This is a genomic window from Phenylobacterium sp. (assembly GCF_025351295.1).
In the GTDB taxonomy this organism is placed as follows: Bacteria; Pseudomonadota; Alphaproteobacteria; order Caulobacterales; family Caulobacteraceae; genus Phenylobacterium.
Window position 1 is genome coordinate 1 of the sequence record NZ_JANXWD010000064.1, and the last position, 54,659, is coordinate 54,659.

The window sequence follows — 54,659 nt, forward strand, 5'->3', positions numbered from 1 at the left end:
CGCCAACCGGCGCCCGCGGTCCCGGACTTCGGAGGCAGAGGCGTGAACGATCTGAGCTTCGGGGTGTCGCGCCCGGCCCGCAAGGGCGTCCTGCTGCTGCACGGCCTGACCGGGGCCCCGGGTGAGATGCGCCTGGTCGCCCGCCGGCTCGGCCGCGCGGGGTTCACCACCAAGTCGCCGCTGCTGGCGGGCCACGGTTCGGACGAGCGGACGTTGCTGCGCAGCACCTGGCGCGACTGGCTGACCTCGGCGCGGGCGGCCTACCTCGAGCTCGCGGCCGACATGGACGAGGTCTATGTGGCCGGCATCTGCGTCGGCGGCGCCCTGGGCCTGGCCCTCTGCGCCGAATTCCCGGAGATCAAGGGCGCGGCGGTCTATTCGATGACCTTCGAGTACGACGGCTGGAATATGCCGCGCTGGGCCATGGCCGCCCCGCTGATCCAGCTGGTCGCCAACCTGCCGCTGGTCCGCCGGATCAGTTTCGAGGAACCCTATCCCTACGGCCTGAAGGACCTGCGGCTGCGCGAGATGGCGTCGCGCGCATCGGACACGCTGATCCCCGGCTCGGTCGACCGCATGCCGCTGGGCTCGCTCTACCAGATGTACCGGCTGGGCCGGCATGTGGAGCGGATCGCACACGGCATCACCACGCCCACCCTGATCGTCCACGCCGACGAGGACGACATGAGCGATCCGCGCAACGCGACGCGGCTGCAGGCGGCCCTGGGCGGCGCGTCCGAGATCCTGCGGCTCGATGACAGCTACCACATGGTCCATGTGGACAAGCAGCACGCCCTGGTGGCCCAGCGCACGGCGTCCTTCTTCGGCGCGCCGTTGCGCGCCCGGGTCACGGCAGAGGACCCCGTCGATGCTTGACGTCCGCGTGGTCGACAGCCTTGCCGGGGTCGACCGCACGGACTGGGCGACGCTGTTTCCGGGCGAAATCGAGGACTACGACTATCTGACGGCGATCGAGCGTTCGGGCCTTAGCGGCTTCCGCTGGCGCTATGTGCTGGCCTCCGAAGGCGGCGAACTGGTCGCCGCCGCGCCGGCCTTTCTCACCGACTATCCGCTGGAGACCACGCTCACGGGGGCCGGCCGCCGTGTCGCCGACGCGGTCCGGCGGGCGTTCCCCGGCCTGCTGACCCTGCGGCTGGGCTGCATCGGATCGCCCTGCACGGAGAAGGCCCTGGTGGGCGTCTCGCCCTCGGTGACGCCGGAGCGCCGAGCGGCCGTGGTGAAGGCGCTGGTGACCGGCTTCGAGGCCGCCGCCCGCCGCGAAGGCTGCAGCCTCATCGGCCTGAAGGACGTGCTCGACGAAGACCCCTTCGGCCTGGGCGCCGGCGCGCTGGGCTACCGGGCCGTCGCCAGCCTGCCGATCGCCCATCTGGACATCGATTTTCCCGACCTCGACCGCTATTGCGAGCGCCTCAGCGCCAGCGCGCGCAAGGACATGCGGCGCAAGCTGCGCGCCCTCGACCGCGTCCGCATCGAGGTGCGCACCCAGGTCGACGATGTCATCGACCGGATCATGGCGCTCTACGCCGAGACCCGCGACCGGGCCGAGATGAGCCTGGAGGAACTGACCCCCGAATACTTCCAGGGCGTGCTGCGCGAGATGCCTGGCCGGGCGCTGTTCGTGCTCTATTTCGACGGCGACCAACTTCTGGCCGCCAACCTGCTGCTGCACGACGACGCCACTCTGCTCGACAAGTACTTCTGCATGGACGCCGTGCGGGGCCGAGCCTTCAACCTCTATTTCCTGAGCTGGTTCACCAACATCCGCCTCTGCCTGGAGGCCGGCCGCACCCGCTACCAGGCGGGGCAGGCGGCCTATGGCGCCAAGGTCCGGCTGGGCAGCCAGCTGACCCGGACCACCAACTTCTTCCGCCACCGCAATCCGATCCTGAACGCGCTCCTGGGCCTGGCCGCGCCGCTGTTCGCCGCCGACGCCAGCGCCGGGACCGCGGCATGACCATCCGGGTCCAGGCGGGCGGGTCCGCGCCGGCGAGGTCGGCCGCGTGATGAACTCCGTGGCGCTGAAGTCGCTGATCTACGAATGGCGCCGGTTCGCGCCGGCCATGGTCGCGGTGGCGTTCTCGGGTCTGCTGGTCCTGCTGCAGGCCGGGATCATCCTGGGGATCTTCTCGCTGTCGAGCCAGTATGTGACCCGCTCCGGCGCTGATCTGTGGATCGGCTACCCCGGCGTGCAGAGCCTGGATCTGGGTCGCCCGCTGAGCGGACCCGCCGAGGTGTTCGGCTGGATGAACCCGCACGTCCAGCGCCTGGAACCATTCCTGTGGGGCTCGGGCGAGTGGCGCACCCACAGCAAGGGCATGGTCAATGTCTACATCGTGGGCATCGATCCCCGGCCGGACGGGATGGCGCTCTCCGACGCCCTGGACGACACCCAGCGCGCGCTGCTGACCGAGCCCGACGCCGTGCTGGTGGACGCGTCCGACCTGCACAAGCTGCAGGTCCAGGTGGGCCAGACCGCCGAGATCAACGGCCGCTTCGTCCGCGTCGCCGGCGTCACCGACGGCCTGCGGGCGCTGGGCGGGGTAAATGTCATCACCTCCCTGGCGACCACCCGCCGGCTGGATCCGTCCTCCGGCCCGGACGGCCGGGTCGCCTATCTGCTGGCCAAGGTCGACAACCCCGATGCCAGCAAGCAGATCGCGGCGGCGCTGAACAAGTCCGGCGCGGGACGGGGTTTCGAGGCGCTGACCGGCGACGCCTTCGCACGCCGGACCACGCTCTACTGGCTGGTGGAGTCCGGGGCCGGCGTCGCGTTCATCTTCGGCAGCGTGGTGGCGATCCTGGTCGCCGGGGTGATCACCAGCCAGACTCTCTCGGCCGCCGTGGCCGGGTCGATCCGTGAATACGCCGCGCTGCGGGCGCTGGGCTTCTCCATGCGGGCGCTGCGCCGGATCGTGGTGGCCCAGAGCGCCTGGGTCGGCGCCGCGGGTCTGATCGTGGCGGGCGTACTGACCCTGTTGCTCACCGTGGCGGCGGATGCCGGCGCGGTGCCTGTCGTCCTGACCTTCCCCATGATCGCGGCGTCCGCGGCCCTGGTCATGCTCACCGCCCTGGGCTCCGGCGCGCTCGCCTTGCGCCGCGTCGCCCAGGCCGATCCTGCGGTCCTGTTGCTATGAAGCGCCTCGTCCTGCCGATCCTCCTGGCGCTCGCCGCCTGCACGCCCAAGCCGGCCCCACCGGCCGCGCCCAAGACGCCGCAGGCCGTGGCGGTGGCCAAGGGCGTGGTCGAGGCGCCGGGTGGCCTGCTGCGCATCCTCGCGCCCCGCGATGGCCTGATCTCCGCGCTGCTGGCGGAGGAGGGCGCGCAGGTCGCGGCCGGCCAGGTGCTGGCGCAGCTCGACGACCGCCAATCGCGCCTGATGCTGGCCGCCGCCGCCGCCGAACTGGGCGAGCGCCAGGCCCAGGTAGGTGTCGCCACGACCCATGCCGACGGCACGGCGCGGGAAGCCCGCCGGCTGGCCTCGCTCGCGGCCGCCGACGCCGCGACGCGGTCGGACGCCGAGCAGGCCCAGACGACCGCCGCCGTGGCCCGCGGTGAGCAACGCCAGGCCCTGCAGGGCATGCATTCCGCCGAGGCCCGCCAGCGCCTCGCCGCCTTCGACGTCGAAGCCCACACCGTCCGGGCGCCGATCGCCGGCCGCCTGGTTCGCCGCACGGCCGCCCGCGGCGCCTATGTGTCCGCCGCCGCCCCGCTGTTCGTGCTGGAGCCCAATGGCGCCCGCCTGGTCCGCGCCGAGCTGGACGAAGCCTTCGCCGACCAGGTCACGCCGAAGACCCACGCGGTGGTGACCCGCGAGTACCAGCAGGGCAAGAGCTACCCCGCCACGGTCGTCCGGGTGTCCGACATGCTCGCGGGACCGTCGCTGGCCGAGGACGCCTCCGGTCGCGCCGATACCCGGGTGGTCAGCGTCCTGCTCAGCCTTCCGCCGAACGTCGACCTGAGGTTGGGCCAGCGCGTCCTTGTGCGGTTCACCCCGTGAAGACCGGCCTTGCCGTGGCGCTGGGCGGCCTCGCGGTCGTTCTGGCCGGCTGCACGGGGCTGACCCCCGCTGACCGCGCGCCGCGCGGCGATCCCGTCGCCCGGCTGAGCCCTTCGGGGCCTGCGCCGTGGCGGGAGGACTTCGGTGATCCCGTGCTGGCGGACCTGCTTCGACAGGCTGACGCCGGGGCGCTGGACACCAAGGTGGCGTTGGCGCGGCTGGAGCAGGCCGATGCCGAGGTCGAGGCGGCGCGCGCCCTGCGCGGGATCAACGCTGTCGCCGGGGTCGAGACGGCGGTCGGCGGACGGAACTTCCGCTCGGCCCGTTCCGCGGCCACCCCGACCCTGGAGATCACCGACGAGGTCGACGTCTGGGGGCGGTTCTCCAGCGCCCGTCGCGCCGCGCGCCTGGCGGGCCAGGCCGCGACCCTGGACGTCGCCTCCGCGCGCCTGCTGGTGGGCGCCGAGACCGTCCGGGCGTATCTCGCCCTGGCGGGCGCGCAGCAGGCCGAGGCCCGCGCCGAGCGCCGCCAGCGCCTGGCGGAACAAGCCCTGGAGCTGGTGCAGACCCGCCTGTCGCAAGGCGTGGCGAGCCCGCCCGATTTGGCGGCGCGCCGCGCCGGCGTCCGCGCGGCGGCGGAACTCGTACAGAGGGCCCGCGACGAGGCCACGCTGCAGGCCGCGCGTCTGCGGGACCTGACCGGCGGCCGCGCGACGCTCGCCCTGTCGGCCACCGCGCCGTCGCCTGGGCCGCCCGCGGCCGCCCTGCCCTCCACGGTCGTCGATACGCGCCCCGACGTACGGGCCGCCCAGGCGCGGCTGGCCGCCGCCGACCAGCGCCGCGCCTCGGCGATCGCCGCCACCCGGCCGCAGTTCCAGATCGCCGCCGCCCTGGGCGCCCCCGACGCCACCCTCGCCACCCTGCTGGATGTGCGCGCCCTGGCCTGGGCGGCGGCGGCCAGCGCCTCGCAGCAGATCCTCGACGGCGGCGCCCGGCGGGCCAGGGTCCATGCCGCCACCGCCGAGGCCGACCTGGCCGACCTGGCCTACCGGCAGACGGTGCTGAACGCCTGGTCCGAGGTGCGCGAGGCCGTGATCGCCGAGGCGCAGGCGCGCCGCGGCCTGGCGGCGACCGAGGCCGATATATCGGCCGCCCGCGCGGCCCTGGACATCGGCCAGACGCGGCATGCCGCGGGCGTGGTGGACGGGCTGGGCCTGATCGCCCTGCGCGATGCTTTGGAACAGGCGACGGCGGCCCAGGCGCGGGCCCAGCTCCAGCTCGCCGAGGCCCACGTGCAGCTGACGCTGGCCACGGGTGGCGCATGAGCGAGCGGCTCATTGACGCCTCGGGGCTCTCCAAGGTCTACGGCGCCGGCGCCCAGCGTGTGGATGCGCTCAGGTCCACCGACTTTCAGGTCGACCGCGGCGAGTTCGTCATGGTGGCCGGGCCCTCCGGCTCGGGAAAGTCGACCCTGCTGGCCCTGATCTCCGGCCTGCTGACGCCCAGCGAGGGCGTGGTGCGGGTGCTGGGCCGCGACATTAAGAGCCTGTCGCGCGACGCCTTCGACCGCCTGCGCCTGGAGCATTTCGGCTTCGTCTTCCAGGGGTTCCACCTGTTGCCGGCGCTCAGCGCCCTGGAACAGGTGAGCATCGTGCTGGAGCGCCAGGGCCTGCGGCGCGAGGCGGCACGGCGGCGCGCGACGGCGACGCTGACCCGCGTCGGCCTGGCCTCGCGGCTCGACAACCGACCCTCCGAGCTCTCCGGCGGCGAGAAGCAGCGGGTGGTCGTGGCCCGGGCCCTGGCCAAGCAGCCGCAGATCATCTTCGCCGACGAGCCGACCTCGGCCCTGGACTCGGTGAACGGCCGCGAGATCACCCGCCTGCTGCGCGCCGCGGCGCTGGAGGAGGGCGCCGCGGTGGTCTGCGTGACCCACGACCCGAGGCTGATCGAACATGCCACCCGCCTGGTGCGGATGGAGGACGGCGCGGTCCTCGCCGATTGAGGCGACCGGCCCGCGGCGGCGTCCAGTGGTTGGGTCGAGGATTCTGCAAATCGGAGCCTGACGGCCTGGTCCCGGCCGCCGGCTCGACCTGAGGAGAAGACATCTTGGCGCCATCGTCGCCCCATCGGCGTACTGTCCTGCACGGCCTGGCGGGGATCGCTGTGGCCGCTTCGACCGGCGCCCACGCCGCCGTCAAGCGCCCGGCCTTCGTGGCGCTCGGCGACTGGGGCCGCGAGGGGGGCGAGCATCAATCCCATGTCGCCGCGGCCATGGCGCTGGCGGCGGCGGAAATCGGCAGCCGCTGCGTGCTCTCGGTCGGCGACAACTTCTATCCGGCCGGCGTGCAGTCGGTGACCGACCCGCACTGGAAGGTGTCGTTCGAGGACGTCTACGCCGCGGCGTCGCTGCAGACGCCCTGGTACGTGGCGCTGGGCAATCACGACTATCGTGGCCATCCGGGCGCGCAGCTGGCCTACAGCCGCATCAACGCGCGTTGGCGGATGCCGGGCCGCTACTATCTCGTCCCCGGCGCCGAGATCGGCGCGCCCGACCTCGACATCTTCGTCATCGACACCACGCCGCTGCTCGGCGGGCACCACGAGGACGTCGCCCGGCTGATCCGGGGCCGCGTCTGGGTTCCCGATGGCGACCCGCAAGTGGCCTGGCTGGGGACCGCCCTCGAGCAGTCGAAGGCGCGATGGAAGGTCGTCGTCGGCCACCACCCGATCCATTCCGGCGGCCACCACGGTGGCGAGGCGGCGCTGGCGGCCAGCATCGAGCCGCTGATGCAGGCCCACGGCGTGCAGGTCTACATCTGTGGCCACGATCACGTGCTGCAGCACGTCCAGGTCGGCGGCATCGATCACATCTGCAGCGGGGCTGGGTCGTCCGCCGGCCAGGTGGTGGACATTCCAGGCACCCGCTTCCGGCACGACGAGCCCGGTTTCGCCATGTTCACGGTGGGCGCCGACAGCCTGGACCTGGAATTCCGCGACTTCAACGGCAAGTCGCTCTATCAGGCCGCGATCCCGAGCGTCCGGGGTTAGACGCGGAGCCCTCAATGCCGATCGCATCCCTACTGCGGCGGGCCCTGGAGCCGGCCGTGAAGACCGGGTCGCTGACATTCCAGTTCGCCAGCGGCCAGGGCTTCGAGCTTGGTGACGGGACCGGCCCGCCGGTCGTGGCGCGGTTCACCGACGCGGGCGCGCCCCTGGCGCTGCTGCTGGACCCGGACCTGCGCACCGGGGAGCTGTTCACCGACGGCCGGCTGGTGATGGACCGGGGCACGATCTACGACCTGCTGATCCTGGTCCTACAGCATGGCGACGACGCGCCGCCCACCTGGTCGGCGCGCCTGCTGGATCGCCTCCGAGGGGCGTTGCGACAGGTGGTCAAGGGCAACGACCTGCTGCGCTCACGGCGCAACGTGGGACATCACTACGACCTCGACGACCGACTCTACGCGCTCTTCCTCGACCCGGAGTGGCAGTACTCCTGTGCCTATTTCGAGCGGCCGGGCCAGAGCCTGGCCGACGCCCAGATCGCCAAGCTGCGGCACATCGCGGCCAAGCTCGCCCTGGCCGGCGGTGAGCGGGTGCTGGACATCGGCTGCGGCTGGGGCGGGATGGCCTGTTACCTGGCCGGAACCGCCGGCGCGGGCGAGGTGCTGGGCGTCACCCTTTCCGGCGAACAGCTGGGCCGGGCGCGGGAGCGGGCGGCGGACCGCGGCCTGGCGGACCGGGTCGGCTTCGCCCTGCAGGACTACCGCGACGTCCAGGGCCAGTTCGACCGGATCGTCTCGGTGGGGATGTTCGAGCATGTCGGCCGCGTCTGGTACGACACCTTCTTCGACACCTGCCAGGCGCGGCTCGCCGATGGCGGGGTCATGCTGCTGCACACCATCGGGGTGTCGGACGCTCCCAGTCTGACCAATCCCTGGATCACCAAGTACATCTTCCCCGGCGGCCACCTGCCGGCGCTGTCGGAGATCCTGCCGTCCATCGAGCGGGCCGGGCTGATGGTCACCGACATCGAGGTCCTGCGCCTGCACTACGCCGACACACTGCGGGCCTGGCGCGACGCCTTCATGGCGCGGCGCGACGAGGCGGCCGCCCTGTTCGATCAGCGCTTCTGCCGGATGTGGGAATACTATCTGTCGATGTCGGAATCGGCCTTCCGCTGCGAAGGCGTGGTGGTGTTCCAGATCCAGCTCGCCCACCGGGTGGATGCGGCTCCGATCACCCGCGGCTACATCGCCGAAACCGAATCCAGGCTGGCCTCGGCGCCGGCCGCGTAGGAAGGTCTGGCTGGCTCAGGCGGGGGACAGGCCTTGGATCGCGTCATCGAGACCGATGTCATCGTGGCCGGGCTGGGCGCGGTCGGCGCGGCCATCGCCTACCAGCTGAGCCGGCGCGGCGTGGATTTCGTCGGCATCGATCGCTGGGCGCCGCCCCATGAGTCGGGGTCCAGCCACGGCCAGTCGAGGATCACCCGCGAGTTCGTCGGCGAAGGTCCGGAATATGTGCCCCTGGTGCGCCGGTCGCACGAGATCTGGGCCGACCTGGAAGCCAAGGGGCACAGGCTGCGCGAGCGGACCGGCCTGCTCTACCTCGCGCGCAAAGGCGGCATGGCCCGGCGGCACGGCGCTGAGGACTTCATCCGCGCGACCTTGCAGGCCTCGGTCGCGGCGAGCGGCCGCGAACTGCCGGAGCTCGACGCCCGGGCGCTGCGACGCGACTATCCGCAGTTCCGCGTCGCCGACGACACAGTGGGCTACCTTGAGCCGGAGGCCGGCTTCGTGCGGCCCGAGATGTGCATCGCCGCGCAGCTCGCCGAGGTCGCCGAGCCGGCGCGAGCGCTCGTGTTCGGCGAAACGATCACCGGCCTGGCTCATGATGGGCGCGGCGTGCGGGTGAGCACCGACAAGGCGCAGTACCGGGCGAGCAAGGTGGTGCTGGCCATGGGCGCCTGGCTGCCGGCCTTCGTCGGCGGGGCCTTTCGCGAGAAGCTGCAGGTGCTTCGCCAGGTCCAGTACTGGTTCAGGCTCGACGACCCGGCGCGCTGGGCCGGCCCCCGGGCGCCGGCCTTCCTCTGGTTCCACGGCGACGCGGACGCCGATGTCTTCTACGGCTTCCCACCCATCGACGGCGCGGCGAGCGTCAAGGTGGCGACCGAGCAATATGTCACCACCTGCGATCCCGACAGCTGCGAGCGGCGGGTGTCCGAGGCGGAGGCCGCGGCGATGTTCGAGACCCATGTCCGCGGCCAGCTGCAGGGGGTGAGCCGGGAGCTCGTCGCCGCGACCACCTGCTTCTACACCTTCAACACGGAGGGTCCGGCCAAGGGCCGGTTCATGATCGGGCCGCATCCGACGACGCCGGGCGTGACCGTGGTCTCGGCCTGTTCCGGCCATGGGTTCAAGCACTCCGCCGGCCTGGGGGAGGCGGTGGTCCAGCAACTGCTGGGCGAGCCGTCCGCCTTCGACCTGACCCTCTTCGCGCCCTGACGCGCCGGCCAGCCACCGACCTCAGGTCGTCGTGGGCGCCGGCGCCGGCTTGGGACCGGCGGTCCGCATGCTCACGAAGCGTTTGAGGGTGTCGAACCAGAACGGCGCGCCCAGGGACACCGCCAATCCGGTCAGGCACCACCCCAGGACCGTGTACAGGACATGGAGCACGTAACCGCCAAGCGCCCACTTGTCGGTGCGGGCGGGTCCGATCAGGGTCTCGCCAACGCTCTTCTGCCAGCCGATCGGCAGGGGCAGCTGGTCGAGTTGCCGTGAGAGGCTCGTGGCGTCGCGCACCGCGTCGGCGGCGGTGCGTACGGCCGGGGCGGCAGGCGTGACTGTCGCGGCGGGGTCCGTTTTCGGCGCGTCGGCCGGTGCGTCGGGCGTCTTCGCCGGCCCCGCGTCGGCGGGCGGCGCGGCCGGAGCCGGACTCGCGCCGAGGGCCCTCTGTGGGAGGGCGTCTGGCGCCTGCGCCTGTTGCGCGGCCCCGGCGGCGATCAGCTCGCGGGCGGCGGGGTCGCGCCACAGGGTGGCGGCGACCTCGAAGGAGTTGACGTTCAGGAAGATCGCTGCGCCGAGGCCGAACGCCAGGGTGAACGTCTGGCCCCAGCGCCGGTAGGCGCCGGATGCCCGGTCCATGGCGTCGTCGAACCAGGTCGCCACCCCGGCCCTGAACTTGTCGAGGTCGCCATCGGCCTGGAGCAGCAGGGCCGCCAGCGCCTGTTTCGCGGCGCCGTCCGGCAGGCCGTCGATGGACCGCCCGATGGCCGCGACGGGCCGGGACTTCGCGCCATTGCGCAGCACGTCCACCAGCACGGTGCAGAAGGCCCGTGAGGGAATGTAGGAGGGGCCGTGGGAGTCCTGGGCCAGGCCCTTGATCAGCTGATGGCCCCAGACCGCGTCGAACAGGTCCCGGGCCTGGGCCGGCGCACCCGGCGCGCGGGCGCCGACCGCGGACGGCGAGGGCATGTCGCGTGGCCCGACCCGCTTGGGATCCTTCGTGGCCGTGGTCAGCATGCGCCAGATGCCGTCGTAGAGCTGCTGGCTGCGCAGCTTGAGGGAACTGGCGACCGCTTCCTGCAGCGCGGACGCGAACAGGCTGATCAGCAGATAGATGAAGACGAGCCCGATGGCGGTGTCGAGCATGGCGCCCAGCGGCATACGTGCCCCCTACGGCAAGGCGGCCAGGTTCAGGAAGATCCGGGCCCGGCGGCGATCCAACCCACCGCTTCCGGCTGCCATTGGATGCCGCCGCCGCGCGAACGCAAGGTCAAGTTGTCCGGGGCCTTAGCCGCCACCCCGCCGCCGGCCGCCGCCGCCCCGTCCGCCCCCACCGGGGCGCTGCTGCTCTTGCTCCTGCGAGCCGGCGCCCTTGCCGCCGCGTCCCTGCGCCGGGGTGGGCCGCAGGTCGGACAGCAACACCACGCCGTCGCCATCCTGATCCAGCAGGGCGAACCGCCGGTCCGCCGCGGCCCGCCACTCGGCCCGGCTGACGGACATGGAGAAGTCGGTGTCGGCGCCGCGGATCGGGTGCGGCTCGTTGATCAGGCTGTAGGCGGCGGCGCCCTGGGCGCGGGTGTTTATCTCGTTGCGCCCGGCCGGGGACCGCCCGCCGCCGCCGAGGCCGCCCGCGCCGCCGCCGCCCATGGCCTCGCGGGCGATCTCCGGCACCAGCACCTCTTCCCAGCGGGTCACCTCGGGCATGCTGATCTGGCCGTCGCCGTCGACGTCCAGCACCTTGAAGAAGGCGTCGGCGTCGGCGCGAAACTCGTCGCGGGTGAGTTTTCCGTCGTGGTTGCTATCGGCCTGGGCGAACCAGGCGGCGACCGGATAGGGCTGGCCGGGCGGGGCGCGGAACGGCTGGCCGGACGGGCTGATGAACAGCTGGGTCCGCTGCCGCGGCGGCCCGCCCTCCTCGTCGTCGCTGCCGAAGCCGCCGCGCCGTCCGCGCCGCTCGTCCGGCCCGCCCGCACAGGCGACGCACAACAGCGCCAGGCCCACGATCCAGATTGCCGCCTTCACCCGCATGCCCGCTCCTCGCCGCTCGGCGGCACCCTCTCACCTTCAAAGCGGCGGGGCGATGTCCGGGGCGCCATATTCATTCGCCGCGGCTTCAGTACTTGCCGAAGCGGACCTCGTCGCTTCCGACCGGCAGGTCGATGGTCATACCGTCCTGCGCCAGCCGCCAGTCCAGCTTGCCGCCGGCGTCCATGCCCTTGGTGAAGGCTTCCGGGGTGAACATCGGCAGGCCGGCCTGGGTCAGGTGGCTGAGGACCAGGGCCTTGACGCCGGTGGCCCGCGCCAGGTCGGCGGCCTCCACCGGCTCAGTGTGATAGCTGACCGTGTCGGCCATGATCGAGCTCATCCGGTCGTTGCCCAGCCTCTTCAGGCCCTGGGCCATCTGCCGCGTCATGGCGTTGTTCTGCGCCTCGTGGATCAGGACGTCGGCGCCCTTGGCGGCCACCGCCAGCGGCGGCCACTTGCGCGTGTCGCCGCTGACCACCACCGAACGGCCCTTGTAGTCGAAGCGGTAGCCGAACGCCGGGGTGACCGGATCGTGGGCGACCCGGATCGCCGTCACCTTCAGGCCGCCCTCGTTCCAGACCACCGCGGTCCCGTCGGGCGCGGGGATGGTGACGACCGTGGCCTTCAGCACGCCCGCGGCCAGGGGCAGCTTGACCCCATCGTGCTCGTGGTGCGCCTTGCGGAAGCCATGGTCGGTCTCGTAGGCGAGGTTGAAGCCGGCGGCGAGCTTGTCGACCCCGGCAGGCCCGATCACCGCCAGCGGCTGGGGCCGGCCGGCGACCCAGCTCTGCAGGTTCAACTCGCCCAGGTCGCCGATGTGGTCGGAGTGCAGGTGGGTGATGAACACTGCCTTCACGGTCGCCACGGGGACGCGCCACATCATCAGGTTCTTCGTGGACTCCGGGCCGGCATCGACCAGGAAGAGTGCGCCGCCCGCCTGGATCGCCGTGCAGGCCTTGGCCCGGTTGGGGATCGGCAGCGGCCCGGACGTGCCGCAGAAGATCACCCTGAGCGCATCGGCTGGCGCCGCGGGCGCCTGGGCCTGGGCGGCTAACGGGAACAGCATCGCCCCCGCGAGCGCCAGGGCCATGCGGCCAAGCCATCCCATCGAAATCATCGCAGGTCCTTCCGTGCGTCCGCGGTTCGCGGATATAGTGACACGGTTCATGCTACGACTTTTCGCGCGCTGCCGGCGATGGGTTTCCTGACCAACCAGGGCCTGGCACAACGGGCCTGACCGCGCTGGAACGACGGAGGACACCCATGGTCAGCAGACGCGAAGCCCTGATCGGCGCCGGCCTCAGCCTGGCCGCGGCCACGCCGGCTCTGGGCCAGTCCGTGCCCGCGCCGCCGGTGAAGCCGCAGCACGCCAGGTTCACCGCCGAGATCGCCGCCGCCCAGGCCTGCCTGGACGCCTTCATGACCGCCTTCAACGCCCGCGACCTGAAGGCCTTCGAGGCCACCTTCAACTTCCCGCACGTGCGCTTCGCCTCGAACACCGTGCGCACCATCCTGCCCGGCGACATGAAGCCCGACCTGTTCACGACCGGCGCCCTGGCCGACTGGGACCACTCCGCCTGGGCGCGCCGCGACGTGATCCACGCCGGCCCCGACAAGGTGCACATCGACACCCGCTTCACCCGCTACCGCAAGGACGGCAGCGTCATCGGCGGCTTCGATTCCATCTACATCGTCACCCACCTGGACGGCCATTGGGGCATCCAGGGCCGCTCCAGCTACGCGCCCTGATCAGATCGGCGCCAGCAGAGTGCTGGCGTTCCAGGTGTCGCGGGTGATCGCCTGCCGCCGCCCGAAGGCCGCCATGGCGGCCGTGGTCGGGTCGCGCGAGGTCTCCCAGACGCCGTGGTCCTTGTAGCGGGTGATCAGCAGCAGGCGGGTCACCCCGTCGCGCCGGTCGGTGGGCGAGCGCTCGGCGGTGAACAGGCCGAAGATGTGGGCGTCGAACCGGGTCTCGAAGTCGCGCCAGCCCTCGACGGAAAGGCTCAGGAACTCCGGCACGTTCTTCGCCTCGACCACGAACCAGCGGTGGACGTAGATCCCGCCCGGCCGGGGCCTATCCACCGCCTCGGGCCGCGAGGTCGGCGCGAGCCGACCGCGCTGGCCAAGGCGCACGGTCTTGCCGCGCATCAGGCCGCCCACCGCCGCTTCGCGCCCCTTGCCGCCCGGCGTCCAGCGCACCAGCAGCGCGGCCTGGCGCGCGACCCAGCCGATCTGCGGCGTGAACAGGCCCAGCACCACGCCGCCGGCCGCGGCGATCGCCGGCAGCTGCGCCTTCACCGCCTCGGCATAGGCCCGGGCCGGGGTCATACCGGCCGGGGCGGTCTCGAGATCGAGGAACAGGTAGTCGTAGGGCGTGTCAGGTTCCGCGGCCGCCGCCAGTCCCGGGGCCAGGAGGAGGGCGCCGGCGCCCGCGAGCCAGTTGCGGCGGTCGATTTTGCTCATGGCGTCACTGTCCGGCCTGGGTCGGCCCGGCGCAAGCCGTCGCGCGCGGCGTGGGGACCGGCTAGGCTGCGGGATGGCCCGCGCCAGACCCCCGACCGCCTCCCGCCGCGCCGTCCTGGGCGCCGGCGCCTCGCTGATCGCCGCCGGGAGCGCCGCCGCCGCCGCCCCCGGCGGATCGGCCGAGGCCGAGGCCCGGCGGATCCTCGAACGCTACCAGGGCTTCGGCGACAAGGCCTCGGGCGGGCCGGGCGACGAGGCCAGCGGCGCCTGGATCGAAGGCGAACTCAAGTCCCTGGGTTACGCCTGCCGACGCCAGCCGTTCGACGTCCCCGCCTACGCAGGCGACCCTCCGGCCCTGTCGGCCGGCGAGGCCTCCGCCACCCTGATTCCGCAGGCGATCGTCGCCCCGACGCCAGGGGTGACCGGCCCGCTCTATGTCTACGGTCAGGGTCGGGGCGCGATCGCCCTGATCGTCCTGCCCCATGCCCGCTGGTCCACGGCGAAGGGCTCGGTGGAGCGCCAGGTCAAGGCCGCGGCCGCGGCGGGCGCCCGCGCCGCCGTCATCGTCACCACCGGCCCGACCGGCGAGGCCTGCGCGCTCAACGCGCCCGTGGACCAGGCGCTGTTCGACATCCCGGCTGCGGTCATGGCCCCGCGCGACGCCGAGCCCTTCCTGCGCGTTGCGGCGGCCGGCGGGACCGCCGGCTTCAGAATGGCCGGCCGCGCGTTCCGCCGGCCCGCCTACAACGTCACCGCGCGGCTCGACCGCGGCGCGGCGAAGACGCTGGTGATCTCCACGCCGCGCTCCGGCTGGTTCAGCTGCGCTGGGGAGCGCGGGAGCGGCCTCGCCGCCTGGCTCCTGCTGGCGCGCTGGGCGGCGCAGGCCAGGCTGCCGGTCAACCTCGCGCTGGTGGCGACCAGCGGCCACGAATACGAATATGCCGGCGGCGAGCGGTTCATCGCCGAGGTCGCGCCGAAGCCCGCCCAGACCGCGCTCTGGGTCCACCTGGGGGCCAATGTCGCCGCGCGCGACTGGCATGAGCGGGGGCCGCTGCTCGCGCCCCTGCCCAGCGCCGACCCGCAACGGTTCCTGCTGGCCAGCCCGCCCCTGGTCGCCGCCGCCCGGGTCGCCTTCGCCGGCCAGCCCGGGCTGGAGCAGCCCTACGCCGCCGATCCGGCCCAGGCGGCGGGGGAATTCGCCAGCATCCTGAAGGGCGGCTACGACCCAGTGGTCGCCATCTTCGGCAGCCACCGCTTCCACCACACCCGCAGCGACGACCTGCGCTGCGTCGCCCCGGGGCTTATCCCGCCGGTGGCCGAGGCGATGGCCACGGTGATCGCGGCCGCGCTCAACGCCTGACGGCGCCGCCGCGGCATGGTGGAGCCCCTGAAGACACCGAATGGCGCCCGCGTTCCACCTTCCTCTACCTCGGTGCGTGGGAGAGGATTCCCGCAGATCCTCCCAACCGTGTCATCCCGGTTTTGGCGCAACCAAAGACCGGGACCCACGATCAGGTTCGGCGTTTCGCGGTCGTCCTGCCGCGGCAACCGGTCGTGGGTCCCGGTCTTCGCCTGCGGCGAAACCGGGATGACATGCGTGGGGGAAGGGGCGCTGCAGACTGCGCAGCAGGTCGGATGAGGGATGGCGCTCCGCCAACCGGATCATGGTCCGTGGCAGGCGCCGGAGTCTTGAACCACGAAGACCACCAAGGACACGAAGGCGTCAGCGCCTTTGCCGGCCCACTTGGTGGTCTTCGTGGTCTTGGTGTCGAAATGGGGCGATGACGCGCCCTGACGGCCGATAGCTCAGCGCCTGATCAAATCGAATCAGCAATGTGTGAATGCCGTAGCCCCGCCGTGCGGGAAAGGAAGGGGCCGCTTCGTCAGCCGGAGCGGCGGGGCGGGGGGTGGGGGATGAGCGGTCTGGCCGGGGCCGCCGCGGCGGAGGCCAGCAGGGCGGTTCGGGGTGCGGCGGGTGGCGGCCGGGCGAGCCGGGTCGCGCCGACCGGGCCCGAGGCCACGGTGGCGCCGGCCTTTGCACGGGCCAGCAGGTCGTTGAGGGCGGGCAGGACGGTTTGCCGGATGTTGGCTGCGACGCCGTCGAGGCGGCCGGCGTCGGCGGCGACGACGCCCAGGGTGGCGAGGAATTTCGGGAGGCTGACGGGCTCGTAGTCGCGGTCTCGTTCGCGCTCGACGTCGAGCCGTTCGGTTTCGTCGCGTTCGACTTCGGCCTTCTCGGATTCGTCCCGTTCGACGGCGGACGCCTGGGCGGCCTTCGGCGGCGCGCGCAAGGTCATCGACAGCCGGATGCCCATCCGAACCGCGAGCGAGCCGCGCAGGAAGGCGTCGAAGAGCTCAAGCTTGCGGGTGTGATCCGCCTCCGCCTCCGCCGCCTCGTTGAACGCCATGCCGAGCGCATAGGCGCCATCGACCAGGGCGCCTAGCAACTGGAGTTCGTGATCGGTGCGGGCGACGGCGGCGTCGGGCATGGAACAAAGATAGAACGCACTGGGCCGTCCGTCAAGTGCTTGCGGTTTCTCAGACACCCGCCTGCGGGGTCAGCCCCGTCGCCACGCCTGGCGGGCGTCCAAGAAACCTGAACAGTTGCGGACTTCGCGCGGGTCCGCTCGCGGGGCCGGCAGGACGTGGTCGACAAGCGGCGTCGAGACGGTCCGGCCGAGACGCCTTATTATGGCCGGATGACCGACGACCCCCATCCCGCCGCCGCCCAGGCCGCCTCGCCGACCTATCGCCTGGCCTCCACGGATCAGGACTTCATCATGGGGCCCTCCATGCGGGGCGTGCGGTTCCTGATGGAGTTCGCCAAGCCGGACGAGGCGCTGCGCAACTGGGGCGTCCGCTCGACCATCGTGGTGTTCGGCAGCGCCCGGATCCAGGAGACGGGGTCGAAGGACCACCGGCGCTGGTATGCCGCCGCGCGCGAGTTCAGCGCCATCGCGTCGAAGCGGGGCGGGGCCTATCTGTCGGCCCGGCACGAGCGCCACAACGTGATCTGCACCGGCGGCGGGCCGGGGATCATGGAGGCGGCGAACCGCGGCGCCCAGGATGCCGGCGCGCCGTCGATCGGCCTCAACATCACCCTGCCGCACGAGCAGTATCCCAACGCCTATTCGACGCCGGAACTGACCTTCCGCTTCCACTACTTCGCGATGCGCAAGATGCACTTCGCCATGCGGGCCAACGCCCTGGTGGTGTTCCCGGGTGGGTTCGGGACGCTGGACGAGCTGTTCGAGATCCTGACCCTGCGCCAGACGGACAAGTCGCCGCCGATCCCCATCGTGCTGTTCGACGAGGGCTACTGGCGCGGGATCGTCAACTTCGAGGCCCTGATCGCGGCCGGCATGATCGCCGAGACGGACATGAAACTCTTCCGCTTCGCCGAGACGCCGGAGGCGGTGTGGCAATGCCTGGTCGACGGCGGCCTGCAATCCCACGAGATCGAGGACACGCCGCCGCCTGAGATTGCGGGCCTGGCCTAGCTATTTCCCGGCCACGCTGGCGGCGATCGACCCGGCCACGTCGGAGGCCATCTTCACCTGGTCGGCGCGGTCGGTGATGGCGTAGCGGGCGGCCATGTAGTCGAAGTCGGTGTAGGCCACCCAGACCTTGCCGGCCGCGTCCTGGGTGACCAGGATCCGCACCGGCCAGTCGAGGCCCGCATAGGGGTTCGAGGTCAGGAACTGGGCGCCCAGCGGCGGGTTGCCGAACAGCAGCAGCTTAGACGGGCGCAAGTCGATCTTCGCGCCCCTGGCCAGGTCCTGCTGATCGATCTCGGCGAAGAACCGGATGCCCTTGCCGGCCATGTCGGCCCTGAGGCGGCTGACGGTGTCGTCGAAGCCGTAAACGCTGGCGACGCGGACCACGCCCTGCGCGATGGGCTGGGCGGCGGCCATGGCCGGGTCGGCGACGGCCGAAACCGCGCCGGCGCAGAACGCGAGGCTGAGGCCGGCGGCGAGCGCCAGCAGGGACTGGCGGGCGAAATGGGTCATCGGGCGGGTTCCTTGGCGAGCAGGTCGGGGGAGACGTCTTCGATCACATGGCCGGACGGCGCCTCGTGAAGGATGATCCCCTCCATCGGGTCGACATCGTGGGTCCAGGGCGAGGTGTCGAGCACGCGCGCGGTGTCGGCGTAGCCGGCGTCCCAGCGGGCCTTGATGCCGCCGGGGCTGAAGTCGATGTCCTTGGACTGGTCCTCGCCGGCCAGCGGTGCGGCCAGCAGGCGGATCACATGCATCTGGGTGCCGCAGCCGTAGCCGGCCAGCTCCCGGGCCTCGTCCGTGGCGCGGACTTCCGGCGGCAGCTTCGCCGCCAGCTGGGCGATCACGTGGCGCAGCTTGTGGATCTGTTTCTGGCGGGCGATGTGGCTGATCGCCCGGCTGGAGTACTGCAGGTCCTTCTGGCGCGAGATCACGGTCGCGATGCTGTGCGGCTCCGGCCCGTTCGGGGCCCAGACGTGGACCGCGAACACCACGCCCGAGCGGCGCGGCCGGTCGTCGAACGCCGCCTCGACCGGGGTGTTGGAGAGGATGCCGCCATCCCAGTAGAGCTCGCCGTCGATCCGGACCGCCGGGAAGGCGGGGGGAAGGGCGCCCGAGGCCATGACGTGGCGCACGCTCAGCGTGTCTTCCCGGCTGTCGAAGTAGCGCATCTGGCCGGTCTGGACGTTGGCGGCGCCGACGGTGAGCCGGGGACGTCCGGCGTTCAGGAGGCTGGGATCGAGCAGCTCGCTCAGGGTCTTCTCGAGCGGGTCGCAGGAGTAGTAGCCGGCGAGGTCCGGCCCCAGCGCAACCTGGGACCCGAGGAACGCCCAGGGGTTGGGCTTGAAGAACGCCTCGAGGCCGTTGGCGACGGTCATGGCGTTGGCCACCGCGGCGCCGAAGCCGGGCAGGGACGCCCAGAACTGGGTGGCGGGCGAGTGGGTCATCCGCATCCAGAACTCGCGCATGCGGTCCAGCCGGTCGGCCGGCGCATTGCCGGCGATCAGGCTGGCGTTGATGGCCCCGATGGAGGTGCCGATCACCCAGTCCGGCTCGACGCCGGCCTCCTGCAGGGCCTGGTAGACCCCGGCCTGGTAGGCGCCCAGCGCCCCGCCGCCCTGGAACACCAGGACCACCTGGCCGAGGACCGACTTGTCGAGGGAATGGGCGTGCTTGGGGGCGGTGTTTTCCATGCCCCTTTGTCTCAGGCCGGGCCGGCTGGCGGAAATGTCGGTTGGCTAATCGCTCCATGCGCCCAGTGCATCGGCAAGCGGCCCACGACCCTCAGCGCATGGCCTCCATAACTTTATGCGAATTCAGATCGGGAAGGCGGGGGCCTAGCTTCGACGCATCGAACAACGCCTGCCGAAGCAACCGCGAGAGAGACCCCCTCATGACGACCCCGCTGATCCTGATCGCCGCGACCGCCCTGACCGCGGCGGCCGCCATCTCCACCGCCGCGTCGGCCGCCGGGGCGCCGTCGGCCGAGTGCCCGGCCGCGCAGATGCGTCCGAACGCCCGCACCACGGGCGAGACCATGCCGTCGAAGGTCACCGACACCGAGCTCAACACCCTGCAGCTGGGCGACGAGATCAAGGGCCTGGACAACCGCCGACTGCGCATGCGCCGGTTGGTGATCCAGCCGGGCGGCGTCGTGCCGTGGCACAGCCACACCGACCGCCCGGCCCTGCTGATGACCCTCTCAGGCGAGGTCACCGAGTACCGCAACAGCTGCGCGGTCGGCATCGTCCACAAGGCCGGCGACGTGACCGCCGAGAAGAAGGGCGTCAGCCACTGGTGGAAGAACACCGGCAAGGTCGCCGCCGTGATCATCGCCGCCGACATCAAGAACGACGGTCAGGCCCCCTCCGTCGCCGACATGATGTAACCCGCTTCGCGGCGTCGCCCCCGCCCCGCCTCGCCCCGAGCGCGCCGCGAACAGCCCGAGGCCCTATCCCCCACCCGGACCTCGCTGCCGAGGCGTGTGGCGACCGGACCGTCCCGGACGCCGCACGCCTCTTGCGTGTTCAATCCCCCGGAGATCCCGCCATGGCCGCCACGGCCCCATCCGCCCCAGAACCTCACGCCCTGCTGCGCCGCATCGTTATCGGCCTGATCGGCTTCCTCACCCTGGTCGACCTGTTCGCCGCCCAGGCGATCCTGCCCACGCTCGCCAGGATGTACCGCGTGCCGCCGTCCTCCATGGGCGTCGCGGTCAACGCCTCCACCATCGGCATGGCCATGTCCGCCCTGGTCGTCGCGCTGATCAGCCACCGGCTGCCCCGCCGCGGCGGAATCTGGGTCAGCCTGGCGCTGCTGGCGATCCCCACGACTCTGCTGGCTCACGCCCCCGATCTGGCGACCTTCACAGCGCTCAGGATCGTCCAGGGCCTGTTCATGTCGGCGGCCTTCACCCTGACCATGGCCTATCTGTCGGAGCAGAATACCGGCGCGGCCACGGCCGGCGCGCTGGCCGCCTACATCACCGGCAGCGTCGCCTCGAACCTGGTCGGCCGGCTGGTCTCGTCCGCGGTGGCCTCCGTCGCCGGCGTAGCGATCAACTTCTACGTCTTCGCCGCCCTCAACCTGGCCGGCGCGGCCCTGGTCTTCTTCACCCTGAGCCGGACCCCGTCCATGGCCGCGGCGGTGGGCGAGATGCGCCGGTCCGCCGTCGAGCGGATCGCGGCCCACTTCCGCAACACCTGCCTGGTGGCCAGCTTCGGCATCGGCTTCCTGGTGCTGTTCGCCTTCCTGGGGACCTTTACCTACGTGAACTTCGTGCTCGCCGCCAAGCCGCTGGCGCTGAAGCCGATGGCCCTGGGCCTGGTCTATTTCGTCTTCCTGCCGGCGATGGTCACCACGCCGCTGGCCGGCAGGGTCACCAACCGCTTCGGCCCGCGCCCGACCTTCTTCGCCTCGCTTGGCCTGGCGATCGCCGGCCTGCCGCTGCTGCTGGCCAGTACCATCGCCCCGGTGATCGCCGGCCTGACCATGATCGGCGTCGGGACCTTCTTCGCCCAGGCCACCGCCACCGGCTTCGTTGGCCGCGCCGCCAAGACCGACCGCGCCGCCGCCAGCGGCATCTACCTGGCCAGCTATTACCTGGGCGGCCTGGCCGGCGCGGCGGTGATCGGCCAGATCTACGACCACCTGGGCTGGCCCGCTGCGGTCAGCATCGTTGGCGCGTCGCTTGTGGCCGCCGCCGGTCTCGCCGCCCTGCTCCGCCCCGCCACGGCCGGCTCGCGGGTCCAACTGGCCGCCCAGACGGCCTGACTTCGGCGCTGGAGCGCCCCTGGCGCGCCGCCCGGGGGAGAGAGGTCATGGCCAGACAAAGGCCCGCGCCTCGTGGACGAAGGCGCCGACCGCCGGCGAGTGCGGGCGGCCGCGCACGGTGACCAGCATGATCGTCCGCGACAGCTCCGGGTCGATCAGCGGGATACTGGTCACGCCGTTCCGCTCCACGGTCCGTTCGGGGAAGATCCCGAAGCCCACCCCGGCGCGGATCATCGCCTGCGCCCAGTCGTCCCGCTCCGACGAGAACACCCGGCGGACGCTCACCCCGCGCTGCTGCGCCTCGCGGGCATAGGTCTCGTGCTGCTCGCAGTGGGTCCGGTGGACATAGTCCGCCGCGTGCAGGTCGCTGAGCCGTAGCGCCGCGCGGGCCGCCCAGGGGTGATCCGGCGCCACCACGACGACGAACCGTTCCTCGAACAGCGGCAGCGCGTGAAACCGCACGTCCGGCGGTTCGCCAAGACCCATGATCGCCAGGTGGAGGTCGCCGTCCTGCAGGGCCATAACCAGCCGGTCCGGCCGTTGCTCGGCGAGCACCAGCTCCACCTGCGGGTGACGGCGCTGGAACCTCAGCAGCAGGTCGGAGGTCGCCGCCGGCCCGATGGTCGACATCACGCCGATCCTCAGGGTTACCTCCTCGAGCTTGGACAGGTCCCGCGCGCGGCGCTGCGCGGCGTCGGCCTGGGCCTGGATGGACTCGAAATAGGGCAGCATCATCCGGCCCAGCTCGGTGAGATGGGTGTTCAACCGCTCGCGGTGGAAGAGCGGGCCGCCGAACTCGGCTTCGAGCTGCTGGATGGCGCGGGTCAACGCCGGCTGGCTGACGTTGGCGCCCTCCGCGGCGCGCGTGAAGTTCAGTGTCCTGGCCAGCGCCAGGAAATAACGCACCTGCTGCATTTCCATGCCGCGACCCCCCATGAGGATTGGGATTGGCGGAGGGGCGCGCGTCAGGCCTCGCTGACTCCGATACCAGCCATTCGCGCGAGGCAAGGCAGAGGTTACAGAGTTGCGGCCGGGGTTCGCCGAATTGCGTCCGACCCGTCGTGACCGGGTCCAGCCGCGGCTTCGGCGGATCGGCGGCCGGGCGCCGCGCCGGCCAGCTACCCGGCCGGTTCCAGCTCCGGTCCGCGGTCGTCCGCGCAGGGGATCGGCTCGATCGTGCTCTGCGGCCACTTGAACTGCCGGGCCTGCTGCACGAAGGCGCCGACCGCCGGCGAGTGGGGCCGGCCGCGGACGCTGACCAGCATGATCGTGCGGATGAATTCCGGGTCGATCAGCCGGCGCGTGACCAGGCCGGGGTCGGTGACGCTGAGCTCGGGAAAGAAGCCGATGCCCAGGCCGGCCTTGATCATCCCCTGCACCCAGTCGTCGCGCTCGGACGAGAACACCTGCTTCCAGCGCACCCCGGCCTCGCGCAGCTGCTTGCGCGCATGGTCGAAGATCTCGCAGTTGGCGCGGTTGACGTAGGGATGATCGTGGGTGTCGCGGCAGGTGACCACGTTCTTCGAGGCCAGCGGATGGTCCGGCGGCACCGCCAGCACGAACCGTTCCTGAAACAGCGGCAGGCCGTGGAAGCGGACGTCCGGGCCCTCGGGCAGGCCGAACAGCGCCAGGTTCAGGTCGCCCTTGCTGAGCATTTCCAGCAGCTCGGACGATCCCTCGTCGGTGACCTCCAGGTCGACGTTCGGATAGGCCATGCGGAACTTGACGATCAGGTCGGCGATCATCGCCGGGCCGATGGTGCACATCACGCCGATCTTCAGGGTGACGTTGTCCAGTTTCTTGACCGCCTTGGCCTGAGCCTTGGCGGCCTCGGTCTGGGTCTGGATCAGCTCCAGGTAGGGCAGCATCATGCGGCCCAGTTCCGAGAGGTGGGTGTTCTGCCGTTCGCGATGGAACAGCGGGCCGCCCAGTTCGGCCTCGAGCTGCTGGATGGCGCGGGTCAGGGCCGGCTGGCTGACGTTGGACGCCTCGGCTGCGCGTGTGAAATTGAGGGTCTTCGCGAGCGAGAGAAAGTAGCGGACCTGCTGCATTTCCATGGTGGGAATCCCCCGGTTGCAGAAACCGCGACCTACAAGGCGATACGCGCCTCGGTCGACGGTGAAGCTACACTCAAAGCCCCGCCCGGGCCACGCGTGACCGCGTCGAAGACCAGGCGGGCGCCGCGCTCGAAGGTGAGGTACGACCAGCCCCAGTCGAGCACGACCTGGATGCGGTTGCGGAACCCGATCAGGAAATAGACGTGGGCGGCGCACCAGAAGACCCAGGCCGCGAAGCCCTTGAGCTTGATGGCGCCCAGGTCGGCCACCGCGGCCTTGCGCCCGATGGTGGCCAGGCTGCCGAAGTTCGAGTAGCGGAACGGCGGCGGCGCGGGTTTTCCGGCGACCCGGGCGGCGATCACCTTGGCGACGTAGACGCCGGCCTGCTTGGCCGCCGGCGCGACGCCCGGGACGACCATGCCGGCCGCGTCGACGATGCGGGCGCAGTCGCCGATCACGAACACCTCGGGGTTGCCCGGGAGGCTGAAGTCGGCGCCGACCGTGACGCGGCCGACTCGGTCCAGCTCGCCGCCCAGCCACCGGCCGGCGGGCGAGGCCTGGACGCCGGCGGCCCAGATCACCGTCTGGGCGTCGACCCGCAGGTCGCCGATGTCGACCCCGCCGGCGTCGCAGTGGCCGACGCGGGCCTTGAGCATCAGCTCGACGCCGAGCTTTTCCAGGGCCGTCTTGGCATAGGCCGAGAGGCTAGGGCAGAAGTTGGAGAGCACCCGCTCGCCGCTGTCGACCAGCAGGATGCGGGCGCGCTGGCCGCGGATTCGGCGGAAGTCGCAGGCCAGCGCGCGGCGGGTCAGCTCGGCGATGGCGCCGGCCAGCTCGACGCCCGTGGGCCCGCCGCCGACCACCACGAAGGTCAGCAGCCGCTTGCGGGACTCCGGATCCATGTCGAGCTCGGCCGACTCCAGGGCCAGTAGCACCCGGCGGCGCAGGGCCAGCGCGTCCTCCAGCGACTTCAGGCCCGGCGCATGGGTCGCCCACTCGTCCTTCCCGAAGTAGGCGTGCGTGGCCCCGGTGGCGACGATCAGCTCGTCGTAGGGCAGGGTGCGCTCGCCCAGCCGCACGCGGCGGTTGGCGACGTCCACGCCGGTCACCTCGTCCAGCTCGATATGGACGTTGGGCTTGCGGCCGAGGATCAGCCGCACCGGGCTGGCGATCTGGGTCGGGGCCAGACCGGCCGTCGCCACCTGGTAGAGCAGGGGCTGGAACAAGTGGTGGTTGCGGCGGTCGACGATGGTGACGTCGACGTCCTGCCTGGCCAGCTCGCTGGCGGCGGAGATGCCGCCGAAGCCGGCGCCGACGACGACGACCTTCTTGCGCGCCCCGGTCTTCGAGGGGGCGGTCATTGGGCGGTCCAGCCGCCGTCGACGGCGAGCGCCGCGCCGGTGATCGAGGCGCCGTTGTCGCCGCACAGGAAGGCGGTGAGCGCGCCGATCTCCTCGACGGACGCGAACCTGCGGTTGGGCTGGGAGGTCAGCAGCACGTCGGTGATGACCCGCTCGGTGGAGATGCCGTGGGCCTGGGCCTGTTCGGCGATCTGCTTCTCCACCAGCGGCGTCCAGACATAGCCGGGGCAGATGGCGTTGCAGGTGACGCCCTGGCGGGCGGCTTCCAGGGCCACGGTCTTGGTCAGGCCGACCACCCCGTGCTTGGCGGCGACGTAGGCCGACTTGAACGGCGAGGCGATCAGGCCGTGCGCCGAGGCGATGTTGACGATCCGCCCGAAGCGGCGCTCGACCATTTCCGGCAGCACCGCCTTGATGGCGTGGAAGGCCGAGCTGAGGTTCACCGCGATGATCGCGTCCCACTTGGCGGTGGGGAACTCGCCGACCGGCGCCACGTGCTGGATGCCGGCGTTGTTCACCAGGATGTCGATGGGGCCCAGCACGTCGCGGGCGAAGGCAACCATCTCGCCGATCTTTTCCGGCATCGAGAGGTCGGCGGGCGAATAGAGCACTTCGACGCCGTGCAGGGCGGCCAGCATCTCGCGGGTCTGCTCGACCTCGTCCGGGTCGCCGAAGCCGTTCAGCACCAGCCTGGCTCCCTGTTCGGCCAGGCTCTGGGCGATGCCCAGGCCGATGCCGCTGGTGGAGCCGGTCACGATGGCGACCCGGCCCTCCAGCGGACGGTTGACGACGGGGTTGGTCTGGGTGGCGGTCATGCTCATGGCGCGGGGTCCTGGTGTGGCGGACCCGGGGTCCGCTCTAGGTCTTGAGGATGCTGGCTGGGCGTCCCGGCTTGAAATGCCGGGACCGCATGGGTTCAGGCCGCCTGGCGCATCGACAGCGACCGCCAGACGCCGGTCATGTCGAGCGGCCCGGCCAGGTCGACGACGCCCCGGCGATAGAGGTCCAGCAGATGGGCCAGCACCGAGTGGGCGGCGGCGGGATGCAGGCGGCGGTCGGTGTCCGCGTACAGGCGCGCGACCAACTGGCGCACCGTGGCCGCCCCGCCTTCGACCAGGGCCATCAGGATCTGCGTCTCCCGCTGACGGCGGTGGTCGATGTAGGCGGCCAGGAACGCGTCCACCTGGCGCACCGCCGGACCGTGGGCGGGGTAGAGGGCGTCGAAGCGACGGGCGCGGATCTTGGCCAGGCTTTTCATATAGGCCCCCATGTCGCCGTCCGGCGGGCTGACCACGCTGGTCGACCAACCCATCACGCAATCGCCCGGGAACAGCGCGTTCTCCTCGGGGAGCGCATAGGCGTAGTGGTTCGAGGTATGGCCAGGCGTCGCCACCGCCTCGATCGTCCAGGTCTGGCCGCGGAAGGTCTGGCGGCGGAAGGTCGGGCCGCGGAAGGTCTGGCCGTCGCGCAGGGCCACATCGGGGCGGAAGCTGAGGTCGTCGCCGGCCTCCAGCCGCTCATTGCCCTGGCTGGGCCGGCAAGGCTGGCCGCCGGCGTAAATCGTGGCGCCCGTCAGCTCGGCCAGCGGCCGGGCGGCGGGCGAATGGTCCAGGTGGCTATGAGTGACGAAGATGTGGGTGATCTGTTCGCCCAGAGTGGCGTTCAGGATCGCATCGAGCTGCCGCGGGTCGTCGGGGCCGGGATCGATCACCGCCACCTCGCCGTGGCCCACGATGTGGGCGCCGGTGCCCGTGAAGGTGAAGGGGCCGGGGTTCTGGGCGACCACGCGACGGATCAGCGGGCTGACCTGGTCGCAGCGACCATATTCGAACTGCATCTCGCGAATGAAAGGGATCATGACGGTTGCTCCGTGATGAGGCGGCGAAGCGCACGGCCCATGCGGGACACGGCGGTGAGCTTGTCGAGGAAGGGCAGGGCGATGGGCGGGCCCATGTCGGTCTTGTTGACGTCGACCACGTAGAGCCGGCCGCTGGTCCGATCGCGCAGGACGTCCAGGCCGCCCCAGTCGAGGCCCATGGCGCGGGCGAAGGCGCCGAGCTTGCCGATCTCGTCGCCGGTGAAGACGTCGCAAGGCCGAACCATGCTGACGCTCGCGTTGTGGTTGGCGAAACGGTCCGCGACCGGGCGGCGCTTGATGAACACCACCACCGGCTCGCCGCCGACGATCGGCGTGCGCAGGTCGACCGCGAGGCCGTCTTCGACGTTGTCGATCAGCCGCTGGTAGGTGCGCCCGGCCCGCGGCGCGAGGGGCAGCTGGACCAGGCGGCCGTCATGAACGCCGTTGTCCTCGCCCTTCTCAACCGCCGGGCCGAGGCCGGCCTCGGGATCGACCGACAACGGATAGCCGAAGACCTCGGCGAACACCTGCGCAACCCGGCTCTTGCTGATGTCCGCGCAGCCGTAGTTGAAGGCGCGCGAATGCAGGGGCTTGGGCGGTCGCGCCACGGTGGCGTCCTCGAAGTAGAAGCTGGCGCAGGCCTCCTCTGGCGTGCGGGCGATCCGCACCCCGTTCCAGGCCGCGGCGGCCCAGATGAGATACCAGGGCCGGGGCCGGTCCGGCGCGAACCAGACCGCGGGGGCCGGCGGCGCGAAGCGGTTGAGCAGCGACTTGCCCCTGACCGCCAGATAGAGCCCGAACCAGCTGGCCGCTTCCGAGGCCAGGGCGCGGTCCAGGGGGATCACCGCCCCGGTCTTCCGGACCTTCAGGGCGCGTCCGCGGACGGAGAAGTCGGAGATCCACGGGGTGTCGCTCATGACCGCGCCATGGCGGTTTTGGCGGGGGCGAAGATCGCCGCCACACGGCCCAGGAACTCGCCGAACTCGCGCCGGCGGAACACGCTCAGCATCAGGATCGAGGCCGCCAGGTTGATGCAGGCCGCCATGAACAGGCCGCCGCCGTCGTGGTTCGGATCCACGCCCAGCGGCGTGAACAGGTGGAAGCTGACCGCCCCGGCCATCACCATGAAGGCCGCCAGCGAGCCGGCCGCCTGCAGGTGGCGCAGGCGCGGCAGCATGCCCAGGACCAGCAGGCTGGCGGCCAGCAGCTCGATCGAGCCGATGACGTACTGCGAGAACAGGCCGGTGTGGGCGAACAGGCCCGGCAGGCCGATGTCGCTGGCCCAGCCGTTCAGCCGGCCGAAGATCACCTGGGTCTTGGGGTGGTCGGTGAACTTATAGCGGAGGCTGTCCAGGAAGATGGCGGCCATGAACAGGGCCAGCCCATGCGGGACCAGCCCGCGAAGACGGGAGATGAGGTTCATTTGAGCACCTGTGGCCAGTTGTGATCGCCCTTGGCGATGTTTCCCGGGATGTCGGCCGCCCAGCGCTGCTGAACCTTGGCGTCGTAGTTCAGGTAGAGCTTGCCGTTGACGATCTTCCAGGCGAGCGGGTCGCCTTTCGCAGTGTAACCCCCGGCCACGGCCCAGGCGCAGTATCCGCCGTATTGCGGCAGGTAGGCGTCGGGGTTGGCCTGGAACCGGGCGAGGTTCTGGGCGGACGAAAAGCGGTACTGGACGCCCTTGTGGGTGGTCGAGAACTTCGCCTCGCCCCTGGCCGGCGCGCCGGCGAAATAGGCGACGGGGTCGTAGCCCTCGAGCGCCAGCTTGGAGAACGGCGGGGTGTAGATCTCAGGCGAGGCCGCGACGGCCGGCGAGGCCGCTGCGGCGACCGGCAGCACGATCGCGAGCGCAGCGGCGAGGGCTCTCAGGTTGAAGGGTCTGCTGGTCAAGTGGGCGTCCTCCCAGTGCCGTCGCCGCCGCGACGCGACCGAACGACCGGTCGACGCTCAAGGTGCCTGGGACGCCCCGCGGGCGCTCATACCGAAAGGTTATGGTTGGGCTTCAGGCGCCGGGCGCGCCGGCGGAACCGGGCGGCGGCGGCGGACTTGCGCTCCACCCCAGCCCGGCGCCAACTGGTCGGCCGCGCAAGGGGGGAGGGGAGCCCATGGACATCGGCGTCTTCATACCGATCGGCAACAACGGCTGGCTCATTTCGGAGACGGCGCCGCAGTACATGCCGTCGTTCGCGCTGAACAAGCAGGTGGTCCAGAGCGCCGAACGCCATGGCTTCGACTTCGCGCTCTCGATGATCAAGCTGCGCGGGTTCGGCGGGAAGACGCAGTTCTGGGAGCACAACCTGGAGAGCTTCACCCTGATGGCCGGGCTGGCGGCGGTGACCGGCAGGATCAAGATCTTCGCCACCGCGGCCACCCTGACCATGCCGGCCCCGATCGTGGCGCGGATGGCCTCGACCATCGATTCAATCGCGCCCGGCCGGTTCGGCATCAACCTGATCACCGGCTGGCAGAAGGCCGAGTACGACCAGATGGGCCTGTGGCCCGGCGAGAGCCACTACAGGGACCGTTACGCCTACCTGGCCGAGTACGCGACGGTGCTGAAAGAGCTGATGGAGACCGGCGTCAGCGACTTCAAGGGTCAGTACCTGCAGATGCACGACTGCCGGGTCAGCCCGAAGCCCACGCCAGGCGTGAAGATCATCTGCGCCGGCTCCAGCGACGAGGGCCTGGCGTTCACGGCGCAGTATGCGGACTACTCGTTCGCGCTGGGCAAGGGGACGAATACCCCGACCGCCTTCGCTCCGGTCAACACCCGCCTGGCCGCGGCCAAGGCCAGGACCGGCCGCGACGTCGCCGCCTACATCCTGTTCATGATCATCGCCGACCAGACCGACGACAAGGCCATGGCCAAGTGGCAGCTCTACCGCGACGGGGCCGACCAGGAGGCCCTGGCCTGGCTGACGAACCAGGCGGCGCCCAACGCCGCGGCCGGAACCTCCAACACCAACACCACCCAGCTGGCCGCCCCGGAGTCTGCGGTGAACCTCAACATGGGCACGCTGGTGGGTTCGTACGAAAGCGTGGCGCGGATGCTGGACGAGGTGGCCGCCGTGCCGGGGACGGCCGGCGTGCTGCTGGTGTTCGACGAGTTCGTGCGCGGCGTGGAGGCCTTCGGGACGAAGATCCAGCCGCTGATGCGGAGCCGCGCGCATGTCTGAGCGGCCCACCGTCCCGCGCGCCGGGGTTGTCACCCTGCCGGCGCGGCCGGAGAACCTGCCCATCAACCCCCGCGAGACCGCGCTGATCGTGGTGGACATGCAGAACGCCTATGCCTCGCCGGGCGGCTACCTGGACCTGGCCGGGTTCGATATCGCGGGCGCGGCGGCGGTAATCGAGAGGATCGCGCTGGCCATCGCGGCGGCGCGGGCGGCGGGCGTGCAGGTGGTGTTCTTCCAGAACGGCTGGGACCCGGACTATGTGGAGGCCGGCGGGCCTGGCTCGCCCAACTGGTGGAAGTCCAACGCGCTGAAGACCATGCGCGACCGGCCGGAGCTGGAGCGGTCGCTGCTGGCCAAGGGGACCTGGGACTATGCCCTGGTGGACCGGCTCAAGCCGCAGACGGGCGACATCGTCATCCCCAAGCCGCGCTACTCGGCCTTCTTCAACACCGCGCTCGATTCGATGCTGCGGGCGCGCGGGGTGAAGACCCTGACCTTCTGTGGCATCGCCACCAACGTCTGCGTGGAGTCGACCCTGCGCGACGGCTATCACCTGGAATACTTCGGCGTGCTGCTCGAGGACGCCACCCACCAGGCGGGCCCGGCCTTCCTGCAGGCGGCGAGCGTCTACAACGTCGAGAACTTCTTCGGCTGGGTATCCAGCACCGCCGACTTCTGCGGCGCGATCGGCCAGGCCCCGCCGGAGTGATAGCGCCGCTCTCCTCCCCCTGCGGGTGAGGAGAGCGAGGCGGTCCACGGAGTTCATGGGTGGCCCCGGACAAGTCGGGCCATGACGATCTAAGATGGGCGTGAACAGCTGATTTCTCGAGGATCCACCATGCCCAAGACCGCCGTCCTGCCGCCCGGGACCCAGAAGCCGATCGCCCCGTTCTCGCCCGGCGCCCTGGCCGACGGGGTGGTCTACGTTTCGGGGACACTTGCGTTCGACAAGGACAACAACGTCGCCCACGTCGGCGATGCCGAGGGCCAGACGCGGCAGGTGCTGGAGACCATCAAGTCGGTGATCGAGACCGCCGGCGGGACCATGGACGACGTCACCATGAACTACATCTTCCTCAAGGACTGGGCCGACTACGCCGCGCTCAACAAGGTCTATGCGGAGTATTTCCCGGGCGACAAGCCGGCGCGGTTCTGCATCCAGTGCGGGCTGGTGCGGCCGGACTTCCTGGTCGAGATCGCCTCCATCGCCCACACCGGAAAGACCTGACCCCGACCCCGCTCATCCCGGCGACGGCCGGGACCCGGATCGCAAACCCAGGGCGCTTCTGGGATAGATGCCGCGCCTTTCGAGCCCACCACACAGCCATCCCATCTGGACCCCGGCCTTCGCCGGGACGAGCGGAAGACGAAGATGACCACAGCGAACAACCGCACCAGCGAGCACGATGTCGACCCGATGTTCCTGGCCCGATGGTCGCCGCGCGCCTTCACCGGCGAGGTGATGCCGCACGATGTGCTGATGAGCCTGTTCGAGGCGGCCCATTGGGCGCCCTCGGCCTTCAACGCCCAGCCGTGGCGGTTCGTCTACGCCCGCCGCGAGACCGCCGACTGGGACCGGCTGTTCGAGGTGCTGATCCCCTACAATCAGCTGTGGGTGAAGAACGCCTCGGTGCTGATGTTCATCGTCTCCGACCGTGCGCGCCGCACGCCGGGCGGCGTGCCGCAGCCGCTGCGCAGCCACGCGTTCGATGCGGGCGCGGCCTGGGCCTACCTGGCGCTGCAGGCCAGCCGCCTGGGCTGGGCGGCCCACGGGATGGCTGGCTTCGACCTCGCAAAATCCTACGAGGTCCTGGGGGTCGCCGAGGCTGACTATCAGGTCGAGGCGGCCATCGCCGTCGGCCGCCAGGCCGACCCCTCAGTGCTGGACGAGGCGTTCCGCGCCCGCGAGGTCCCCAGCCCGCGCAACCCGGTCGCCAGCTTCGCCTTCGAAGGGACGTTCAAGCCCTGAGCTTCAGGTCTTCGGCGACCATTCCGGCGGGGCCAGTTCGAAGCCTGCGAAACGGAAGCCGGGCACGACCACGCAGGCCACCAGGGTCCAGCCGCCCTCAGCCTCCGCGGCCTGCCACTCGCGGGTGCGGACCAGCCTTTGCGGCGACTGGCCGGGCTCCGGGCCCAGCAGCGCCTCGACGATCACCCCGTCGGAGGCGGTCGACAGCCGCAGCGGCGCGCCGGCCTGGAAGATCCACAGCTCCTCAGCGTCCACCCGATGCCAGTGCGAGCGGTGGCCGTCTTCCAGCAGGTACAGGATCGCGGTGCCGGCGGCGCGTCCGTCCGGCATCGCGGCCTCGGACCGCCAGGTCTCGCGATACCAGCCGCCCTCGGGATGCGGCCGCAGGCCCAGGCGTTCGATCATCTCCACGGCGCTCGTCATGGCGCCAGAAAAGGCCAAACCAGCCCGCCGCGCCATCGGAAGCTTGACCGGCGGCGCGAGGTCGGGCGGGTTGCCACGTATGAGACGAATCTTCCTCGCCCTGGGCGCCGCCCTCGTGCTCGCCGCCCCGGCCGCCGCCGCCGCGCCGGACCTCGGCAAGATGAACGCCGCCGAGCTGGCGGCCTTCATGCACGCCTTCCCCAAGGGCGGCGAGTTGCACAACCACCTGGGCGGCGGGACGCCGGCGGAGGCGCTACTGGCCTGGGCGGTCGAGGATGGCCTCTGCGTCGACACGCTCGAGCTGGCGATCCGGCTGGCCTGCTCGGGACCGAACCTCAAGCCGGCCGCCGAGGTCGCCGCCGACGAGACCCTGCGCTCGGCCCTGATCGACAGCCTGACGGTGCGCCACCCCGGGTTTCGCGACCGCTCCGGCCACGACCAGTTCTTCAGCGCCTTCAGCCGCCGCGGCAGCCTGCCGAAACGCGCCGGCGACGCCCTGGCTGAGACCCTGGACGGCCTGGCCCGCCAGAACACCTTCTATGCCGAGCTGATGGTGACGCCACAGATCGCCGCCTCGCGGGGGCTGGGCGCCAAGGTCGGCTGGCGGGGCGACCCGGCGAAGACCCGGGCCGCCCTGAGCGACGCAGGGCTGGAGACGCTGGTCCCCGCCGTGATCGCCGACACCGATGCGATGGAGGGCCGCGCCCGCCAGGTCCTGCGGTGCGGGACGCCACAGGCCCATGCCGGCTGCCAGGTCACCGCCCGCTACCTGTTCCAGGCCATCCGCCAGGGGCCGCCGGAGCAGACCATGGCCCAGCTCCAGCTCGGCGTGGCGGCCATCGCCGCCGACCGGCGCTGGGTCGGGCTGCAGCTGGTGGCGCCCGAGGACAGCCCCGACGCGGTGAAATACTACGACGTCCACATGCGGATCGTCGCTGAGCTCACCGACCGGGGCCGCAAGGTCCCGGTCGCCCTGCACGCCGGTGAACTCACCCTGAAGCTGGTGACCCCGGAGGCGGCGAGCTACCACGTCCGCGACGCGGTGCGGGTGGCCGGCGCCCGGCGGATCGGCCACGGCACGGACCTGCCGAACGAGGTCGGCGCCGACGCCCTGGCCGCTGAGATGGCCGCCAAGGGCGTACTGGTCGAGGTGAACCTTATCTCCAACGGCTCGATCCTGGAGGTGACGCCGCAGGACCACCCCTACGCCTGGCTGCGGACCAAGGGCGTGCCGGTCAGCCTCTCCACCGACGACGCCGGCATCACCCGCAGCGACCTCTCGGGCGACTATGCGACTGCGGTGCAGACTGGGGCCACCTACGACGACCTGAAGACCTCAGCCCGCAACGCGCTCGCCTTCAGCTTCCTGAGCGGCGAGGGCCTGTGGACGGACCCGAACGTCTATCGCCAGCCAGTGGCGGCGTGTACGGGACAGATTGGCGCCGACTCGCCGAAGGGGACCTGCGCCGACCTTGTGGCCGGAAGCGACAAGGCTCGCGAACAGTGGCGCCACGAGCGGCTGCTGAAGGCGTTCGAGGCCGGTCGCTGACCCTGCGCCCCCTCACCGCTTTAGGGTCGCCCTCCCCCGAAGTGTGCCCTTCGGGGGAGGAATTGAACGCGGATAGTTCCTCACCCGCGCCAGCGGGGGAGGGGGACCCCGAAGGGGTGGAGGGGGCGCTGCGGCGGCTTAAGCCTCGAACGCCATGTACACGAACCGCGCCACGAACAGCGCCGCCAGGGCGAACAGCAGCCAGTCGTTCCGGACCACCCGGCGGGCAGCCAGCTTCAGCAGGGCGTAGGCGATCACCCCGAACGCCAGGCCGTTGGCGATGGAGAAGGTGAGCGGGATGGTCACCAGGGTCAGGAAGGCCGGGATCGCCACCACCGGGTCCTCCCAGTCGATCTCGGTCAGCGGCGACATCATCATCGCGCCCACCAGGATCAGCGCCGGGGCGGTGGCCGCCGCCGGGATCACCTGGGCCCAGGGGGCGACGAACAGGGTGGCCAGGAACAGCAGGCCCACCACCACGGCGGTCAGGCCGGTGCGGCCGCCGGCCGACACGCCGGACGCACTCTCGATGTAGCTGACCACCGTCGAGGTGCCGGCCAGCGACCCCACGATGGTGGCGGTGGCGTCGGCCAACAGGATGCGGTTCAGCCGCGGGATGGTCCCATCCGGCTGGACCAGACCGGCCTTCTTTGAGACCGCCACCAGGGTGCCGATATTGTCGAACAGGTCGACGAACAGGAAGACGAACAGGATCTCCAGCAGCGCCAGGCCGAAGCCCTTGCCGCCGACCCCCAGCGCCGCCGGAATGTCCAGCTGCAGCGCCGTGCCGGTCATCTGCGCCAGGCTGTAGGGCTGCGGCGCCCACTCGGCCAGGCCCAGGACCCAGCCCAGGACGGCGGTGCCGACGATGCCGATGAAGATCCCGCCGCGCACCTTCAGCACCGTCAGCACCGACAGGATCGCCAGGCCCAGCAGCGCCAGCTGGGTGGTCGCCAGATGGATGTCGCCCAGCCCGACGAAGGTCGCCTTGTTGGCCACCACGATCCCGGCGTTGCGCAGGCCGATGAAGGCGATGAACAGGCCGATCCCGGCGGCGATGGCCGAGAATAGCGCCCGCGGTATGGCGCTGACGATCAGCTGCCGCACGCCGACCACCGTGAGCAGGATGAACAGGACGCCGGAGATGAACACCAGCCCCAGCGCCGTCTGCCAGGGGATGTGCATGGCGCCCACCACGGTGAAGGCGAAATAGGCGTTGAGCCCCATGCCGGGCGCCAGCGCGATCGGATAGTTGGCCAGGAACCCCATCAGCAGGCAGCCGACCCCGGCCGCCAGGCAGGTCGCCGCCGCTACGCCGGCCAGCGGCATGCCGGTGGTCGACAGGATCGCCGGATTGACCAGCACGATATAGGCCATGGTCAGGAAAGTGGTGGCCCCGGCCAGCACCTCGGTCTGCAGGCTGGACCCGCGCGCGCGAACCTGGAACGTGCGCTCCAGGAAACTCACGGTTTCGCCTGCGGGATCGTGGTCCCGTACCGGTCCCAGCCGGCGACCAGGGCCTTCACCACCGGCGATCCCACGAGATAGGCCGCCTCGAAGGCCGCCGCCGCGCCGCCTTCGGTGAACTCCACCACCTGTGCCTCCCCGTCGCCCTCGCGGGTGTAGTTGCTGCCGGTGCGCAGCATCAGCACGCGGCGGATGTCCAGCTTGCCGGCGTCGCCGAACAGGGTGAGCACGTCCATGATTCCCTGGTCCTCGCACGCGCTCATGGCGAACACGCCGTGGCCGTCGGTCCAGATCTTCACCCAGTCGCGGGCCCACTGGGTGCGCAGGTCGCCGTGCCAGAAGCGCACCGTGCCCAGGTCGTCGCCGATGAACACGTGCGGCAGCGTCTGGGCCGCGGGCTCGCTCTTGAACCGGGCGCGCGTGGCGGCCAGGTGCGGATTGTCGGCCAGCGGTACGTCCTTGGTCAGCTGATAGGCCCATTGGGTCAGGCCGGGGTCCATCCGCCAGACCATGCCGCTGGAGCCCGGCGCGCTGCCCTTGATCCCCGGCCGGGGCGTGGCCAGTGCATAGAGGCCCCACGGCCAGTCCTTCGGCGTCTCGCGGTCGTCGAGCTCGAAGATCGGGTCTGCGTCGACCACATAGTTGGCCCAGGCGGCGCTGCCGATCGAGCCGGCGCGCGGGTCGACGCCGGCGATGCCGGCCACGATCCAGTAGGCGTGGCTGAGGTCCAGCTCAGGGTCCAGCAGCAGGGCCGCGACGCTCTCCCGCGCCCGGGCGCGCATGCCGGTGACCACCCCCAGCACGCCATCCTCCGAGTAGAGCACCCGGCCCTCGATCCCGGGGACCTTGAGCGGGTGGGTGAGGGGATAGCGCGCCGCCCAGGCCTGGAACTCGCCGGATTTCTTGGCGGCCGAGGCGCCGGACTCGAACGTGGTCAGCACCACCACCTTGACCAGCATCGGCTTGGCCAAGGCCAGGCCAGGCGCGAGCAGGGCCGCGATCAGGACGAGCAGGCGAAGCATGTGGACCCCCGTATTCCGCAGCCATAGTCGGCCGCGCGCCCCGTCGGCGGCAAGGGCTCAGGCGCCGTCGCGGCGGTGGGCGAGGCGGCCTGCCAGATATGTACGCTCCACCGCCCGATCGTCGGCCAGGATCGAGAGCACGAACAGGGTCTCGGCCAGCGTCTTCGCCTTGGCGGTCCGCCGCGCCAGCAGCGGCGTTGCGGCCAGGTCCAGCACCAGGAAGTCGGCCTCCTTGCCGGGGACCAGGTTGCCGACCTTGTCGTCGATGTGCAGGGCCTTCGCGCCGGCCAAGGTCGCCAGGTAGAAGGCGTGCAGCGGGTCCAGGTTGTCGCCGCGCAACTGACCCACCTTGTAGGCTTCGCCCATCATGTGCAGCAGCGAGAAGCTGCCGCCGCCGCCGACGTCGGTCCCGAGCGCCGTGTTCATGCCACAGGCGCAGGCCTGTTTCAGGCTGAACAGGCCGCTGCCCAGCAGCAGGTTCGACGAGGGGCAGAAGGCCGCCGAGGCGCCGGCCCTGGCCAGGCGGGTCAGCGCGTCGTCGGTCGAGTGGACACAGTGGGCGAACACCGAGCGCGGCCCGACCAGGCCGAAGCGGTCGTAGACGTCCAGGTAGTCGCGGGCGTCGGGGAACAGCCGGGCGACCTCGGCGATTTCGTCCAGGTTCTCCGACATGTGGGTCTGGACCAGCACGTCCGGATGGGCGGCGGCCACCTCGCCGGCCATGGCCAACTGGGTGTCGGTCGAGGTCACCGCGAACCGCAGCGTCACCGCATAGCCCAGCCGCCCGCGGCCCCGCCAGACGCGGATCAGCGCCTCGGTATCGGCGCGACCGCTCTCGACGGTGTCGGTCAGCCCGGCCGGCGCGGCCCGGTCCATCAGCACCTTACCGGCCACCAGGCGCATGTCGCGGGCCAGCGCGGCCTCGAACAGGGCGTCCACCGAGCCCTTGTGGACCGTGCAGAACACCAGGGCGCTGGTGGTGCCGTTGGCCAGCAGCTGGTCCAGGAAGAAGGCCGCCGTGGCGTCGGCGTGCGCCCGGTCGGCGAAGGCCTGCTCGGCGGGGAAGGTGTGGGTGTGCAGCCAGTCCAGCAGCTGGGTCCCCCAGGCGGCCATCACGTCCACCTGCGGATAGTGGACGTGGGCGTCGACGAACCCCGGCGTGATCAGCCGGCCGGGAAGCTCGATGACCTCGGTCCCGCCGGCCAGGCCCTGCGCCAGGTCGGCATAGGCGCCGAACGCCGCCACATGCCCGTCCTCCACCACCAGCAGGCCGTCGGGATGGTAGGAGGACGCCTCGCCCGCCGGCGCGCGGCTGGGGTCGTCCAGCATGTGGAGCAGGGCGGCGCGGTAGGCCTGGCGGCTCATGCTCGGTCCGTTTGGGGGGTGACGGCGATCCAGTCCGCCTGCGCCAGCTCGATCTCGTCCAGGTTCTTGCCCATCGCGCCGTCGCGATCGATGACCACGAAGTCGCTCTCGGCCTCCAGGGCCAGCAGGAAGTGGTGCCACACGCCCTTGGCGTAGTTGACCCCCTGGCTGGCCGTCGCGCGGAACACCCGGACTTGGCGCACGTCGAACGCGCCCCGCGGCGCGACCGCCACCAGATAGGGCCGCCCCTGCATGGGGATGAAGGCCTGGCTGCCCAGCGGATGGCGCTCGAAGATCTTTAGCACCAGCGGCGCGAGAGGTTTCGACCGGAACAGGCTGACGATAGTGTGGCCGCCCTCGTCGCGGGTGTCGATCCCGGCGAGGTCGTTGAACCGCGTCGTCCAGCCATAGTTGATAGGGACGACCTCGGCCGCGCCAGCGGCCTCGATCACATCCCCGAACGGCGCGAACGCGTCGGCGGTCAGGGGTTCGGGAACCAGTTCGCGCATCACATAAACCGCTCATCCCGGCGAATGCCGGGACCCAGATGGGATCGCTCAGGGGTGGGCTCGATCCGCTCGGCGCTCTTCCAACCGGTCACGGACGCTTCTCGATCTGGGTCCCGGCATTCACCGGGATGAGCGGAGAAAAATGACATCACTCCCCCTTCGCCCCGGCCTTGATCCAGGCCCCCAGACTGGCGCGCTCGGCGTCGGTCATCCCCGTCTCGTTGCCCAGCGGCATCGACTGGCTCACGACCGCGCGTTCGTAGATCTTGTCGGCGTGTTTCCGCAGGCCCTCGGGCGTATCGAACATCGCCCCGCTGGGCGCCGCGGGGATGCCTTTGTGGGTCGGGTGGGCGGCGTGGCATATGATGCAGTGCTTATCGACGATCAGCCGCACGGCGGCATAGGTCGGGACCGCGACCGCCTCGGGGGGTTTGGGCCGCACGGACTCGTTCAGCACAGCCACGGCGAGAAAGGCCAGGGCGCCGAACGCCAGCACCTGCGGCTCCATACGCCCGGCGTTCTTCAGGTTGAAGAAATGGCGGATGCTCCAGCCGGCGATCCCCAGCCCCGCCAGCCACAGCCAGTTCAGCGGCGCGGCGAAGATCATCGGGTAGTGGTTGCTGATCATGATGAACAGCACCGGGAGCGTCATATAGTTGTTGTGGACGCTGCGCTGCTTGGCCTGCTGGCCCAGCGCCGGGTTGGGCGCCTCGCCGGCCAGCACCTGGGCGACCACCTTGCGCTGGTTGGGGATGATGATCAGGAAGACGTTGGCCACCATCACCGTGCCGACGATCGCGCCTACGTGCATGAAGGCGCCCAGGTCGGAGAAGATGCGGGTCAGGCCATAGGCCGCGGCGGTGAGAAGAAGAAACCAGACGACGCTGAAAACCTTCATGTTCTGGCCGGCCGGAGAGCGGCACAGAGCATCGTAGATCAGCCAGCCGCCGGCCAGGCTGCCCAGGCCGATCAGGATCGCCTGCCAGGCGTCCAGCGGCAGCTTGTTGCGGTCGACCAGGTTGAGGTCCGCGCCGACGTAGAAGATCAGCGCCAGCAGCAGGAAGCCGCTGATCCAGGTGGTGTAGGCCTCCCACTTGAACCAGTGCAGTTCGTCCGGCATGTCGGACGGGGCCACCATGAACTTCATCTGGTGATAGAAGCCGCCGGAGTGGACGCTCCACAGCTCCCCGGCCACGCCCACGCCGCGCGGCTGCGCCGGGGCTTTAAGGTGGCTGTCCAACCACATGAAGTAGAACGATGATCCGATCCAGGCGATACCGGCCACGAGGTGCAGCCAGCGGATCACCAGGTTCGCCCAGACCCCCCAATCTGCGATCACGCCGCGCCGTCCTCCGTCAGTTTCAAGAGCTCGGCTGCCAGCGAGACGGCGATCACCGCCGGCGCCTTGCTCTTCAGCCCGGCGATGCCGATGGGGCAGGTGAGGCGGGCGAGGGCGGCCTCGGCGATCCCGTCATCGCGCAGCCGCCGCTCGAACCGCGCCCGCTTGGTCTGCGAGCCGATCAGGCCCAGGTAGCGGAAGTCGCCGCGCCGCATCGCCGCCCGCGTCAGCCGATAGTCCAGATCGTGGCTGTGGGTGAAGATCGCGAACAGGGTGTCGGCCGGCGCGGCGTCCACGGCGTCCTCCAGGTCGTCCTCTGTCAGGATGTCGGCGCTGGCGCCGCTGGCCTCGGGGCGCAGGTCCTCGCGGCTGGCCAGCCAGTCGAGGTGGAAGGGCAGGGGCTGGAAGGCGCGCGCCACCGCCTGGGCCACATGCCCGGCCCCGAAGATCACCAGCCGGGGTAGGGCGGGACGGATGGTTTCGGACAAGCAGCGCACCTCCGCGATCGGCGTGCGCGGGCCGTCCGAGCCGTGTGGCCCCGGCCCGCCGACCCGCCGTCGCATGCGGCCCGCTTCGAACTTCGCGGTCAAGGCGAACGCGGTGCGCACGGCCGCCGCGGGCTCCAGCCAGCCCAGGCTCTGGGCATCGACGCGCTCCACCAGCAGCCGCACATGCCCGCCACAGCACTGGCCCAGCAGCGGGCCCAGCGGACAGTCCTGCAGGGCGTGGCGGCGGTCGTGGTGGGTGAGCAGCCGGCGCGCCTGGTCCAGCCCCTGCCGCTCCAGCGACCCGCCACCGATGGTGCCGGTGAACCGATCCGGCCAGACCAGCATCCGCGCGCCGAGTTCGCGCGGGGTGGAGCCCTGCGCGCCGACAATGGAGACCATGGCCAGCGCCTCTCCGCGGCGCACGGACGCCAGCGCCTGCGAAATCCAGCCGATCGGCCCGTTCTCCTCACCCGTAGGGGGAGAGGGACCATCCGAAGGATGGTGGAGGGGGAACGCCCCCGGCACAGGCTCCGCTGGCAAGTCCCCTCCACCACGCTGCGCGTGGTCCCTCTCCCCCTCCGGGTGAGGAGAGAAGCGGCCTTCTGCGTTGACAAGGTCCCTACCCACCGGCCCGGCTCCGCACATCGTTCACCGCCGCCAGCACCCGCTCCGGCGTCGCCGGCGCATTCAGGTCCGGCATCACCCGATGCCCGCCCACGCTCGCCACCGCATCGGTCAGGGCCGAGAACACCGAGATGGCCAGCATCAGCGGCGGCTCGCCCACCGCCTTGGAGCGCCCCACCGTGGCCTGGCGGTTCTCGCCGGGCGCCCACAGCGCCAGGTTGAAGATGTCCGGCCGGTCGCCGGCGGTGGGGATCTTGTAGGTCGAGGGCGCGTGGGTGGTCAGCCGGCCCTTGGCGTCGAACACCAGTTCCTCGGTGGTCAGCCAGCCCATGCCCTGGATGAAGCCGCCCTCGATCTGGCCCAGGTCGATGGCCGGGTTCAGCGAGCGGCCGACGTCGTGGAGGATGTCGACGCGGGTGACCTTGTTCTCGCCCGTCAGGGTGTCGACCACCACCTCCGAACACGCCGCGCCATAGGCGTAATAGTAGAACGGCCGGCCCTGGTGGGCGGCGCGGTCGTAGTGGATGTCCGGGGTCTTGTAGAAGCCGGCGGCCGACAGCGAGACCCGGGCCAGGTAGGCCTCGTTGACGAACCCCTGGAAGCTCGTCAGCCGCTCGCCGACCTGGACGCCCTGCGGCGTGAACACCGGCGCGGCCCCGAAGGCGTCCAGGGCATAGGTCGTCAGCCGGTCCTTGATCGTCTCGCAGGCGTTGAGCGCCGCCATGCCGTTGAGGTCGCTGCCGGACGAGGCGGCGGTGGCCGAGGTGTTGGGCACCTTGTCGGTGCGGGTGGAGGTGATCCGCACCGCGGCCAGGGGGACCTGGAAAGCGTCGGCGACCACCTGGGCCACCTTGACGTTCAGCCCCTGGCCCATCTCGGTGCCGCCGTGGTTCAGGCTGATCGAGCCGTCCGTATAGATGTGCACCAGGGCCCCGGCCTGGTTCAGGTGGGTGGTGGTGAAGGAGATGCCGAACTTCACCGGCGTCAGCGCCAGGCCGCGCTTGAGATCATCGTGCTCGGCGTTCCAGGCGGCGACCGCGGCGCGGCGGGCGCGGTAGTCGCAGGACACCTCCAGGTCGCGCATGATCTCCAGCGAGACGCTGTCGATGACCGTCTGGCCGTAGGGCGTCAGGTCGCCGGAGACGCCGTAGAGATTGGCCAGGCGCACATCCAATGGGTCCTTGCCGAGCGTCAGGGCCACGGCGTCCAGCGCGCGCTCGATGGCGATCATCCCCTGCGGCCCGCCGAAGCCGCGGAAGGCGGTGTTAGAGACGGTGTGGGTGCGCGCGCGATGCGAGACGATCTCGGCGGCCTGCAGGGCATAGGCGTTGTCGGCGTGGAACATCGCCCGGTCGTTGATCGCCTGGCTCAGGTCGGCCGAGTGGCCGCAGCGCGACGCCATCTCGAACGCCGCGCCGCGCAGCCGCCCGTCGCCGTCGAAGCCCATGGTCCAGTCGATCTCGAAGTCGTGCCGCTTGCCGGTCATGACCATGTCGTCGTCGCGGTCGAGGCGGATCTTGGCCGGCCGTCGGGTTCTGAGCGCGGTCAGCGCCGCCATGGCCGCCCACTGGACCGACTGGGTCTCCTTGCCGCCGAACCCGCCGCCCATCCGCCGGACCTCGACGGTGATCGCCGCGTCCGGGCAGCCCAGCACGCGGGCGATCACATGCTGGGTCTCGGTGGGATGCTGGGTCGAGGTCCAGACGTGCAGGTCGTCGCCTTCGCCGGGGATCACCAGGGCGACCTGGCCCTCCAGGTAGAAGTGCTCCTGGCCGCCCACGCTGAGGTGGCCGGAGACCGCATGCGGGGCCACGGCGATGGCGGCCGGGGCGTCGCCCAGGCGCATGACCTGGGTGGCCTCGATCAGCGACCGGGCCTCAAGCGCCGCCTCCGTGGTGAGCAGGGGCTCGAGGTCGATGTACTCGACCACCGCCAGGGCTGCGGCGGCGCGGGCCTTGGGCAGGGACTCGGCGACGACGCAGAACAGCGACTGGCCCATGAACCGCACCACATCCTCGGCGAACAGCGGGTCGTCGCCGGCGAAGGGGCTGATGTCGTTCTTGGCCGGCACGTCGTCGGGGGTGAGCACCAGCACCACGCCCGACGCCGCGCGGACGGCGGTCAGGTCGAGCTTTGCCACCCGGGCGTGGGCGCGGGCCGCCTGGCCGACGTAGAGGTGCAGCAGCCCCGGCGGCTCGGGGATATCGTCGATGTAGAGCGCCTCGCCGCTGACGTGGCGCGGGGCGCTGTCGTGGCCGATCGGCGCCCGGAGCACCGGCAGGACGCGCGCGGCGGCGCCGGAGTCAGCCATAGGCGACCGCCTGCGCGTCGCGAAGGCTCGGGCGCACCTCCGCGGCGTCGAGATAGGCGCGCAGGATCATGTTCCCGGCGGCCTCCAGCCGGTAGCCGGCCGAGGCGCGCATGTCGTCGATCGGGGCGAAGTCGTCGGCCAGTTTGGCGATGGCCGCCTCAACCGCGGCGCGGGTCCAGGGCTGGCCCACCAGCGCCGCCTCGCAAGCAGTGGCGCGCTTCGGCGTCGCCGCCATCCCGCCGAAGGCGATACGGGCGTCGGTAACCTGGCCGTCCGCCACGCCGATGGAGATCCCGGCGCAGACAGCTGAGATGTCCTGGTCGAACCGCTTGGAGAGCTTGGCGATCTGGAAGACGCGGCCCTTCGCCGGCTTCGGTACGATCACCGCCTCGACGAATTCGCCCGGCCGGCGGTCCTGGCGCCCATAGGCGAGGAAGTAGTCTTCCAGCGGCATCTGCCGCCGCACCTGCCCCTGGCGCATCGCCAGCGTCGCCCCGGCGGCGATCAGGGCCGGCGGCATGTCGCCGATCGGCGAGCCGTTGGCGATGTTGCCGCAGACGGTGCCCAGGTTGCGCACCTGCAGCCCACCCAGGCGGCGCAACAGCTCGCCGAACGCCGGGTGCAGCCTCGCCAGCCCCGCGTGCGCGTCGGCGTAGCGGACGCCGGCGCCGATCCGAACCGCATCGCCCAGGTCCTCGACGACCCGAAGGTCGGCGGCGTCGTTGAGGCAGATAACGGTGTCGAGAATGCGCTGCTGCTTGGTCACCCACAGGCCGACGTCGGTGCCGCCGGCCAGGATCGTGGCGTCGGGGTTGGCCGCGAAGACCGCCGCCAGTTCGTCGGCGCTGCGCGGGCTGAAGAAGCGACGGCCCTTATGCTCCAGCGCCAGCCCCTGCGTCGGCCGGATCGCCGCCAGGGCTGTGGCCAGGCCGGCGACGACCGAGGCCTCCGGGTCCGCGCCCATCGCCTGCCCGGCCGCCAGGATCGGGCCGTAGCCGGTGCAGCGGCAGAGGTTCCCGGCCAGCATGTCCTTCAGGCTCTGCGGATCGGTCGCCGCGCCCTCCCGCTGGTGGGCGTAGAGGCTCATCACGAAGCCGGGCGTGCAGAAGCCGCACTGCGAGCCGTGGCTGTCGACCATCGCCTGCTGCACCGGATGCAGCGCGCCCTCGCGCCCCAGGCTCTCCACGGTGAACAGCGCCCGGCCGTCCAGCATCGGGGCGAACAGGATGCAGGCGTTCACCGCCCGGAAGCGGACAGGCTGTCCTGCGGGCCCGCCCTCCAGCTCCTCCAGCTCGGCCAGCGCCACGGTGCAGGCCCCGCAGTCGCCCTCGGCGCAGCCCTCCTTCGTGCCCGTCCGGCGCAGATGATAGCGCAGCAGATTCAGCACCGTCAGCGTCGGGTCGATCCCCCACAGCTCGCGCACCTGCCCGTCCAGCAGGAAGCGGATCGGCCGGCCCACCTCAGCAGCCCCGGTAGGTGGAATAGCCATAGGGGCTGACCAGCAGCGGCACGTGATAGTGGCTGGCGGAGTCGGAAACGCCGAAGTCGATCGCCACCACGTCCAGGAACGCCGGCTCCGGCAGGGCGACGCCCATGTCGCGGAAGTACTCGCCGACGTCGAATTCCAGCCGGTAACGGCCCACCGCCAGGGCCTCACCGGTCAGCAACGGCTGGTCGCAGCGGCCGTCCATGTTGGTGATCGCAGAGGCCACCGGCTCGCCGCCGCGCGTCAGGCGCAGGCTCACCCCGGCGGCCGGGCGGCCGTGCATGGTGTCGAGGACGTGGGTGGTCAGGCCGCTCATCTGGCTTCCGCTTCGCAGCCGCCCAGAATCGACCCTGAGGGTCGCAATTGCAACCGTGGCCCAGGATTGCGACGGTGCGGCCCAATAGAAGCCTGCTAAGCGGTCAGACATGCCCGACGCCTACCCCCGCGACCTCATCGGCTACGGAAAGGATCCGCCCCACGCCCAATGGCCGGGCGGCGCGAGGATCGCGATCCAGCTGGTGCTGAACTACGAGGAGGGGGCGGAGACCTCGGTCCTGCACGGTGACCCGGCCTCCGAGACCTTCCTCTCCGACATGATCAATCCGGCCCCCGTCGTCGGCGCGCGGCACATGAGCATGGAGCAGATCTACGAATATGGATCCCGCGCCGGGGTCTGGCGCCTGCTGCGCCTGTTCGAGCGCTACGGCGTGCCGGTCACGGTGTTCGGCGTGGCCATGGCGATGGAACGCAACCCCGCGGTCGTGGAGGCCATGCTGGCGGCCGGCCACGAGATCGCCTCCCACGGCTGGCGCTGGATTAACTACCGGGACATGCCGGAGCGGACCGAGCGCGAGCACATGAACCGCGCCATCGACGTCCACAAGCGGCTGACCGGGGAGCGGCCGCTGGGCTGGTACACCGGCCGCACTAGCCCCAACACCCGCCGCATCGTCGCCGACGAGGGCGGGTTCCTCTACGACGCCGACGACTATTCCGACGATCTGCCGTTCTGGACGACGGTGAATCGTCGGCCCCACCTGATCGTGCCCTACACTCTGGAGGCCAACGACATGCGCTTCTCCGGGACCGGGCTGAACACCGGCGAGCAGTTCTTCTCCTACCTTAAGGACGCCTTCGACGTGCTCTACGCCGAGGGCGCGGACCGGCCGAAGATGCTGAGCGTCGGCCTGCATTGCCGCATCGTCGGGCGGCCGGGCAAGATGGCTGGGCTGGAGCGCTTCATCCGCTATGCGCTGGACTACCCTGACGTCTGGTTCGCCCGTCGGGTGGAGATCGCGCGGCACTGGCGGGAGGTGCATCCCCATGCCGGCTGAGTCGATAGCGTTCCGGACGTCCTATGTTTCGTTCGCGACCCATGCCGAGCCGCCGCTGACCGTGGCCGGGCGGCTGCAGGTTCCGCTGACTGAGCCAGGCGCGCCGCCGTCGCGGGTCCCGGCGGTGCTGATCTGCCACGGCTCGGACGGGGTCGATGGGCGCGGCGCGCTCCACGCCGCGGCGCTGAACCGGGCCGGGATCGCCACCCTCGAGGTCGACATGTGGGCGGCGCGCGGCACGGTGCGCGGGGCGACCGGGCGGCCATCGTCGGTGCCGAAGACCCTGCCGGACGCCTTCGCGGCCCTGGCCTTCCTGGCGCGCCAGCCGGAGGTCGATGCGGCGCGGGTCGCCATCCTGGGCTTCTCCTGGGGCGGGGTGGTCAGCCTGCTCAGCGCCACCCGCGCCAACGCCGACGCCCTGGCCGAGCCCGGGACCGCCTTCGCCGCCCACGCCGCCTTCTACCCCGCGCTCTGGAGCTACAACCGCGCCCCGGGCCACGACCTCCGCGACCTGACCGGCGCGCCGGTGCTGATCCAGGCCGGCGCGGCCGACGCCTATGACGACCCGCAGGCGTGCGAAGCCTTCCTGGCCTCGCTGGCGCCCGCCGACCGCGCCCACGTCACCCTGGTGGTCCACGACGGCGCCACCCACGCCTTCGACCGCGACCTGCCGTCCAAGGTCATCCACGATCCCTACGCCCACAAGGGCAAGGGCGGCCCCGTGCTGTTCGAGTTCAACCCCAAGGCCACCGCCGACGCCCAGGCGCGGCTGGTGGATTTCCTTGCGAAGGCCTTTGCATGAGCGCGCCCAGCAGCCTGTCGCGCGCCGGGTTCCTGGCCCGCTATGGCTCGGTCTATGAGGCCTCGCCCTGGGTGGCGGAGGGGGTCTGGCCCGATCCGCCGGACGACCGGGCCGCTCTGGCCACCGCCATGGCCGCGGTGGTCGACGCCGCGCCGCGCGACCTGCAGCTGACCCTGATCCGCGCCCACCCCGAGCTGGCCAGCCGTGCGCGCATGGCCGAGGCCTCGGTGAAAGAGCAGGCCGGCGTCGGCCTCGACCAGTGCAGCCCCGCCGAGTTCGAGGCCTTCCAGCGCTTCAACGCCGCCTACAACGCCCGCTTCGGCTTCCCGTTCATCTTCGCGGTGAAGGGCGCCACGCGCGCCGACATCCTGGCGGCCTTCGAGGCGCGCCTGGGCAACGCCCCCGACACCGAGTTCGCGACCGCCATCGCCCAGATCCACCGCATCGCCGGCTTCCGTCTGGCCGACCTGCCTTAGAGGACGCCTCCCCGTGGACGCTCAACTGTTCGACGACCTGCGCCGCCAGTACGTGGACCTCGCCCAGCCGCGCCTGGGCTCGGAGGTGGTCTTCGCCACCGACGAGTTCTTCGCCGACAAGGCCCGGCTGATCGACCCCGCGCCGCCGGTGTTCATTCCCGGCAAGTACGACGACAACGGCAAGTGGATGGACGGCTGGGAAAGCCGCCGCAAACGTGTCCCCGGCCACGACTGGTGCGTGATCCGGCTGGGCGTCGCGGGCGTGGTGGCCGGCTTCGAGATCGACACCGCCCACTTCACCGGCAACTATCCGCCCGGCGCCGAGATCGAGGTCTGCCGCTCGGACGAGGCCAACCCGGAGACCGGCTGGAGCAAGATCACCCCGCGGCTGGACCTGAAGGGCGACGACCGGATCTATGTGCCCGTCGAGCACGCGACGCCGATAACCCATGTCCGCTTGCACATCCATCCTGACGGGGGCGTGGCGCGGTTGCGGGTCTGGGGCCGGGTGGACGCCGACTGGAGCAAGGTCGGGGCCGACGAGACCATCGATCTGCTGGCCATGGCCTGGGGCGGGCGCGGGATCATCGCCAATGACGAACACTATGGCGCGGTGAGCAACCTGACGGCGCCGGGCCGGGGCGTGAACATGGGCGACGGCTGGGAGACGCGCCGCCGCCGCGAGCCGGGCCACGACTGGTCGGTGCTGGCGCTGGGGGCCTTCGGCAAGGTCTCTGAGATCGTCGTCGACACCGCCCACTTCAAGGGCAACTACCCCGACCGCTGCTCGATCCAGGCCTCGGCCCGCGCCCACGGAACCCCCGCCGAGATCGGCGCCCAGGCCGAGACCTGGCCGGTGCTGCTGCCCGAGGTGAAGCTGAGCGCCGACACGGTCCACACCTTCAGGGACGAGCTGGCGGCCATGGGCCCGGTGCGGTTCGTGCGGCTCAACATCTATCCGGACGGCGGGGTGAGCCGCCTGCGGGTGATGGGGACGCTGGTACGGTAGGAAATGTCAGGACGGCTTCCTGCTGGCAAGACCGTAGTTGAGGAGGCGAACCCGCACGCCAAGTTCCTCGGCGGCCGCGGCTAGGCGCCGGTCCATGGTGACAAGCAGGTGGTCGCCGCGGCGACAGATGGCGGCGTGCAGAGCGTCCGGCGTCCGCAGCATCAGCTCGAACCGCCTGACGAAGATATTGGCGAGCCGCACGTCGGAGGCTTGCAGATCGACATCCTCGGTCGCCACGGCGCGCCAGGCGTCGAAGTCGGACAGCCGCGCCATGGCGTCGTCACGCTCCAGCACCCCCGTCCGCACCAGGCGCGACAATGCCGACGCCACCTCTGCGGCCGCGAACTCGCCGATCATCAGCGCCTCGCCGGCCGAGCCGATGAAATTGTCGATCGCGCGGCTGCCTGGTTCCTCGACCAAGGTCGGCAGGATGGCGCTGGCGTCGAGATAGGCGCTCACCCCGTTGGGTCGTCATAGAGCTGGTTCAGGAGTTCGACCGAGGTGAGGCCGACACCTTTGCGGGCCAGGCGACGCGCGCGAAGCCAGTCGTAGGACGCCGGCGCGGCGGTGCGAGCGACCGGCGCCAAAGGCCTGAGTTCCGCGACGGGCTTGCCGTGGCGGGTGATGACGACCTCTTCTCCTTCCAGCGCCTTGTCGATCAGACGCGGAAGACCGGTCTTGGCGTCCGCGACGCTGTAGGTGGTCATCGGCTCACTCCTGAATACGACCATATTCATGGTCATTTTCTGACGCGAAGTCTAGCGTCTCGGCTGTGTGCCTTAAGGCGCCATCGCCGTACTCGTGTTGCCCTTTCTGCCCGCGAAACCCCGCCTATTGGGTACGCAGGGAGACTGACATCCGCTTTGCGCTTGTACTCACCGCCGCCGTGGGACTAAATTGAATTCAATTCAAGAATGAGCCTGGTCATGAGGACCATGAAGATCGGCGCACCGGAGCGGTTGGTCCGGGCCGCCCAGGAGGAGCTGATCCATAGCCATGGCCTGCTGGAGATGCAGGCGGTCGCGAAGCGGGCGAAGGTCTCGGTCGGGCTGGCCTACCACCACTTCGGATCGAAGGCGGGGTTGATCGCCGCCGTTGTGGAAGGCTTCTACAATCGGCTGGAGGACGTCGCGTTCAGCCCTTCGAAGCTGGTCGCGTCGGACTGGGCGGGTCGCGAGAAAGAGCGGATCGCCGCCTATATCTCATTCCACTACGACCATCCGTTTGCGCCGCTGGTCGTGGGCCCGTTGAGCCGCGCGCCCGAAGTGCTCGACGTCGAGCAAGCCTTCACCCGCCGGCAGTTGACGGCGGGCGCATACAATCTACGAGCGGGTCAGCGTGATGGCGTCATTCCCTCGTACCTCGATCCGCGTCTCACGATCGCTCTGATGATCGGCGGTATCCGCCAGGCGCTGATCGGCGCGTTGACCAGCAGCCATCGGCCTGACCGCGCCGAGTTGACCGACAAGATATGGATCTTTGTCGCGGGCGCATTGCGCCTGCCGGCAAGCCTGGCGAGAGCCGAATCGCCGGCGACCGGGTCGCCTCACGACAAGACTCCGGAGCTCAAGTCAGAAGGGAACACGACGCCGTGGCCGATCCACACGAGTTTCACATATCGAAGTCGAGCTACACGAAAGACGACCTGATCCTCTCCGGCCGGGGCGGATATTTCGGTCCTGGCAATGCGCAACTGCCGGCGCCGCCCATGCTGATGATGGACCGGATCACGGAACTCAGTCTGGGCGGCGGTGAATTCGGCAAGGGTCACGTCGTGGCCGAGTTGGATATCACGCCTGACCTCTGGTTCTTCGACTGTCACTTTCCGGGCGATCCGGTCATGCCGGGCTGCCTTGGGTTGGACGCCATGTGGCAGGTGCTGGGCTATTGGCTGGGCTGGTCGGGTTCGCCGGGCAAGGGACGCGCCCTCGGTGGCGAAGTCAGGTTTCGCGGTGACGTCACGCCAGAGACCCGGCTGGTGCGCTATGAGGTGAGCATGCGGCAGGTGCGGCGCGGCCAGCTTGCCCTGGGCGTCGCGAACGGTCGGCTGTTTGCGGACGGCGTCTGCGCCTATGTCGCGACCGATCTGCGAGTCGGAATGATCAGGCCCACGCCCTGATGCCCGCGCCGCCATTTTCCACATTTCCGGACGGCGGGGTCAGCCGGCCGCGCGGCAAGCCGCCGGCTCGGGCGATGAACGCCACGATCTCATCGACCCCTTCCAGCCGCGTCAGGTCAGAGAACACATAGGGCCGTTCGCCGCGCGCCCGCTCGGTGTCGGCGGCCATCACCGAAAGGTCCGCCCCGACATGCGGCGCGAGGTCGGTCTTGTTGATGATCAGCAGGTCGGAGCGGGTGATGGCCGGGCCGCCCTTGCGGGGGATCTTCTCCCCCTGGCAGACGCTGACGACATAGAGAGTGAGGTCGGCCAGGTCCGGGCTGAAGGTGGCCGCCAGGTTGTCGCCGCCGCTTTCGATGAAGATCACGTCCAGGTTCGGGTGCCGGCGATTCAGGTCGGCGATGGCGGCCAGGTTCAGGCTGGCGTCCTCGCGGATGGCGGTGTGCGGGCAGCCGCCGGTCTCGACGCCCAGGATGCGGTCGGCGGGCAGGGCCTGTAGCCGGTTGAGGATCAGGGCGTCCTCCTGGGTGTAGATGTCGTTGGTGACGACGGCGATCGACCAGCGGTCGCGCATGGCCTTGCACAGCTTCTCCACCAGGGTGGTCTTGCCGGAGCCGACGGGGCCGCCGACACCGATGCGCAAGGGTCCATGCGAGCTCATGAGATGAACAGCCTTCCGTCCAGGGTCTCGTGCCGCATGGCGGCGATATCGGAGAGCAGCGCGGCCGAGCCCAGGTCCTCCAGGGTCGACGCCGCCGCGCGGGCGGCGGTGCGCAGGATCACCGTCTCCAAGCCGGCGATCACCGCCACGGCGTCGGACTGGCCCAGCGGGATGGCGCGGACCGCGACGCTGGTCAGGTTGGCCGCGAAGGCGTGCAGCCACGCGGTCAGCGCCGGCTCGAGCGGAATGCCCGCCGCCCCGGCCGCCGCGCCCACGGCGACCGGATAGGCCGCGCGGATGATCGGCGGTGGCTGCCAGGCGGCGACGGCGGTCAGGAAGGCCTCGCCCTGGGCCAGGGTCTCGCGGCGGCGCTCCAGGGACGGGGCCAGGGCCTCGGCCAGCTCCGCGATCTCGTCGAGGGCGACGTGGTCCTCGCCGGTCACCGCCGTCCAGGCGGCGCGCGCCAGCACGGCGTCGGTCCAGCCGGAACCGTGCTCCAGCACGCCCATGATCCAGCCGGAGAGGCTCCTGGCGTCGGTGACCGCGCCCTCGCGGATGGCGGTCTCCAGCCCGTGCGAATAGCCGAACGCCCCGACCGGAAAGGCCGGCGAGAGCCAGGTCAGGAGGCGGAGCAGGCGGGCCTCAGTGGGCATGGTCGTGCGCCCCGTGGTCCTGATAGGCGCCGCCTTCGGGATCGAACGGCGCTTCCACCTCGCTGACGTGGGCGCCCTGGTGCTCCAGCATGTGGGCGATGACGTGGTCGCGGCGGATCAGGATGCGGTCGGCGAACACCTGCGCCGCCAGGTGCCGGTTGCCGATGTGCCAGGCCAGGCGCAGGAGGTCGGCCGGGCTGTGCGCGCGGACCTCCAGCAGCGGCTCCAGCCTGGCTGTCACCCGCACGATGCCCCCGCTCGGCAGCACCAGCCCGTCGCCATCCTTGAGGTGCGTCGCCTGGGCCAGGTCCAGCAAATATTCGGCCCCTGACGCCCCGGTCAGCACGATCCGCCGACGATGGCGGCCGTCATAGTCCAGGGTGACGCTGTCGGCCGGGACGTCGTTCCACGCCCCCGCGGGCAGAATGTCGGTGATGGTGGTCACGACGCGCCGCCCCACCGATCGTCAGGTTTTTGGAGTGGGTGAGTGCGCATCAAAACAGAAAATACCTCTGCGCCATCGGCAGCACATCGGCGGGTTCGCACGTCAGGATCTCGCCGTCGGCGCGGACTTCGTAGGTCTCCGGGTCGACCTCGATCACCGGCGTCGCCGAGTTGTGGATCATCGAGGCCTTGGTGAGGCCGCCGCGGGTGTTGCTCACCGCCACCATCTCCTTCTGCAGGCCCAGCGCCGCCGGTAGCCCGCGCTCGATGGCGAGGCCCGAGGTGAACACGACAGACGACCGGGTCAGCGCCCGGCCATAGGCCCCGAACATCGGCCGGTAGTGTACCGGCTGCGGCGTCGGGATCGAGGCGTTGGGATCGCCCATGGGCGCCGCCGCGATGCTGCCGCCCAGGATCACCAGGTCCGGCTTCACCCCGAAGAAGGCCGGGCTCCACAGCACCAGGTCGGCGCGCTTGCCGGGCTCCACCGAGCCGATGTGGGCGCTCATGCCGTGGGCGATGGCCGGGTTGATGGTGTATTTGGCGATGTAGCGCTTGACCCGGTTGTTGTCGGCGGCGCCGTCGCCGGGCAGCGAGCCGCGCTGCTTCTTCATCTTGTCGGCGGTCTGCCAGGTGCGGATCGCCACCTCGCCGACCCGGCCCATGGCCTGGCTGTCGGACGAGATGATCGAAAGCGCCCCCAGGTCGTGCAGGATGTCCTCGGCGGCGATGGTCTCCTTGCGGATCCGGCTCTCGGCGAAGGCCACGTCCTCCGGGATTGACGGGTCCAGGTGGTGGCAGACCATCAGCATGTCGAGATGCTCGGCCAGGGTGTTCCTGGTGTAGGGCCGGGTCGGGTTGGTGGACGAGGGGATGACATTGGCCAGCCCCGCCACCTTGAGGATGTCCGGCGCGTGGCCGCCGCCGGCGCCCTCGGTGTGGAAGGCGTGGATGGTGCGGCCCTTGAAGGCGGCGATCGTGTCCTCGACGAAGCCGCTCTCGTTCAAGGTGTCGGTGTGGATCATGCACTGGACGTCGTGGTCGTCGCAGACGCTGAGCGCGCAGTCGATCGTGGCCGGCGTCGTGCCCCAGTCCTCGTGCAGCTTCAGCGCGCAGGCGCCCGCCGCGACCTGCTCCACCAGCGCCTCGGGCCGGGCGGCGTTGCCCTTGCCGGAGAAGCCCAGGTTCATCGGGAACGCCTCGGCCGCCTCGATCATCCGCTGCAGGTGCCAGGCGCCGGGCGTGCAGGTGGTGGCGTTGGTGCCGGTGGCGGGGCCCGTGCCGCCGCCCAGCATGGTGGTCATGCCGGCCATCAGCGCCTCTTCGATCTGCTGCGGGCAGATGAAGTGGATGTGCGCGTCCATGCCGCCGGCGGTCAGGATCTTGCCCTCGCCGGCGATCACCTCGGTGCCGGGGCCGATGACGATGGTGACGCCGGGCTGGACGTCCGGATTGCCGGCCTTGCCGATGGCCAGGATGCGGCCGTCGCGCAGGCCCACGTCGGCCTTCACGATCCCCCAGTGGTCGACGATCAGGGCGTTGGTGATGACGGTGTCGGCCGTGCCGGAGGCGCGGGTCGCCTGGGACTGGCCCATCCCGTCGCGGATCACCTTGCCGCCGCCGAACTTCACCTCCTCGCCATAGATCGTGAAGTCCTGCTCGACCTCGATGAACAGGTCGGTGTCGGCCAGCCGTACGCGGTCGCCGGTGGTCGGGCCGAACATGTCGGCATAGGCGGCGCGGCTGATGCGAGCCATCAGGCGTGTTCCATCAGAGGGGACCCATCACGTCTTGCCGGAAGCCATAGACGATGCGCGCGCCCAGCAGCGGCACGAGGGTCACCTCGCGCTCCTGGCCGGGCTCGAAGCGCACGGCGGTGCCGGCCGCGATGTCCAGCCGCTGGCCGCGCGCGGCTGCGCGGTCGAAGCGCAGCGCCGGGTTGGTCTCGAAGAAATGATAGTGGCTGCCCACCTGGATCGGCCGGTCGCCGGTGTTGGCCACGCGCAGGGTCGTGGTCGGCTGCCCGGCGTTCAGCTCGATGTCGCCCGGGGCGGTGATGACCTCGCCCGGGATCATTTGCGGGCCGTGGCCCGGATCCAGAACCAGCCGCCGGCCAGGATGGCGACAACTAGGCCGGCGAAGGCGATCTGGTGGTCCGGCTGGGTCGCCAGGTGATGCATGGCCTGCGCCACGGTCATGTGCTCGTGGTGGCCTGGGTGGGCGAGGGCGGGGGTGGCGATCAGGGCGGCGGGCGCGATCCCGAATGCTGTGCGGCCCCAGCACCCCCTCCACCCTTCGGGTCGCCCTCCCCCGCAGGCGGGGGAGGAACTATAGCCACTCAGTTCCTCACCCGCGAAGCGGGGGAGGGGAACCACGAAGTGGTGGAGGGGGCGTGGAGGCCGTGTGAAGTGCATCGCATAGTCCTCAGCGGATCGGGTGGTGGACGGTCACCAGCTTGGTGCCGTCGGGAAAGGTGGCTTCGACCTGGACGTCGTGGATCATGTCGGCGATGCCCTCCATGACCTGGGCGCGACCGACCACGTGCGCGCCGGCCTCCATCAGCTCGGAGACCGCGCGGCCGTCGCGGGCGCCCTCGACCACGAAGTCGGTGATCAGGGCGATGGCCTCGGGGTGGTTCAGCTTCACGCCGCGGGCCAGCCGGTTGCGCGCCACAAGGGCGGCCATGGCGACCAGCAGCTTGTCCTTTTCGCGCGGCGTCAGGTTCAACTCAGGTCCTCCAGACGCGGGGTAGGGGACGGCCGTCGCGCAGCACCTCCAGCGCCGGGAGCAGGGCCTGGCGCAGGGCGAACCCGTCCGCGGCGACCACTCGGGCGAACAGCTTGCCGTCGAAGGCGCTGGCCCCGCCGGTTGGA

The 54,659-nt window shown here is 70.8% G+C and carries 60 protein-coding genes (1 of these 60 running past the window's edge); 25 read left to right on the forward strand and 35 right to left on the reverse strand.

The window, feature by feature from the left end; translation table 11 throughout:
* Positions 1-42 precede the first annotated feature (42 nt).
* The 9 genes from Q0R13_RS09415 to solA all read left to right on the forward strand — a co-directional run bounded on the left by Q0R13_RS09415 (position 43) and on the right by solA (position 9,525).
* A complete protein-coding gene (locus Q0R13_RS09415; RefSeq protein ID WP_293902902.1) occupies positions 43-876 on the forward strand; it encodes an alpha/beta fold hydrolase in 834 nt (277 codons plus the stop codon).
* Positions 869-1,975, forward strand: coding sequence for a GNAT family N-acetyltransferase (locus Q0R13_RS09420; protein WP_293902904.1), 1,107 nt, complete (start codon positions 869-871; stop codon positions 1,973-1,975). Before Q0R13_RS09415 ends, Q0R13_RS09420 begins: the two co-directional genes overlap by 8 nt.
* 49 nt (positions 1,976-2,024) lie before the next feature.
* Positions 2,025-3,155, forward strand: coding sequence for an ABC transporter permease (locus Q0R13_RS09425; protein WP_293902907.1), 1,131 nt, complete (start codon positions 2,025-2,027; stop codon positions 3,153-3,155).
* Complete coding sequence (locus tag Q0R13_RS09430) at positions 3,152-4,018, forward strand: HlyD family efflux transporter periplasmic adaptor subunit (RefSeq protein ID WP_293902910.1); 867 nt, start codon at positions 3,152-3,154, stop codon at positions 4,016-4,018. Before Q0R13_RS09425 ends, Q0R13_RS09430 begins: the two co-directional genes overlap by 4 nt.
* Positions 4,015-5,343, forward strand: a complete 1,329-nt coding sequence (locus Q0R13_RS09435) for a TolC family protein (RefSeq protein WP_293902913.1) — start codon at positions 4,015-4,017, stop codon at positions 5,341-5,343. The genes Q0R13_RS09430 and Q0R13_RS09435 overlap by 4 nt, the downstream gene beginning before the upstream one ends.
* Positions 5,340-6,020, forward strand: a complete 681-nt coding sequence (locus Q0R13_RS09440; protein ID WP_293902916.1) for an ABC transporter ATP-binding protein — start codon at positions 5,340-5,342, stop codon at positions 6,018-6,020. The genes Q0R13_RS09435 and Q0R13_RS09440 overlap by 4 nt, the downstream gene beginning before the upstream one ends.
* A 104-nt stretch (positions 6,021-6,124) precedes the next feature.
* Positions 6,125-7,066, forward strand: a complete 942-nt coding sequence (locus Q0R13_RS09445) for a metallophosphoesterase (RefSeq protein ID WP_293902919.1) — start codon at positions 6,125-6,127, stop codon at positions 7,064-7,066.
* 14 nt (positions 7,067-7,080) lie between these two features.
* Positions 7,081-8,316 (forward strand): cyclopropane-fatty-acyl-phospholipid synthase family protein, encoded by a 1,236-nt coding sequence (locus Q0R13_RS09450; RefSeq protein ID WP_293902922.1) that lies wholly within the window; start codon positions 7,081-7,083, stop codon positions 8,314-8,316.
* 33 nt (positions 8,317-8,349) lie between these two features.
* The gene (gene solA, locus Q0R13_RS09455) at positions 8,350-9,525 is read left to right on the forward strand and encodes an N-methyl-L-tryptophan oxidase (RefSeq protein ID WP_293902925.1); all 1,176 of its coding nucleotides are present in this window, start codon (positions 8,350-8,352) and stop codon (positions 9,523-9,525) included.
* A gap of 21 nt (positions 9,526-9,546) precedes the next feature.
* Here the strand turns inward: solA and Q0R13_RS09460 are convergent, their stop codons facing one another.
* From Q0R13_RS09460 to Q0R13_RS09470, 3 genes are all read right to left on the reverse strand, one after another.
* Positions 9,547-10,686, reverse strand: coding sequence for a hypothetical protein (locus Q0R13_RS09460; RefSeq protein ID WP_293902928.1), 1,140 nt, complete (start codon positions 10,684-10,686; stop codon positions 9,547-9,549).
* Between the two features lie 126 nt (positions 10,687-10,812).
* Positions 10,813-11,553, reverse strand: a complete 741-nt coding sequence (locus Q0R13_RS09465; RefSeq protein WP_293902931.1) for an EF-hand domain-containing protein — start codon at positions 11,551-11,553, stop codon at positions 10,813-10,815.
* Between the two features lie 85 nt (positions 11,554-11,638).
* Positions 11,639-12,640, reverse strand: a complete 1,002-nt coding sequence (locus Q0R13_RS09470; protein WP_293902934.1) for an MBL fold metallo-hydrolase — start codon at positions 12,638-12,640, stop codon at positions 11,639-11,641.
* Between the two features lie 173 nt (positions 12,641-12,813).
* Between Q0R13_RS09470 and Q0R13_RS09475 the strand changes: the two genes are divergently transcribed.
* Positions 12,814-13,299 (forward strand): hypothetical protein, encoded by a 486-nt coding sequence (locus Q0R13_RS09475; protein WP_293902937.1) that lies wholly within the window; start codon positions 12,814-12,816, stop codon positions 13,297-13,299.
* On the opposite strand, the gene Q0R13_RS09480 is transcribed toward Q0R13_RS09475, so the two are convergent.
* On the reverse strand, positions 13,300-14,013 hold the full coding sequence (locus tag Q0R13_RS09480) for a hypothetical protein (protein ID WP_293902940.1): 714 nt from the start codon (positions 14,011-14,013) through the stop codon (positions 13,300-13,302).
* Between the two features lie 73 nt (positions 14,014-14,086).
* Here Q0R13_RS09480 and Q0R13_RS09485 point away from each other — a divergent pair, with 73 nt between their 5' ends.
* Positions 14,087-15,373: a hypothetical protein gene (locus tag Q0R13_RS09485; RefSeq protein ID WP_293902943.1), complete on the forward strand. Its 1,287-nt coding sequence runs from the start codon at positions 14,087-14,089 to the stop codon at positions 15,371-15,373.
* A gap of 523 nt (positions 15,374-15,896) precedes the next feature.
* Here the strand turns inward: Q0R13_RS09485 and Q0R13_RS09490 are convergent.
* Entirely contained in the window at positions 15,897-16,502 is a 606-nt protein-coding gene (locus Q0R13_RS09490) for a hypothetical protein (RefSeq protein WP_293902946.1), read from the reverse strand.
* 210 nt (positions 16,503-16,712) lie between these two features.
* Between Q0R13_RS09490 and Q0R13_RS09495 the strand changes: the two genes are divergently transcribed.
* Positions 16,713-17,513 carry a TIGR00730 family Rossman fold protein gene (locus Q0R13_RS09495; protein ID WP_293902948.1) on the forward strand — a complete coding sequence of 267 codons (801 nt, stop codon included), beginning with the start codon at positions 16,713-16,715 and terminating at the stop codon, positions 17,511-17,513.
* Here Q0R13_RS09495 and Q0R13_RS09500 read toward each other — a convergent pair whose 3' ends face one another.
* Positions 17,514-18,023, reverse strand: a complete 510-nt coding sequence (locus Q0R13_RS09500; RefSeq protein WP_293902950.1) for a DUF302 domain-containing protein — start codon at positions 18,021-18,023, stop codon at positions 17,514-17,516. It lies immediately after the preceding gene.
* Positions 18,020-19,204, reverse strand: a complete 1,185-nt coding sequence (locus Q0R13_RS09505) for a patatin-like phospholipase family protein (protein WP_293902952.1) — start codon at positions 19,202-19,204, stop codon at positions 18,020-18,022. Before Q0R13_RS09505 ends, Q0R13_RS09500 begins: the two co-directional genes overlap by 4 nt.
* A 200-nt stretch (positions 19,205-19,404) precedes the next feature.
* Between Q0R13_RS09505 and Q0R13_RS09510 the strand changes: the two genes are divergently transcribed.
* A complete protein-coding gene (locus Q0R13_RS09510; protein WP_293902954.1) occupies positions 19,405-19,899 on the forward strand; it encodes a cupin domain-containing protein in 495 nt (164 codons plus the stop codon).
* Between the two features lie 161 nt (positions 19,900-20,060).
* Entirely contained in the window at positions 20,061-21,284 is a 1,224-nt protein-coding gene (locus tag Q0R13_RS09515) for an MFS transporter (protein ID WP_293902956.1), read from the forward strand.
* Between the two features lie 45 nt (positions 21,285-21,329).
* Here Q0R13_RS09515 and Q0R13_RS09520 read toward each other — a convergent pair whose 3' ends face one another.
* The 8 genes from Q0R13_RS09520 to Q0R13_RS09555 all read right to left on the reverse strand — a co-directional run bounded on the left by Q0R13_RS09520 (position 21,330) and on the right by Q0R13_RS09555 (position 28,450).
* Positions 21,330-22,205 (reverse strand): LysR family transcriptional regulator, encoded by an 876-nt coding sequence (locus Q0R13_RS09520; protein WP_293902958.1) that lies wholly within the window; start codon positions 22,203-22,205, stop codon positions 21,330-21,332.
* A gap of 197 nt (positions 22,206-22,402) precedes the next feature.
* On the reverse strand, positions 22,403-23,341 hold the full coding sequence (locus Q0R13_RS09525; protein ID WP_293902960.1) for a LysR family transcriptional regulator: 939 nt from the start codon (positions 23,339-23,341) through the stop codon (positions 22,403-22,405).
* Positions 23,342-23,373: 32 nt separating this feature from the next.
* Positions 23,374-24,702, reverse strand: a complete 1,329-nt coding sequence (locus Q0R13_RS09530) for an NAD(P)/FAD-dependent oxidoreductase (RefSeq protein ID WP_293902962.1) — start codon at positions 24,700-24,702, stop codon at positions 23,374-23,376.
* Positions 24,699-25,523: a 3-hydroxybutyrate dehydrogenase gene (locus Q0R13_RS09535; protein WP_293902964.1), complete on the reverse strand. Its 825-nt coding sequence runs from the start codon at positions 25,521-25,523 to the stop codon at positions 24,699-24,701. The genes Q0R13_RS09530 and Q0R13_RS09535 overlap by 4 nt, the downstream gene beginning before the upstream one ends.
* Positions 25,524-25,618: 95 nt before the next feature.
* The gene (locus Q0R13_RS09540) at positions 25,619-26,560 is read right to left on the reverse strand and encodes an MBL fold metallo-hydrolase (RefSeq protein WP_293902966.1); all 942 of its coding nucleotides are present in this window, start codon (positions 26,558-26,560) and stop codon (positions 25,619-25,621) included.
* Positions 26,557-27,477 (reverse strand): hypothetical protein, encoded by a 921-nt coding sequence (locus tag Q0R13_RS09545; protein ID WP_293902968.1) that lies wholly within the window; start codon positions 27,475-27,477, stop codon positions 26,557-26,559. Before Q0R13_RS09545 ends, Q0R13_RS09540 begins: the two co-directional genes overlap by 4 nt.
* Positions 27,474-27,983, reverse strand: coding sequence for a hypothetical protein (locus tag Q0R13_RS09550; RefSeq protein WP_293902970.1), 510 nt, complete (start codon positions 27,981-27,983; stop codon positions 27,474-27,476). Before Q0R13_RS09550 ends, Q0R13_RS09545 begins: the two co-directional genes overlap by 4 nt.
* On the reverse strand, positions 27,980-28,450 hold the full coding sequence (locus tag Q0R13_RS09555) for a YHS domain-containing (seleno)protein (protein ID WP_293902972.1): 471 nt from the start codon (positions 28,448-28,450) through the stop codon (positions 27,980-27,982). The genes Q0R13_RS09550 and Q0R13_RS09555 overlap by 4 nt, the downstream gene beginning before the upstream one ends.
* Positions 28,451-28,665: 215 nt before the next feature.
* Between Q0R13_RS09555 and rutA the strand changes: the two genes are divergently transcribed.
* The 4 genes from rutA (at position 28,666) to Q0R13_RS09575 (ending at position 31,705) form a co-directional block, all read left to right on the forward strand.
* Complete coding sequence (gene rutA / locus Q0R13_RS09560) at positions 28,666-29,736, forward strand: pyrimidine utilization protein A (RefSeq protein WP_293902974.1); 1,071 nt, start codon at positions 28,666-28,668, stop codon at positions 29,734-29,736.
* Positions 29,729-30,445 (forward strand): pyrimidine utilization protein B, encoded by a 717-nt coding sequence (gene rutB / locus Q0R13_RS09565; RefSeq protein ID WP_293902976.1) that lies wholly within the window; start codon positions 29,729-29,731, stop codon positions 30,443-30,445. The genes rutA and rutB overlap by 8 nt, the downstream gene beginning before the upstream one ends.
* A 129-nt stretch (positions 30,446-30,574) precedes the next feature.
* Entirely contained in the window at positions 30,575-30,964 is a 390-nt protein-coding gene (gene rutC, locus Q0R13_RS09570) for a pyrimidine utilization protein C (RefSeq protein ID WP_293902978.1), read from the forward strand.
* 144 nt (positions 30,965-31,108) lie between these two features.
* A complete protein-coding gene (locus Q0R13_RS09575; protein ID WP_293902980.1) occupies positions 31,109-31,705 on the forward strand; it encodes a nitroreductase family protein in 597 nt (198 codons plus the stop codon).
* Positions 31,706-31,708: 3 nt separating this feature from the next.
* Here Q0R13_RS09575 and Q0R13_RS09580 read toward each other — a convergent pair whose 3' ends face one another.
* The gene (locus Q0R13_RS09580) at positions 31,709-32,128 is read right to left on the reverse strand and encodes a cupin domain-containing protein (RefSeq protein ID WP_293902982.1); all 420 of its coding nucleotides are present in this window, start codon (positions 32,126-32,128) and stop codon (positions 31,709-31,711) included.
* 79 nt (positions 32,129-32,207) lie between these two features.
* Between Q0R13_RS09580 and Q0R13_RS09585 the strand changes: the two genes are divergently transcribed.
* Entirely contained in the window at positions 32,208-33,677 is a 1,470-nt protein-coding gene (locus tag Q0R13_RS09585) for an adenosine deaminase (protein WP_293902984.1), read from the forward strand.
* Positions 33,678-33,815: 138 nt separating this feature from the next.
* On the opposite strand, the gene Q0R13_RS09590 is transcribed toward Q0R13_RS09585, so the two are convergent.
* The 9 genes from Q0R13_RS09590 to uraH all read right to left on the reverse strand — a co-directional run bounded on the left by Q0R13_RS09590 (position 33,816) and on the right by uraH (position 44,604).
* Positions 33,816-35,144, reverse strand: coding sequence for an NCS2 family permease (locus Q0R13_RS09590; RefSeq protein ID WP_293902986.1), 1,329 nt, complete (start codon positions 35,142-35,144; stop codon positions 33,816-33,818).
* Positions 35,141-36,166, reverse strand: a complete 1,026-nt coding sequence (locus Q0R13_RS09595; protein ID WP_293902988.1) for a purine nucleoside permease — start codon at positions 36,164-36,166, stop codon at positions 35,141-35,143. The genes Q0R13_RS09590 and Q0R13_RS09595 overlap by 4 nt, the downstream gene beginning before the upstream one ends.
* 57 nt (positions 36,167-36,223) lie before the next feature.
* Positions 36,224-37,531, reverse strand: coding sequence for a guanine deaminase (gene guaD / locus Q0R13_RS09600; RefSeq protein WP_293902990.1), 1,308 nt, complete (start codon positions 37,529-37,531; stop codon positions 36,224-36,226).
* Positions 37,528-38,040 (reverse strand): ureidoglycolate lyase, encoded by a 513-nt coding sequence (locus tag Q0R13_RS09605; RefSeq protein WP_293902992.1) that lies wholly within the window; start codon positions 38,038-38,040, stop codon positions 37,528-37,530. The genes guaD and Q0R13_RS09605 overlap by 4 nt, the downstream gene beginning before the upstream one ends.
* 148 nt (positions 38,041-38,188) lie before the next feature.
* A complete protein-coding gene (locus Q0R13_RS09610) occupies positions 38,189-39,379 on the reverse strand; it encodes a urate hydroxylase PuuD (protein WP_293902994.1) in 1,191 nt (396 codons plus the stop codon).
* Positions 39,376-40,290 (reverse strand): xanthine dehydrogenase accessory protein XdhC, encoded by a 915-nt coding sequence (xdhC, locus tag Q0R13_RS09615; protein ID WP_293902996.1) that lies wholly within the window; start codon positions 40,288-40,290, stop codon positions 39,376-39,378. The genes Q0R13_RS09610 and xdhC overlap by 4 nt, the downstream gene beginning before the upstream one ends.
* Positions 40,291-40,486: 196 nt before the next feature.
* Positions 40,487-42,802 carry a xanthine dehydrogenase molybdopterin binding subunit gene (gene xdhB, locus Q0R13_RS09620; RefSeq protein WP_293902998.1) on the reverse strand — a complete coding sequence of 772 codons (2,316 nt, stop codon included), beginning with the start codon at positions 42,800-42,802 and terminating at the stop codon, positions 40,487-40,489.
* Positions 42,795-44,261: a xanthine dehydrogenase small subunit gene (xdhA, locus tag Q0R13_RS09625; RefSeq protein ID WP_293903001.1), complete on the reverse strand. Its 1,467-nt coding sequence runs from the start codon at positions 44,259-44,261 to the stop codon at positions 42,795-42,797. Before xdhA ends, xdhB begins: the two co-directional genes overlap by 8 nt.
* A gap of 1 nt (position 44,262) precedes the next feature.
* Positions 44,263-44,604: a hydroxyisourate hydrolase gene (uraH, locus tag Q0R13_RS09630; protein WP_293903004.1), complete on the reverse strand. Its 342-nt coding sequence runs from the start codon at positions 44,602-44,604 to the stop codon at positions 44,263-44,265.
* 109 nt (positions 44,605-44,713) lie between these two features.
* On the opposite strand from uraH, the gene puuE reads away from it, so the two are divergent.
* From puuE to alc, 4 genes are read left to right on the forward strand one after another with little or no spacing between them, the layout of a single operon-like run.
* Positions 44,714-45,622: an allantoinase PuuE gene (gene puuE / locus Q0R13_RS09635; protein WP_293903007.1), complete on the forward strand. Its 909-nt coding sequence runs from the start codon at positions 44,714-44,716 to the stop codon at positions 45,620-45,622.
* Positions 45,612-46,424, forward strand: coding sequence for a dienelactone hydrolase family protein (locus Q0R13_RS09640; protein WP_293903010.1), 813 nt, complete (start codon positions 45,612-45,614; stop codon positions 46,422-46,424). Before puuE ends, Q0R13_RS09640 begins: the two co-directional genes overlap by 11 nt.
* Positions 46,421-46,900, forward strand: a complete 480-nt coding sequence (gene uraD / locus Q0R13_RS09645) for a 2-oxo-4-hydroxy-4-carboxy-5-ureidoimidazoline decarboxylase (RefSeq protein WP_293903013.1) — start codon at positions 46,421-46,423, stop codon at positions 46,898-46,900. Before Q0R13_RS09640 ends, uraD begins: the two co-directional genes overlap by 4 nt.
* A 13-nt stretch (positions 46,901-46,913) precedes the next feature.
* Positions 46,914-47,909 (forward strand): allantoicase, encoded by a 996-nt coding sequence (gene alc / locus Q0R13_RS09650; RefSeq protein ID WP_293903016.1) that lies wholly within the window; start codon positions 46,914-46,916, stop codon positions 47,907-47,909.
* Between the two features lie 6 nt (positions 47,910-47,915).
* Here alc and Q0R13_RS09655 read toward each other — a convergent pair whose 3' ends face one another.
* Both Q0R13_RS09655 and Q0R13_RS09660 read right to left on the reverse strand, forming a co-directional pair.
* A complete protein-coding gene (locus Q0R13_RS09655; protein ID WP_293903019.1) occupies positions 47,916-48,368 on the reverse strand; it encodes a type II toxin-antitoxin system VapC family toxin in 453 nt (150 codons plus the stop codon).
* A complete protein-coding gene (locus tag Q0R13_RS09660) occupies positions 48,365-48,616 on the reverse strand; it encodes a type II toxin-antitoxin system prevent-host-death family antitoxin (RefSeq protein WP_293903022.1) in 252 nt (83 codons plus the stop codon). Before Q0R13_RS09660 ends, Q0R13_RS09655 begins: the two co-directional genes overlap by 4 nt.
* Positions 48,617-48,844: 228 nt before the next feature.
* On the opposite strand from Q0R13_RS09660, the gene Q0R13_RS09665 reads away from it, so the two are divergent.
* Both Q0R13_RS09665 and fabA read left to right on the forward strand, forming a co-directional pair.
* Entirely contained in the window at positions 48,845-49,558 is a 714-nt protein-coding gene (locus Q0R13_RS09665; protein ID WP_293903025.1) for a TetR/AcrR family transcriptional regulator, read from the forward strand.
* The gene (fabA, locus tag Q0R13_RS09670) at positions 49,525-50,028 is read left to right on the forward strand and encodes a bifunctional 3-hydroxydecanoyl-ACP dehydratase/trans-2-decenoyl-ACP isomerase (RefSeq protein WP_293903070.1); all 504 of its coding nucleotides are present in this window, start codon (positions 49,525-49,527) and stop codon (positions 50,026-50,028) included. The genes Q0R13_RS09665 and fabA overlap by 34 nt, the downstream gene beginning before the upstream one ends.
* Here the strand turns inward: fabA and ureG are convergent.
* The 8 genes from ureG to Q0R13_RS09710 form a co-directional block, all read right to left on the reverse strand.
* Positions 50,012-50,689 (reverse strand): urease accessory protein UreG, encoded by a 678-nt coding sequence (ureG, locus tag Q0R13_RS09675; protein ID WP_293903028.1) that lies wholly within the window; start codon positions 50,687-50,689, stop codon positions 50,012-50,014. The genes fabA and ureG overlap by 17 nt on opposite strands.
* Positions 50,686-51,342, reverse strand: coding sequence for an urease accessory protein UreF (locus Q0R13_RS09680; RefSeq protein WP_293903031.1), 657 nt, complete (start codon positions 51,340-51,342; stop codon positions 50,686-50,688). The genes ureG and Q0R13_RS09680 overlap by 4 nt, the downstream gene beginning before the upstream one ends.
* The gene (locus tag Q0R13_RS09685; protein ID WP_293903034.1) at positions 51,332-51,787 is read right to left on the reverse strand and encodes an urease accessory protein UreE; all 456 of its coding nucleotides are present in this window, start codon (positions 51,785-51,787) and stop codon (positions 51,332-51,334) included. Before Q0R13_RS09685 ends, Q0R13_RS09680 begins: the two co-directional genes overlap by 11 nt.
* A 49-nt stretch (positions 51,788-51,836) precedes the next feature.
* Positions 51,837-53,543: an urease subunit alpha gene (gene ureC / locus Q0R13_RS09690; protein WP_293903037.1), complete on the reverse strand. Its 1,707-nt coding sequence runs from the start codon at positions 53,541-53,543 to the stop codon at positions 51,837-51,839.
* 13 nt (positions 53,544-53,556) lie between these two features.
* Complete coding sequence (locus Q0R13_RS09695) at positions 53,557-53,862, reverse strand: urease subunit beta (RefSeq protein ID WP_293903040.1); 306 nt, start codon at positions 53,860-53,862, stop codon at positions 53,557-53,559.
* The gene (locus tag Q0R13_RS09700; protein ID WP_293903043.1) at positions 53,859-53,984 is read right to left on the reverse strand and encodes a hypothetical protein; all 126 of its coding nucleotides are present in this window, start codon (positions 53,982-53,984) and stop codon (positions 53,859-53,861) included. Before Q0R13_RS09700 ends, Q0R13_RS09695 begins: the two co-directional genes overlap by 4 nt.
* 226 nt (positions 53,985-54,210) lie before the next feature.
* Positions 54,211-54,513, reverse strand: coding sequence for an urease subunit gamma (locus tag Q0R13_RS09705; RefSeq protein WP_293903046.1), 303 nt, complete (start codon positions 54,511-54,513; stop codon positions 54,211-54,213).
* A 1-nt stretch (position 54,514) separates the two neighbouring features.
* Positions 54,515-54,659, reverse strand: partial view of an urease accessory protein UreD gene (locus tag Q0R13_RS09710; RefSeq protein ID WP_293903049.1) — the end only. It continues 689 nt past the right edge of the window; the window shows 145 of its 834 coding nt (coding positions 690-834); its start codon lies beyond the right edge, outside the window — the gene reads right to left on this strand; its stop codon occupies positions 54,515-54,517.

Coding starts and splice junctions, on each gene's coding strand:
- Q0R13_RS09420 (WP_293902904.1), top strand. CDS start 869: ATGCTTGACGTCCGCGTGGTCGACAGCCTTGCCGGGGTCGACCGCACG.
- Q0R13_RS09425 (WP_293902907.1), top strand. CDS start 2,025: ATGAACTCCGTGGCGCTGAAGTCGCTGATCTACGAATGGCGCCGGTTC.
- Q0R13_RS09430 (WP_293902910.1), top strand. CDS start 3,152: ATGAAGCGCCTCGTCCTGCCGATCCTCCTGGCGCTCGCCGCCTGCACG.
- Q0R13_RS09440 (WP_293902916.1), top strand. CDS start 5,340: ATGAGCGAGCGGCTCATTGACGCCTCGGGGCTCTCCAAGGTCTACGGC.
- Q0R13_RS09450 (WP_293902922.1), top strand. CDS start 7,081: ATGCCGATCGCATCCCTACTGCGGCGGGCCCTGGAGCCGGCCGTGAAG.
- Q0R13_RS09460 (WP_293902928.1), bottom strand. CDS start 10,686: ATGCCGCTGGGCGCCATGCTCGACACCGCCATCGGGCTCGTCTTCATC.
- Q0R13_RS09465 (WP_293902931.1), bottom strand. CDS start 11,553: ATGCGGGTGAAGGCGGCAATCTGGATCGTGGGCCTGGCGCTGTTGTGC.
- Q0R13_RS09470 (WP_293902934.1), bottom strand. CDS start 12,640: ATGGCCCTGGCGCTCGCGGGGGCGATGCTGTTCCCGTTAGCCGCCCAG.
- Q0R13_RS09475 (WP_293902937.1), top strand. CDS start 12,814: ATGGTCAGCAGACGCGAAGCCCTGATCGGCGCCGGCCTCAGCCTGGCC.
- Q0R13_RS09480 (WP_293902940.1), bottom strand. CDS start 14,013: ATGAGCAAAATCGACCGCCGCAACTGGCTCGCGGGCGCCGGCGCCCTC.
- Q0R13_RS09485 (WP_293902943.1), top strand. CDS start 14,087: ATGGCCCGCGCCAGACCCCCGACCGCCTCCCGCCGCGCCGTCCTGGGC.
- Q0R13_RS09490 (WP_293902946.1), bottom strand. CDS start 16,502: ATGCCCGACGCCGCCGTCGCCCGCACCGATCACGAACTCCAGTTGCTA.
- Q0R13_RS09495 (WP_293902948.1), top strand. CDS start 16,713: ATGACCGACGACCCCCATCCCGCCGCCGCCCAGGCCGCCTCGCCGACC.
- Q0R13_RS09500 (WP_293902950.1), bottom strand. CDS start 18,023: ATGACCCATTTCGCCCGCCAGTCCCTGCTGGCGCTCGCCGCCGGCCTC.
- Q0R13_RS09505 (WP_293902952.1), bottom strand. CDS start 19,204: ATGGAAAACACCGCCCCCAAGCACGCCCATTCCCTCGACAAGTCGGTC.
- Q0R13_RS09510 (WP_293902954.1), top strand. CDS start 19,405: ATGACGACCCCGCTGATCCTGATCGCCGCGACCGCCCTGACCGCGGCG.
- Q0R13_RS09515 (WP_293902956.1), top strand. CDS start 20,061: ATGGCCGCCACGGCCCCATCCGCCCCAGAACCTCACGCCCTGCTGCGC.
- Q0R13_RS09520 (WP_293902958.1), bottom strand. CDS start 22,205: ATGGAAATGCAGCAGGTGCGTTATTTCCTGGCGCTGGCCAGGACACTG.
- Q0R13_RS09525 (WP_293902960.1), bottom strand. CDS start 23,341: ATGGAAATGCAGCAGGTCCGCTACTTTCTCTCGCTCGCGAAGACCCTC.
- Q0R13_RS09530 (WP_293902962.1), bottom strand. CDS start 24,702: ATGACCGCCCCCTCGAAGACCGGGGCGCGCAAGAAGGTCGTCGTCGTC.
- Q0R13_RS09535 (WP_293902964.1), bottom strand. CDS start 25,523: ATGAGCATGACCGCCACCCAGACCAACCCCGTCGTCAACCGTCCGCTG.
- Q0R13_RS09540 (WP_293902966.1), bottom strand. CDS start 26,560: ATGATCCCTTTCATTCGCGAGATGCAGTTCGAATATGGTCGCTGCGAC.
- Q0R13_RS09545 (WP_293902968.1), bottom strand. CDS start 27,477: ATGAGCGACACCCCGTGGATCTCCGACTTCTCCGTCCGCGGACGCGCC.
- Q0R13_RS09550 (WP_293902970.1), bottom strand. CDS start 27,983: ATGAACCTCATCTCCCGTCTTCGCGGGCTGGTCCCGCATGGGCTGGCC.
- rutA (WP_293902974.1), top strand. CDS start 28,666: ATGGACATCGGCGTCTTCATACCGATCGGCAACAACGGCTGGCTCATT.
- rutB (WP_293902976.1), top strand. CDS start 29,729: ATGTCTGAGCGGCCCACCGTCCCGCGCGCCGGGGTTGTCACCCTGCCG.
- rutC (WP_293902978.1), top strand. CDS start 30,575: ATGCCCAAGACCGCCGTCCTGCCGCCCGGGACCCAGAAGCCGATCGCC.
- Q0R13_RS09575 (WP_293902980.1), top strand. CDS start 31,109: ATGACCACAGCGAACAACCGCACCAGCGAGCACGATGTCGACCCGATG.
- Q0R13_RS09580 (WP_293902982.1), bottom strand. CDS start 32,128: ATGACGAGCGCCGTGGAGATGATCGAACGCCTGGGCCTGCGGCCGCAT.
- Q0R13_RS09585 (WP_293902984.1), top strand. CDS start 32,208: ATGAGACGAATCTTCCTCGCCCTGGGCGCCGCCCTCGTGCTCGCCGCC.
- Q0R13_RS09595 (WP_293902988.1), bottom strand. CDS start 36,166: ATGCTTCGCCTGCTCGTCCTGATCGCGGCCCTGCTCGCGCCTGGCCTG.
- guaD (WP_293902990.1), bottom strand. CDS start 37,531: ATGAGCCGCCAGGCCTACCGCGCCGCCCTGCTCCACATGCTGGACGAC.
- Q0R13_RS09605 (WP_293902992.1), bottom strand. CDS start 38,040: ATGCGCGAACTGGTTCCCGAACCCCTGACCGCCGACGCGTTCGCGCCG.
- xdhB (WP_293902998.1), bottom strand. CDS start 42,802: ATGGCTGACTCCGGCGCCGCCGCGCGCGTCCTGCCGGTGCTCCGGGCG.
- uraH (WP_293903004.1), bottom strand. CDS start 44,604: ATGAGCGGCCTGACCACCCACGTCCTCGACACCATGCACGGCCGCCCG.
- puuE (WP_293903007.1), top strand. CDS start 44,714: ATGCCCGACGCCTACCCCCGCGACCTCATCGGCTACGGAAAGGATCCG.
- Q0R13_RS09640 (WP_293903010.1), top strand. CDS start 45,612: ATGCCGGCTGAGTCGATAGCGTTCCGGACGTCCTATGTTTCGTTCGCG.
- uraD (WP_293903013.1), top strand. CDS start 46,421: ATGAGCGCGCCCAGCAGCCTGTCGCGCGCCGGGTTCCTGGCCCGCTAT.
- Q0R13_RS09660 (WP_293903022.1), bottom strand. CDS start 48,616: ATGACCACCTACAGCGTCGCGGACGCCAAGACCGGTCTTCCGCGTCTG.
- Q0R13_RS09665 (WP_293903025.1), top strand. CDS start 48,845: ATGAAGATCGGCGCACCGGAGCGGTTGGTCCGGGCCGCCCAGGAGGAG.
- ureG (WP_293903028.1), bottom strand. CDS start 50,689: ATGAGCTCGCATGGACCCTTGCGCATCGGTGTCGGCGGCCCCGTCGGC.
- Q0R13_RS09680 (WP_293903031.1), bottom strand. CDS start 51,342: ATGCCCACTGAGGCCCGCCTGCTCCGCCTCCTGACCTGGCTCTCGCCG.
- ureC (WP_293903037.1), bottom strand. CDS start 53,543: ATGGCTCGCATCAGCCGCGCCGCCTATGCCGACATGTTCGGCCCGACC.
- Q0R13_RS09695 (WP_293903040.1), bottom strand. CDS start 53,862: ATGATCCCGGGCGAGGTCATCACCGCCCCGGGCGACATCGAGCTGAAC.
- Q0R13_RS09700 (WP_293903043.1), bottom strand. CDS start 53,984: ATGACCGTGGCGCAGGCCATGCATCACCTGGCGACCCAGCCGGACCAC.